Annotated in this window: 56 protein-coding genes and 1 pseudogene (2 of these 57 cut by a window edge); 47 read left to right on the top strand and 10 right to left on the bottom strand. The window is 48.0% G+C overall.

The window, feature by feature from the left end:
• On the bottom strand, positions 1-1,783 hold the 5' portion of the coding sequence (locus tag P22_RS13305) for an amino acid permease (RefSeq protein WP_054260732.1). It extends 341 nt beyond the left edge of the window; only the first 1,783 of its 2,124 coding nucleotides appear in the window; the start codon lies at positions 1,781-1,783; its stop codon lies beyond the left edge, outside the window.
• Between the two features lie 211 nt (positions 1,784-1,994).
• Positions 1,995-3,122: an alanine dehydrogenase gene (gene ald / locus P22_RS13300; RefSeq protein WP_054260731.1), complete on the bottom strand. Its 1,128-nt coding sequence runs from the start codon at positions 3,120-3,122 to the stop codon at positions 1,995-1,997.
• 420 nt (positions 3,123-3,542) lie between these two features.
• On the opposite strand from ald, the gene P22_RS13295 reads away from it, so the two are divergent.
• Positions 3,543-5,117 (top strand): sigma-54 interaction domain-containing protein, encoded by a 1,575-nt coding sequence (locus tag P22_RS13295; RefSeq protein ID WP_054260730.1) that lies wholly within the window; start codon positions 3,543-3,545, stop codon positions 5,115-5,117.
• 70 nt (positions 5,118-5,187) lie between these two features.
• Here the strand turns inward: P22_RS13295 and P22_RS13290 are convergent, their stop codons facing one another.
• On the bottom strand, positions 5,188-6,774 hold the full coding sequence (locus P22_RS13290) for an FMN-binding glutamate synthase family protein (RefSeq protein ID WP_069972823.1): 1,587 nt from the start codon (positions 6,772-6,774) through the stop codon (positions 5,188-5,190).
• 217 nt (positions 6,775-6,991) lie between these two features.
• Between P22_RS13290 and dapA the strand changes: the two genes are divergently transcribed.
• The gene (dapA, locus tag P22_RS13285; protein WP_054260729.1) at positions 6,992-7,870 is read left to right on the top strand and encodes a 4-hydroxy-tetrahydrodipicolinate synthase; all 879 of its coding nucleotides are present in this window, start codon (positions 6,992-6,994) and stop codon (positions 7,868-7,870) included.
• 73 nt (positions 7,871-7,943) lie between these two features.
• On the opposite strand, the gene P22_RS13280 is transcribed toward dapA, so the two are convergent.
• The gene (locus tag P22_RS13280; protein ID WP_054260728.1) at positions 7,944-8,525 is read right to left on the bottom strand and encodes a cyclase family protein; all 582 of its coding nucleotides are present in this window, start codon (positions 8,523-8,525) and stop codon (positions 7,944-7,946) included.
• Positions 8,526-8,685: 160 nt separating this feature from the next.
• Here P22_RS13280 and P22_RS13275 point away from each other — a divergent pair, with 160 nt between their 5' ends.
• The 27 genes from P22_RS13275 (at position 8,686) to P22_RS13145 (ending at position 34,066) form a co-directional block, all read left to right on the top strand.
• Complete coding sequence (locus P22_RS13275) at positions 8,686-9,198, top strand: MarR family transcriptional regulator (protein ID WP_054260727.1); 513 nt, start codon at positions 8,686-8,688, stop codon at positions 9,196-9,198.
• A gap of 133 nt (positions 9,199-9,331) precedes the next feature.
• Entirely contained in the window at positions 9,332-10,099 is a 768-nt protein-coding gene (locus tag P22_RS13270) for a DeoR/GlpR family DNA-binding transcription regulator (RefSeq protein WP_054260726.1), read from the top strand.
• A 158-nt stretch (positions 10,100-10,257) separates the two neighbouring features.
• The gene (gene deoC / locus P22_RS13265) at positions 10,258-10,938 is read left to right on the top strand and encodes a deoxyribose-phosphate aldolase (protein WP_054260725.1); all 681 of its coding nucleotides are present in this window, start codon (positions 10,258-10,260) and stop codon (positions 10,936-10,938) included.
• Positions 10,939-10,951: 13 nt separating this feature from the next.
• Positions 10,952-11,965, top strand: coding sequence for a Gfo/Idh/MocA family oxidoreductase (locus P22_RS13260; RefSeq protein ID WP_054260724.1), 1,014 nt, complete (start codon positions 10,952-10,954; stop codon positions 11,963-11,965).
• Between the two features lie 133 nt (positions 11,966-12,098).
• A complete protein-coding gene (locus P22_RS13255; RefSeq protein WP_054260723.1) occupies positions 12,099-13,205 on the top strand; it encodes an alanine racemase in 1,107 nt (368 codons plus the stop codon).
• 200 nt (positions 13,206-13,405) lie between these two features.
• Positions 13,406-13,882, top strand: a complete 477-nt coding sequence (locus tag P22_RS13250) for a YbaK/EbsC family protein (protein ID WP_054260722.1) — start codon at positions 13,406-13,408, stop codon at positions 13,880-13,882.
• Positions 13,883-14,058: 176 nt separating this feature from the next.
• Complete coding sequence (locus P22_RS13245; RefSeq protein WP_054260721.1) at positions 14,059-15,306, top strand: DUF445 domain-containing protein; 1,248 nt, start codon at positions 14,059-14,061, stop codon at positions 15,304-15,306.
• A 4-nt stretch (positions 15,307-15,310) separates the two neighbouring features.
• Positions 15,311-16,615 (top strand): DUF445 domain-containing protein, encoded by a 1,305-nt coding sequence (locus P22_RS13240; protein ID WP_054260720.1) that lies wholly within the window; start codon positions 15,311-15,313, stop codon positions 16,613-16,615.
• A gap of 324 nt (positions 16,616-16,939) precedes the next feature.
• A complete protein-coding gene (locus P22_RS13235; RefSeq protein ID WP_054260719.1) occupies positions 16,940-17,902 on the top strand; it encodes a phosphoglycerate dehydrogenase in 963 nt (320 codons plus the stop codon).
• A gap of 57 nt (positions 17,903-17,959) precedes the next feature.
• Positions 17,960-18,616: a bifunctional 2-keto-4-hydroxyglutarate aldolase/2-keto-3-deoxy-6-phosphogluconate aldolase gene (locus P22_RS13230; protein ID WP_054260718.1), complete on the top strand. Its 657-nt coding sequence runs from the start codon at positions 17,960-17,962 to the stop codon at positions 18,614-18,616.
• Positions 18,617-18,648: 32 nt separating this feature from the next.
• On the top strand, positions 18,649-19,074 hold the full coding sequence (locus P22_RS13225; protein WP_054260717.1) for a PTS sugar transporter subunit IIA: 426 nt from the start codon (positions 18,649-18,651) through the stop codon (positions 19,072-19,074).
• A 38-nt stretch (positions 19,075-19,112) separates the two neighbouring features.
• Positions 19,113-19,604 (top strand): PTS sugar transporter subunit IIB, encoded by a 492-nt coding sequence (locus P22_RS13220; RefSeq protein ID WP_054260716.1) that lies wholly within the window; start codon positions 19,113-19,115, stop codon positions 19,602-19,604.
• 24 nt (positions 19,605-19,628) lie between these two features.
• Entirely contained in the window at positions 19,629-20,387 is a 759-nt protein-coding gene (locus tag P22_RS13215) for a PTS mannose/fructose/sorbose/N-acetylgalactosamine transporter subunit IIC (RefSeq protein WP_054260715.1), read from the top strand.
• Positions 20,387-21,220, top strand: coding sequence for a PTS system mannose/fructose/sorbose family transporter subunit IID (locus tag P22_RS13210; RefSeq protein WP_054260714.1), 834 nt, complete (start codon positions 20,387-20,389; stop codon positions 21,218-21,220). Before P22_RS13215 ends, P22_RS13210 begins: the two co-directional genes overlap by 1 nt.
• A gap of 37 nt (positions 21,221-21,257) precedes the next feature.
• Positions 21,258-22,310, top strand: coding sequence for an Ldh family oxidoreductase (locus tag P22_RS13205; RefSeq protein ID WP_235814645.1), 1,053 nt, complete (start codon positions 21,258-21,260; stop codon positions 22,308-22,310).
• Between the two features lie 88 nt (positions 22,311-22,398).
• Positions 22,399-25,212, top strand: coding sequence for a sigma 54-interacting transcriptional regulator (locus tag P22_RS13200; RefSeq protein ID WP_054260713.1), 2,814 nt, complete (start codon positions 22,399-22,401; stop codon positions 25,210-25,212).
• A 30-nt stretch (positions 25,213-25,242) separates the two neighbouring features.
• The gene (locus P22_RS13195) at positions 25,243-26,058 is read left to right on the top strand and encodes a Cof-type HAD-IIB family hydrolase (RefSeq protein WP_054260712.1); all 816 of its coding nucleotides are present in this window, start codon (positions 25,243-25,245) and stop codon (positions 26,056-26,058) included.
• 346 nt (positions 26,059-26,404) lie between these two features.
• A complete protein-coding gene (locus P22_RS13190) occupies positions 26,405-27,169 on the top strand; it encodes an amino acid ABC transporter substrate-binding protein (protein WP_054260711.1) in 765 nt (254 codons plus the stop codon).
• Between the two features lie 90 nt (positions 27,170-27,259).
• On the top strand, positions 27,260-27,913 hold the full coding sequence (locus P22_RS13185) for an amino acid ABC transporter permease (RefSeq protein WP_054260710.1): 654 nt from the start codon (positions 27,260-27,262) through the stop codon (positions 27,911-27,913).
• 13 nt (positions 27,914-27,926) lie between these two features.
• Positions 27,927-28,685, top strand: coding sequence for an amino acid ABC transporter ATP-binding protein (locus tag P22_RS13180; RefSeq protein WP_054260709.1), 759 nt, complete (start codon positions 27,927-27,929; stop codon positions 28,683-28,685).
• A gap of 141 nt (positions 28,686-28,826) precedes the next feature.
• On the top strand, positions 28,827-29,957 hold the full coding sequence (locus P22_RS13175) for a CCA tRNA nucleotidyltransferase (RefSeq protein ID WP_054260708.1): 1,131 nt from the start codon (positions 28,827-28,829) through the stop codon (positions 29,955-29,957).
• Positions 29,958-30,085: 128 nt separating this feature from the next.
• Positions 30,086-30,394, top strand: a complete 309-nt coding sequence (locus tag P22_RS13170; RefSeq protein WP_054260707.1) for an ArsR/SmtB family transcription factor — start codon at positions 30,086-30,088, stop codon at positions 30,392-30,394.
• A 41-nt stretch (positions 30,395-30,435) separates the two neighbouring features.
• Positions 30,436-30,834 (top strand): arsenate reductase ArsC, encoded by a 399-nt coding sequence (locus P22_RS13165; RefSeq protein WP_054260706.1) that lies wholly within the window; start codon positions 30,436-30,438, stop codon positions 30,832-30,834.
• 23 nt (positions 30,835-30,857) lie between these two features.
• The gene (gene arsD / locus P22_RS13160) at positions 30,858-31,214 is read left to right on the top strand and encodes an arsenite efflux transporter metallochaperone ArsD (RefSeq protein WP_054260705.1); all 357 of its coding nucleotides are present in this window, start codon (positions 30,858-30,860) and stop codon (positions 31,212-31,214) included.
• A complete protein-coding gene (arsA, locus tag P22_RS13155) occupies positions 31,214-32,965 on the top strand; it encodes an arsenical pump-driving ATPase (RefSeq protein ID WP_054260704.1) in 1,752 nt (583 codons plus the stop codon). Before arsD ends, arsA begins: the two co-directional genes overlap by 1 nt.
• 222 nt (positions 32,966-33,187) lie before the next feature.
• Entirely contained in the window at positions 33,188-33,730 is a 543-nt protein-coding gene (locus P22_RS13150; protein ID WP_054260703.1) for an NADH peroxidase, read from the top strand.
• Positions 33,731-33,742: 12 nt separating this feature from the next.
• A complete protein-coding gene (locus P22_RS13145) occupies positions 33,743-34,066 on the top strand; it encodes a DUF1540 domain-containing protein (protein WP_054260702.1) in 324 nt (107 codons plus the stop codon).
• 88 nt (positions 34,067-34,154) lie between these two features.
• Here the strand turns inward: P22_RS13145 and P22_RS13140 are convergent, their stop codons facing one another.
• Complete coding sequence (locus P22_RS13140) at positions 34,155-36,215, bottom strand: sodium-translocating pyrophosphatase (protein ID WP_156318950.1); 2,061 nt, start codon at positions 36,213-36,215, stop codon at positions 34,155-34,157.
• A gap of 411 nt (positions 36,216-36,626) precedes the next feature.
• Here P22_RS13140 and P22_RS13130 point away from each other — a divergent pair, with 411 nt between their 5' ends.
• The 3 genes from P22_RS13130 (at position 36,627) to P22_RS13120 (ending at position 38,746) form a co-directional block, all read left to right on the top strand.
• Entirely contained in the window at positions 36,627-37,223 is a 597-nt protein-coding gene (locus P22_RS13130) for an HD domain-containing protein (protein ID WP_054260700.1), read from the top strand.
• A 282-nt stretch (positions 37,224-37,505) separates the two neighbouring features.
• The gene (locus P22_RS13125; protein WP_054260699.1) at positions 37,506-37,961 is read left to right on the top strand and encodes a chemotaxis protein CheX; all 456 of its coding nucleotides are present in this window, start codon (positions 37,506-37,508) and stop codon (positions 37,959-37,961) included.
• A 110-nt stretch (positions 37,962-38,071) separates the two neighbouring features.
• Complete coding sequence (locus P22_RS13120) at positions 38,072-38,746, top strand: superoxide dismutase (RefSeq protein WP_054260698.1); 675 nt, start codon at positions 38,072-38,074, stop codon at positions 38,744-38,746.
• A gap of 52 nt (positions 38,747-38,798) precedes the next feature.
• Here P22_RS13120 and P22_RS13115 read toward each other — a convergent pair whose 3' ends face one another.
• Entirely contained in the window at positions 38,799-38,990 is a 192-nt protein-coding gene (locus P22_RS13115; RefSeq protein WP_054260697.1) for an H-type small acid-soluble spore protein, read from the bottom strand.
• A 20-nt stretch (positions 38,991-39,010) separates the two neighbouring features.
• On the bottom strand, positions 39,011-39,508 hold the full coding sequence (locus tag P22_RS13110) for a spore coat protein (protein WP_054260696.1): 498 nt from the start codon (positions 39,506-39,508) through the stop codon (positions 39,011-39,013).
• A 134-nt stretch (positions 39,509-39,642) separates the two neighbouring features.
• Here P22_RS13110 and P22_RS13105 point away from each other — a divergent pair, with 134 nt between their 5' ends.
• Together P22_RS13105 and P22_RS13100 are read left to right on the top strand one after the other, a co-directional pair.
• Positions 39,643-40,431 (top strand): AraC family transcriptional regulator, encoded by a 789-nt coding sequence (locus P22_RS13105; protein WP_054260695.1) that lies wholly within the window; start codon positions 39,643-39,645, stop codon positions 40,429-40,431.
• A 106-nt stretch (positions 40,432-40,537) separates the two neighbouring features.
• Positions 40,538-41,479, top strand: coding sequence for a DMT family transporter (locus P22_RS13100; protein ID WP_054260694.1), 942 nt, complete (start codon positions 40,538-40,540; stop codon positions 41,477-41,479).
• A 40-nt stretch (positions 41,480-41,519) separates the two neighbouring features.
• Here the strand turns inward: P22_RS13100 and P22_RS13095 are convergent, their stop codons facing one another.
• The gene (locus P22_RS13095; protein WP_054260693.1) at positions 41,520-42,119 is read right to left on the bottom strand and encodes a nitroreductase family protein; all 600 of its coding nucleotides are present in this window, start codon (positions 42,117-42,119) and stop codon (positions 41,520-41,522) included.
• Between the two features lie 275 nt (positions 42,120-42,394).
• On the opposite strand from P22_RS13095, the pseudogene msrB reads away from it, so the two are divergent.
• Together msrB and P22_RS13085 are read left to right on the top strand one after the other, a co-directional pair.
• A pseudogene (gene msrB, locus P22_RS13090) lies at positions 42,395-42,829 on the top strand (peptide-methionine (R)-S-oxide reductase MsrB); the annotation flags it as partial.
• A 154-nt stretch (positions 42,830-42,983) separates the two neighbouring features.
• Positions 42,984-43,592 (top strand): DUF421 domain-containing protein, encoded by a 609-nt coding sequence (locus tag P22_RS13085; RefSeq protein ID WP_054260691.1) that lies wholly within the window; start codon positions 42,984-42,986, stop codon positions 43,590-43,592.
• A gap of 168 nt (positions 43,593-43,760) precedes the next feature.
• On the opposite strand, the gene P22_RS13080 is transcribed toward P22_RS13085, so the two are convergent.
• Both P22_RS13080 and P22_RS13070 read right to left on the bottom strand, forming a co-directional pair.
• Positions 43,761-44,051 (bottom strand): helix-turn-helix domain-containing protein, encoded by a 291-nt coding sequence (locus P22_RS13080; RefSeq protein ID WP_054260690.1) that lies wholly within the window; start codon positions 44,049-44,051, stop codon positions 43,761-43,763.
• 806 nt (positions 44,052-44,857) lie between these two features.
• Complete coding sequence (locus P22_RS13070; protein WP_054260688.1) at positions 44,858-45,442, bottom strand: YqaA family protein; 585 nt, start codon at positions 45,440-45,442, stop codon at positions 44,858-44,860.
• A gap of 195 nt (positions 45,443-45,637) precedes the next feature.
• Here P22_RS13070 and P22_RS13065 point away from each other — a divergent pair, with 195 nt between their 5' ends.
• The 11 genes from P22_RS13065 to P22_RS13015 form a co-directional block, all read left to right on the top strand.
• Positions 45,638-46,885, top strand: coding sequence for a GGDEF domain-containing protein (locus P22_RS13065; protein ID WP_054260687.1), 1,248 nt, complete (start codon positions 45,638-45,640; stop codon positions 46,883-46,885).
• Between the two features lie 109 nt (positions 46,886-46,994).
• Positions 46,995-47,588, top strand: a complete 594-nt coding sequence (gene rbr / locus P22_RS13060; RefSeq protein WP_054260686.1) for a rubrerythrin — start codon at positions 46,995-46,997, stop codon at positions 47,586-47,588.
• 161 nt (positions 47,589-47,749) lie between these two features.
• Positions 47,750-49,390 carry a hydroxylamine reductase gene (gene hcp / locus P22_RS13055; protein WP_054260685.1) on the top strand — a complete coding sequence of 547 codons (1,641 nt, stop codon included), beginning with the start codon at positions 47,750-47,752 and terminating at the stop codon, positions 49,388-49,390.
• A 35-nt stretch (positions 49,391-49,425) separates the two neighbouring features.
• Positions 49,426-49,626, top strand: a complete 201-nt coding sequence (locus P22_RS13050) for a hypothetical protein (protein ID WP_054260684.1) — start codon at positions 49,426-49,428, stop codon at positions 49,624-49,626.
• A gap of 63 nt (positions 49,627-49,689) precedes the next feature.
• The gene (locus tag P22_RS13045; RefSeq protein ID WP_054260750.1) at positions 49,690-51,276 is read left to right on the top strand and encodes a DUF4127 family protein; all 1,587 of its coding nucleotides are present in this window, start codon (positions 49,690-49,692) and stop codon (positions 51,274-51,276) included.
• A gap of 160 nt (positions 51,277-51,436) precedes the next feature.
• Positions 51,437-52,423: a 3'-5' exoribonuclease YhaM family protein gene (locus P22_RS13040; protein ID WP_054260683.1), complete on the top strand. Its 987-nt coding sequence runs from the start codon at positions 51,437-51,439 to the stop codon at positions 52,421-52,423.
• A 143-nt stretch (positions 52,424-52,566) separates the two neighbouring features.
• Entirely contained in the window at positions 52,567-53,763 is a 1,197-nt protein-coding gene (locus P22_RS13035) for an MFS transporter (RefSeq protein WP_054260682.1), read from the top strand.
• A 123-nt stretch (positions 53,764-53,886) separates the two neighbouring features.
• Positions 53,887-55,548 (top strand): ribonuclease J, encoded by a 1,662-nt coding sequence (locus tag P22_RS13030; protein ID WP_373432678.1) that lies wholly within the window; start codon positions 53,887-53,889, stop codon positions 55,546-55,548.
• 433 nt (positions 55,549-55,981) lie between these two features.
• On the top strand, positions 55,982-56,542 hold the full coding sequence (locus P22_RS13025) for a gamma-glutamylcyclotransferase family protein (protein ID WP_156318956.1): 561 nt from the start codon (positions 55,982-55,984) through the stop codon (positions 56,540-56,542).
• A 314-nt stretch (positions 56,543-56,856) separates the two neighbouring features.
• Entirely contained in the window at positions 56,857-57,417 is a 561-nt protein-coding gene (locus P22_RS13020) for a UbiX family flavin prenyltransferase (RefSeq protein ID WP_054260680.1), read from the top strand.
• 169 nt (positions 57,418-57,586) lie between these two features.
• Positions 57,587-57,671: the beginning of a methyl-accepting chemotaxis protein gene (locus tag P22_RS13015; RefSeq protein WP_054260679.1), read on the top strand. Its footprint extends 1,226 nt past the window's final position; 85 of the gene's 1,311 nt are visible here — the first part of the coding sequence; its start codon is at positions 57,587-57,589; the stop codon falls past the right edge of the window.

The raw sequence follows: 57,671 nt of genomic DNA, 5'->3' as shown, positions 1-57,671 counted from the left end.
GAACACCCACTTTTATACCGCTTAAGTCTTTCATCTCCCGGACGGCTGCCCCCTGTCTGGTCAGCAGGGCCAAACCTCCCTTTTCAATATACGGTTGTGTAAAATGAACACGTTTTTGCCGTTCCGGAGTATCGGACAATGAACAGATGGCAATATCTACGTATTCATGATTTAAGGCATCAAAAATATACTCGAGTGAAACCATTTGATAGCTGATCTTTAGCCCGGCTTTTTGGGCAATGGTATTCATCAGCTCGATGTCAAAGCCGGTGAGCCGGCCTGTGCCGTCTTCATAGGCAAAAGGCGCGAACTGAGGTACAATTCCTACTTTAATTTCTTCGCGATGGTCAACTACCTGGGCAAACAGCGTCAATAATCCCATGACCAGCAGGGCGCCTAAACCGACAATGTATTTTGTTTTCCATCTTGCAAACAGGTTTGATTTATTTTCTGTCCTGTTTAAATAATAATACAGCGGTAGACCGGCCAGAGTAAGGGCGATGGAGGCTATACCGTTAAAAAATTGATAGCTGAGCATACCGTAGATGACATAGAGGGCTCCGCCAATGGCGATCAGCGGCACCACAGGATAAAACGATACCCGGTAAGGACGCGGCAGGTCCGGATGAGTCATCCGGGCGACGATAACGGCGATGAACGTCAGCAAATAGAACAGCCAGACAGAGAACATCGCAATATCGGAAAGTCTGTCCGCATCCAGCAGCCGGGAATAAACAAAGGCGCTTACCACCAGCACCAATAGCGCATTGACCGGCGAGCCGCTGTCATTGTCAACCTTGCGCAAGAACGAAGCACCCAAAATCTGCCTTCTTTGCCCCATGATATAGATCGTGCGGGATAAGGTCATAACATAGCCGTTAAGGCCTCCTAGAATGGAAATCATGATACCGACCGCAATCAGATTCCCTCCCATTAGGCCAAACATCCGCTGGGCTGCAATTGAGGAGGCATCATGCCCGAGGGCGACCATTTCACCGGCGGCAAACATTTTGAATATTGCGACATTAATGGCAAGATAAGTTAGCACAAGAAACAGTATTCCGCCAATGATGGCTTTCGGCAATACTTTACCCGGATTTTTTATTTCACCGGCTACTGAGGCAACCTGTGCCCAGCCGTCATAGGCAAACAGCGTTGCAAGAATAGCGACGGCAAAGGGCGCAGTCGTCTCCAGTGCCCCGTCGCTGGCCGTGAATAGGGGAACCTGACCGTTTCCTTTCCAGATGCCGAACACGGCTATTAATGCAATCGGGACCAGTTTACAGAAGGTTGCCACCGTCTGCAGGTAGCCTGCCTGTTTTACGCCGACGGAATTAATAAAGGCAATAAAGCCCAGGACTCCGGCACCAACCACAGAGGTGTAATAATCCGGGATAGTAAATAACAGGCAGAAGACGGAACTGAAATAGCCGGTTAACGTCCCCACCATGGCCGGGCCGAAAATAACGCTGGTCATCCAGCCATATAAAAAGGCAACCTTTGGGCCGTATATTTCTTCCAGATAGACATAGATGCCACCCGTACGGGGAAACATAACGCCCAGTTCACAGAGAGTCAAACCACCGCTTATGGAAAAAAGACCGCCGATACCCCAGGCGGCTAAGGCCCAGTTGAAATCGCCTGCCGCGGCCAGTACGGCCGGCGGCTTCATGAACGCCCCGGCACCCAGAACCATACCGACGACCAAAGATAATGCGGAAATCAGACCGAGGTCAGTACGCAGCTTAGTTTCGGATGGATCATGATTGTTTACCCGACTCATAAATTCCCTCCTTGCGTGAATTTTTTAATATGCATTGCGTTTTTTACAGGCCACGTGAATTGCGTAATTCCCGATAAGCCATAAAAGGACCATAAATTGAGCTGCATTTATGGTCCTTTTAGCTAGCGGCCGGATGTTTTTCAGCAGGCATTCATTCCCGTCTGATTTTTGGTACGTTTAAAGCTGGCGGCGTATGTTGGGGGACAATGGCTTATGCTGATTTTCCAATTAATTGCTCCAGCGCTACATAGGGTAAATCTAAAGATTCGGCTACGGCCCTATAGGTCACATTGCCTTCCAGCACGTTGACTCCTTTAGCCAGCCCGGCATTGTCAAGGACGGCTTTCTTCCAGCCTTTATTAGCAATCTGCAGTGCATAATCCAAAGTTGCGTTGGTCAAGGCCAGGGTGGAGGTACGGGCTGCCGCGCCAGGTATATTCGCTACGGAGTAATGAATTACGCCATGCTTGACAAAGGTAGGATCACTGTGCGTGGTAACCCGGTCAATAGTAGCTATTGACCCGCCCTGGTCAATGGCCACATCCACAATGACCGAACCTGCTTCCATTGTCTTAACCATTTCCTCGCTTACCAGCTTAGGCGTTTTTGCACCCGGAATCAGTACTGCGCCGATTAAGAGGTCGGCCTTTTGAACCCAGTTGGCAATATTGTAGCTGTTGGACATAACGGTCATTACTCTGCCGCCGAAAATATCATCCAAATAAGCCAGCCGTTCTGAGGATTTATCGAGAACGGTGACACGCGCGCCCATTCCCAGGGCTATCTTGGCGGCATTCGTGCCAACAACGCCGCCGCCGATAATAACGACTTGCGCCGCCTCTACGCCGGGTACACCGCCTAAAAGGATACCCTTTCCGCCCCAGGGCTTCTCCATAAATTGCGCGCCGATTTGTATAGACATCCGGCCGGCAATCATGCTCATTGGCGATAACAAAGGCAACGTGTTGTTGCGTCCGACGATGGTTTCATAGGCTATACCGACTACCTTCTTTTTCAGCAGGGCCTGTGCTAATTTAGGCTCCGGCGCAAGATGCAGATAGGTGTAGAGAATTTGTCCTTCATGAAAGAGTCCGTACTCGGTTTCCAAAGGTTCTTTTACTTTGATAATCATATCAGCCTGGTCAAACAGTTCTTTTTTATCGGCAATCACTTTTCCGCCGGTTCTTTGATAACTTTCATCGGTGAAGCCGCAGGCAGCACCTGCTCCTTTTTCGATAAGGACGGTATGACCCGCTTTACGCAAAACTTCCGTGCCCGCCGGTGTAAGCCCCACACGGCTTTCGTTATTTTTGATCTCTTTTGCCACGCCAATAATCATTAGGCATAACCTCCGTTTGAAAAATTAGTAACTAAGTACCTTTCATGGTACCTGCCATTTTCTATGTGCAAGAATTATGCCAGGCAGAAAGTACGAATGGATCCGGAATTGTTTGTATATCTTGTAGTAATTTCATTCCAATATTCGGAACAAAATCGTTCCAGATGGAACGATTTTGTTCCGAATATTCAGTTTATATGCTATAAAGCTCAAGATAAACTTGCTTATAGGTGTAATTACGACATAATCATACAATCATTGTCGGTAATGGAAAGTAAGATTCTCAAATAATTTGAAAATTAAAAAATTTATAAATTATATTCTTTATTTTCGATATTGGCGATGTTATACTGTTAATCGGAAAAAAATTCCTTTTTGGCAAAATAGGGTTGTTTTACAAAACAGGGAGGTGAGAAAAACTTGGCAAATCTATGTCTGAAAATAAGCAACGAAGACCGGGTTGGGCTGGTTTTTGATATTTCGCGTATACTTGCAAAACAAAACATGAATATAGTATCCATGGAAGTTGTGCCCGGTATCACCTATCTGGAAATTGAGTTGTCACACCCTCGGGAAGAAGCCATGCTGGAGGCGAAGCTGAGTGCAATCCCGCAAGTCAATCATGTGGTCCGGATATTTCAGATGCCTTACCAGGAACGGGAACAGGAATTAAAGACAGTAATGGATACCATTGGAGACGGGATTATGGCGATTAACCGGCAGGAAGTTGTCATTCATTTTAATGCGGCCGCTGAAAAAATGCTGAGCCTCAAAAGCGAGAAAGTCATCGGTCGGAAACTCAGCGATATTTTTACGGCAGGGCCGCCTCTGCTGGAAATACTGCATAGCGGTCGTCCTTACAGCAACCGTGAAGTGATGCTTGCTACCGCCAAAGGAAGAAATCACTATCTTATCAGCGGCTGTCCGATAGCAGACAACCACGGTGGGGTTGCCGGTGCGGTAGCTGTGTTAAAATCCATGAAAGATGTTGAAGAGTTGGTGTATACGGTAACCAATCCGGAAATTAATAGTTTTAATCAAATTTTACATGTAAGTAAAGTGATGGAGCATACCATTGCTGTGGCAAAACGGGTTGCTCAAAATGATTCGACCGTACTTATCCGGGGAGAAAGCGGTACCGGCAAAGAACTTTTTGCCAGGTCGATTCATACAGCCAGTCCGCGGCAGGATAGAATTTTTGCGCCGATCAACTGTGCAGCTATGCCGGATGCGCTTCTGGAAAGCGAGCTGTTCGGCTATGAAGAGGGAGCCTTTACAGGAGCAAAAAAGTATGGAAAAACCGGACTTTTCGAATATGCCAATGGCGGAACGGTATTTTTAGATGAAATTGGTGATCTTTCCTTCAACCTGCAGGCAAAATTACTGCGGGTGCTGCAGGAAGGAACGATTAAGCGTCTGGGCGGCAACCGGGAAATCAGTGTTGATGTCCGGATTATTGCGGCAACTCATAGTAATTTAGAGCAAATGCTTCAGAAAAATCAATTCCGCGAAGATCTATACTACAGGTTGAATGTTATCCCCCTGTTCATTCCTCCCCTGCGGGACCGTAAAGAAGATTTGCCGCTGCTCATTGAAAGTCTTTTGTTTAAAAAAAATCATAAATTTAAAAAACATGTTAAGCATATATTAAAGCCGGCTATGGAAAAGCTGATAGAATACGATTGGCCGGGCAATGTCCGGGAATTGGAAAACGTACTGGAACGGGCCGTTAACTTTTCTTCACAGGGAGAAATCACGCCGGATGACATTATTCTGGACCATGCCGCCCGGGCCACCGCCAAGTCGGATTTCAAAACCGGCAAATCCCGCAAACTGAAGGAAATATTGGAGGAGACGGAATGCTCCATACTTTATGAAGCGGTCAATAAATACCGGTCATCGCGCCAAGTAGGTAAAATATTGGGTCTGTCTCACACAGGAGTACTAAACCGGATGAAAAAATATAATATTCCCATCAGGGAGCCAAATCCTTGAAGCCATTTCCTAAATGAAAAAACGGGTTCCGGCTCCTATTGTGACCTGGGAAAAGGCCGGTTCTGCTCCGTTAATTTCCGGTAGAGGTACCGGCCTTTAGCTTCTTTTTCCGGGCTGCCGGAGATACCGGTGCTTTTTTTGATAATGGATCGGAGAAGTGATTGGTGCTCAGGCCGGCTAATAGCACCTCCATCACATTTACCAGGCGATATGCCTGCTGTAAAGCGCTGCATAATTGATCCAGTGTTTTATCAGCGGGAGGAGAGGTGGCATCTGACACTAATTTGACCCCAGTCATACTGGCGGTAAGGGTGTCGAGGGCGATCAGATCTTCCGGTCCCAGCTCCTGCAGGGAAGACTTGCCCAAGGCACGCATGGCTTCCTCCATTTCCAGAACCATAGAGGTCAAAACGTTGGTTACACTGATGGCTGCCTGGTCGATATCAAGCTGTGTTTTCGCCGGAGAATTATAGTATACTAAAGTTGTTGGCGGTTCCCAGGGGGTTGCCTTGTCGACCTGGTTATGCGTTAGGGCCAGCAGGGGAATGGTGCCCAGGTAAATGGCGTCCGCGCCCAAAGCCAGAGCTTTAAGACATTGACCGGGTGTAAAAAAACCGCCGGATACAATCAAACTGATCGGTTTATCCTGTAAATAACGTTTGGCCCGTTTCAAGGCATAGAGGATGGGGATGCCAAAGTCATCCTGTTTAACCGGTGCGGTTGCATGGGAACCGCCGCCGGCGCCGTCAATCATAATGACATCAAAGCCCAGGCTTACCGCAACGGACAACTCTTCCTCCAGCCGGTCGGTTGCCATGATTTTCAAGGCAATGGGGATGCCGTTGGCCCGTTGGCGGAGATCACGCATGAAGTCCGGCCAGTCGGCCTCACTCTGTACTCCGGGCGGAGCCGGCAGGGCGACGGCAGGCTCATTCGGCGCCAACCCGCTTAATTGCTGAGCCCGTCCCTCGAAATTTACAGCCTCGACACTGGTTGGTCCTACATCGGCCCCTTGCCCCATTTGTACTTCCAGCATATCTGCGGTGGCAATTTCCTGATCCGTCCTTGCTCCCCAGGTTGGCCAGCGGCAAATTTGCAAAATGAATTTACCTGCCTCTTCCGGTTCTTCCGGTAAGAAAGGACCTTCGCCGGAACAGGTGGCGGTCTGCAGGAGTTTTGAGGCTCTGGCCAGAGCCAGCTTGGCTTCTTCGCTGAGGGCCAGCCCGTAAGCCATACCTCCGATAAGCAAGGGGATTTTTACGGTCAGCGGTTTGTCTGCCTGAATGCCCAATATGACGTCCATATCAATGGAGGCGTTTTCCGGCAGGGATAATTTCGTCATTTGCCGTGGCGAGAACATGAGCTGATCAAAACCGGGAAAGCGTTTGGGTGAGCCTAACGGACGCGTGACGATTTTACCTGTTTCAGCCCGTAAACTCATTTCGACTAAGTTCAAAACAGACAAGCGCTTTAAAGAAGGATACAACTCGAATAGATTCTGGTCATAGTCTTCCGTAAGTAATTTTGACATGATATCATCGATAATTCGATTCACTACATAACGTAAAAGCGGTTTGGCCAGCGAAAAGAGCGCTAGCAGGCCTAAGAGCAATAGCAGGACTAAGAATACTATCAATTGGTAATTAGTTAGTTGCATACTATTTCACCCATGAAGATTTTTCGTACTACTAGTATGTCATTTTTTTTTCTTTTGAACCGGAATAAAGCCCTGAAAGAGTAGAGAATCTATGTTTATATTGCTGTATTATCAAATTAAAGCGTTGTTACACATTCCTTTTTCGGCAATTATAGGCTAAAATGAGAGTGTTAACAAATTTTGAGATACTAAAAATAGGAATAGAAGGTGTTAACTAATGAAAAAGACATTATTTACCGGTTCTGCAGTAGCTTTGGTAACGCCCTTTACCGACAATGGCGTTAATTATCAGGAATTAGCCAGACTGATTGAGTTTCAAATCAAAGAAGGATCTGATGCCATTGTTATTTGCGGCACTACCGGCGAGGCGTCGACGATGCCGGATGAAGAGCATATTGCTGTCATTAAGTTCGCGGTGGAAACGGTAGCTAAGCGCGTTCCTGTTATTGCCGGTACGGGCAGCAACGACACCCGGCATGCCATTGACCTGTCACAAGCGGCGGAGGCGGTTGGCGCCGACGGACTGCTATCTGTAACTCCTTATTATAATAAAACAACGCAAAAAGGGTTGTACGGACATTTTAAGCTGATTGCCGAACATGTCGGCATACCAATCATTTTATACAACGTACCCGGCAGGACGAATTTAAATATCAGCCCGGAAGTGATCAGAGACTTGGCTGAACTGGATAATATTGTCGCAATTAAAGAATGTAATCTGGGGCAGGTTGGTGATGTAGTCAATCTCTGCGGGGAGGATTTTGCCGTCTATTCCGGTGATGACAATACCATCCTGCCATTGTTGTCACTGGGAGGCAAGGGGGTTATTTCCACGATGGCCAATATTATTCCACAGGATACTCATGATATGGTCGCGCGGTTTTTCCAGGGAGATATTCAGGGGGCCGTCAAACTGCAGCTTAAGACCTTAAATCTGATTAAGGCCCTGTTTAGTGAAGTTAATCCCATTCCGATTAAAGCAGCAGTCAATTTGCTGGGCTTTAAGGCCGGGCAGTGTCGAATGCCGCTGACGGAGCTCAGTGACAGCCACCTGGAGCTTCTTCGCCGTGAAATGAAAGCCTACGGCTTGCTGTGATCATCCCGCAATAATGAACCCCTTGTTTCCAGGAAACCTGGGAATAAGGGGTTCATTATTGCGGGATGGGGTTTTACAGCTCGGCAACTACCCTGCAGGGGAGTCCGGACAGATTTTGGTAATTAACCGGATACGTGTGTACCAGAAATGGTTTTTCAAGGGCTTCTTGCAGCAGTACATCCAGATTGGCCAGGTTCTCAATAACGAATACGTTATGGTCGGCGCAGTATTGATCAGCCTGGGGATGCTCTGCGGGTTTGCGGATGCCGGCAAAATCAATGCCGATCATGCTGACTTTTTTATTTACCAGCAGAGTGATCAAATCGTTGGTTAATTCCGGATGATCTTTGACGTAGGCAGCAGTTCCATATTGTTTTTCTTTTAGCCAGCCCGTATAAAACAGTACGAAGTCTCCGATGCTAATGGTGGAAGCATCAATATCCGTTACGCCTATTTCCCGGCCCCGGACATGGCTGACATCGAATAATTTACCGTTCCTTTGGGTGTTTTCTAAGGAGAATTGTTTATCCATAACATCAAAATGTGTTCCGATGTGTCCGAATTTTGCTACAGACGGTATTTCTCTGCTGGTATTCAGTTTTAAAAAGGTATTCAGTATTTCATCTGTAATAGCTACCGATAAATCGATTTTCATAATAACACTCCCTCTATCTTTATGATTTCCTTGGAAACAATTTTAGTATAATGCAAAATGGTTTCCTTGTAAACAATTTTTTGTAACCAATTTAATTTTTTTTTTACTTAAGGTATAATGGTCTTGTTTATAATCAGGTAAAATCGGGTAGGGTTAGGGTATGAGCATGCAAAATAAACAGTTAGCGCTTAGGCAATTAGTAGAAAAGTGTACTTCTTTGGCCAATTATTTTGATACCATGGAAGATTCCGAGAAAAAATTGCTGCATTCTATTATAAAAGAAAAAGGTTATAAAGAATTTCTGGATGCAAATTTATCTTTAGCAGAGTGTCATGTTATTGAGTGCATCGGCAGTTCGGAGAGGATGAATACCACTGCCATCGCCAGGAAAATGAATATGACCAAGGGCGGAATCTCGAAAATAACGGCTAAACTGATTAAGAAGCAGATGATCGAAGTCTGCCGGTTGAACAATAATCAAAAAGAAACCTATTTTATGTTGACGCCATTAGGTGAGAAAGCCTTTCAAATGCACGCTGCGCTGCATGAACAGGCAGGGAAAAGAATTGCGGACTATTTTAGTTCTTACAGTTATGAGCAGGTCCTTGATGCCAATCAGTTTCTGGACGACCTAATGATGGCGCTTCAGTTTCAAAAAGGGTCCAAATCATAGTCCGGCTGGGAGTGGTTTGCCGGAAAGGGATGCCGACAATTTTTGCCGGAGCGCAGTGGGTGTGAAACGGCTGTTTGTATCTGCGTATGTGTTCTGTCGATGTTCGGGATGATTTTGGATATGAGGTGATTGGGTGTTTGCCGAGGAACGAAAAAAGCAGATTATGGACTTGTTACGCAGGAAAATGCGGGTCACTGTGGAGGAATTAGTAACGGCTTTTGGGGTAACGGGGACAACGATAAGGACTGACCTTAGGGAACTGGAGACATTGGGGTACATTAATCGCACGCATGGCGGTGCTATTATCTGTGATTATGATATTAATCCGGAGGACTCTATCCAGGAGCGCAGGGACAAAAATTTAGCGCAGAAAATGCAAATCGCCCGAAAAGCAAGAAGCTTTATTGAAGACGGTGATATTATCATCATTGATTCAGGGACGACAACCTATGAACTGGCGCGGGAACTAAGCAGTGCCAGGGATATTACGGTGGTTACCAATGATTTAAAGATTGGCCTGGAGTTGCAGAAAAACAGGGAAATTTCATTGATTTTGATTGGCGGCAAGGTGAGAAACAGTTTCGAATGCACGGTCGGTATGACCGGCATCAGGTTGTTGGATATGCTGGCGGTAGATAAATTGTTTATGTCGGCCAACGCGCTTTCACTTAGCAACGGTGCAACAACTCCCAATATCGATCAGGCTGAAATTAAAAGCAAAATGATAGATATTTCACAAAAGGCGTATTTGTTGTGCGATAGCTCGAAGATAGGCAAGAGAACGTTATGTTCTTTTGCCGCTGTTAATGTTTTTGATTCCATTATTACCGACAGGGGAATTTTACCGGAAGAAAAAGAACGGCTGGAACAAGAGGGAGCGAACATACTGCTGTGTGATTAAGGACAATCCGGCTCAGGTGCAGCTGCTGCAAATTTTTTGCAGCAGCTTTTTTTAAAGAAATAAAAAAATATTTTTATTTTCTTTTAAATACTTGCGAATTGAAAGAAAATTATTATAATAAAAGAATATAAAAATAAATAAAAGGATGGGGAGCGAAAATGAATATTTCGGCACAGCAACTAGCTAATATGATTGATCACACAAACCTGAAAGCGTTTGCCGATGAGTCCATGTTTCAAAAACTTTGTCAGGAGGCAAAACAGTACAATTTTAAAATGGTGGCCATTAATCCGGCTCAGACTGAGCGCTGCAAAAAAATGCTGGCCGGTTCGACTGTGCATGTGGGCGCAGCCGTTGGTTTTCCTCTGGGGCAGACAACTTTGGAATGCAAGGTATTTGAGACGCGGGATGCAATCCAAAAAGGGGCGGATGAGATTGACTATGTCATTAATATCGCCGAACTGAAAAATAAAAATTTTGGGTACATCAAGCAGGAAATGGAAGAAATCGTAGCAGTTTGCCGTGAAAATAACGTTATTTCCAAAGTGATTTTTGAAAATTGTTACTTAACGGAAGATGAAAAGCGGTTTGTGGCGCAAACCGCTTTAGCGGTTAAACCGGATTTTGTTAAAACCTCGACAGGCTTTGGCACAGGAGGAGCCACTATTAATGATGTAAGGCTTATGAAGTCCATAGTCGGTGAGGCGGTCAAGGTGAAAGCGGCAGGCGGTATCAGGGAGCTGGAAACAGCACTGGCGATGGTTGAGGCTGGGGCGGAACGGCTGGGAACCAGTGCCGGAGTGGCAATCATGGAAGCCTATAAAGAAAAAAACAGATAAAGAGGCGGTTAGGGTGGAAAAGGTCAATGTATGCTTGATTGGTTCGGGCAGAGCGGGGATGATCCATGCCTGCAATTTTACAGGAAGCGTGCCGCGAGGTGCTATTGTCGCCGTATGTGATCCAGTTGAGCAGACTGCAAAAGCTGCAGCGCAGGAACTGGGAATTGAAAAATGGTATCAGGACTATCATGAGGTCTTACGGGATACCGAAATACATGCGGTCATTATTGCCTGTCCGACAAAATACCATAAGGAAATTGCCGTGGCGGCCGCTGAAGCCCAAAAACATATTTTTTGTGAAAAGCCGATGGCTATGAATGTAGCCGAATGTGATGAAATGATTCGGGCGGCTGAAAAACACGGAGTTAAACTGCAGATTGGTTTTATGCGAAGATTTGACGACAGTTTCCGGACAGCAAAAAAAATGGTGGAGAATGGTGAAATTGGTGATGTCGTTCTGGTAAAATCACAAACCAGAGGCCCAAGCAAGCCCCGGGAATGGATGTTTGATATCCAAAAGAGCAATGGTCCGCTGGCAGAGGTGAACAGCCATGATATCGACACGGTAAGATGGTTTACCGGCAGCGACGTAAAGAGGGTGTTTGCTATTGGCGGAAATTTTAGAAATAAGGAGGTAAAAGAACGGTACCCCGATTTTTATGATAACGTCATCATGAATATGGAATTCAACAATGGTATGCAGGGCTGCATCGACGGAGCCATGTATGTACAGTACGGTTATGATGCCAGGGTTGAGATCCTGGGGACGGAGGGTGTGATCTGTATTGGCGATATGCACGAGAAAAAATTGCTCACCTGTACTAAGAATCATGATCTGAAACGTCCCACCATGCACAGTTGGACCTATTTGTTTAAGGATGCCTATATCGCCGAAGATAGCAGTTTCGTAAATGCCATTTTGGATAATACCGAAGTGCAAGTCGGCGGGCTGGATGGAAAAATGGCCGTAGCCATCGTAAAAGCGGGAAATGAATCAATTGTGGAAAGGAAATTTGTTGACTTATAAAATCTTTCAGTTGCCTGGATAGGCAACCTTCTGCCGGTTATTTTTTGATAACCTGGCAGGATTTTTTTATCTGACAGCGATTATAATGAAGATAACAGTGTTTTATAGTCAGGGACAGAAGGGCGGTTTTTGGATGAGAATTGAGCAATTGGCGACGCCGGGGTTTTTAGTGGATATGGCTAAGCTGGAACGGAATATGCAGGAAATAGCTGCGCTTTGCCGGCAGCATGGCAAAAAACTGGTCCCCATGCTTAAAACTCATAAAAGCACGGCTATTGCGCAGCTGCAGGGAAAATACGGTGCCGAGGGATTCTTAACCGGCACGATTGATGAAGCGGAAAGGCTGGTACAAGCCGGCTACGATCATATTATGCTGGCGTATCCGGTGGCAGCCCATGCCAATATTTCGCGGGTCATGGCTATGGCCCGGAGTGCGCATGTTACCCTGAGTTTTGATGGAACTGCAGCCGCTGAGCAATGGAGTGCCGCGCTGGAAGATACCGGCATGACAATTGATTATCTGATTATTGTTGACTGCGGCTTGCATCGCTTTGGCGTCAGGCCGGAGGAGGTGCCCGGCCTGGCAGGGGGGTTAGAACGGTTTACGCGGTTAAAATTTAAGGGGATTGCAACTCATCCGGGACAGGTGTATGGGGTACGCTCACCGGAGGACGTAAAAATAGTAGCGCAAGAAGAAGCGGCTGCATTGGAGCAGGCGCGGCAGTTGCTGCTGGAACAGGGCTACCCGGTGGAAATCGTGGCTACCGGCAGCACTCCGACCATACCTTTTGCGGTACAGAATCCGATTATCACCATGCTGCGGCCGGGAAACTATATCTTCTATGATGCCATACAGGTGGCACTAGGAATGGTACCTGCGGAACGGTGCGCCCTGACCGTGCTTGCCACCATTATTTCTCAGCCGGCAGCGGATACCTTCATCATGGATGCCGGCAGCAAATGCCTGGGGCTGGACAAGGGGGCACACAGCCTGTCCCTGGTGAGCGGCTATGGCTGCGTTAGGAACCATCCGGAATTGACCGTTGACAGTTTGTCCGAGGAAGTGGGCAAACTGAGAGTTAAAGGAAGCACCCGGCTGCAGGTGGGCGATAAAATCGAAGTCATCCCTAATCATGCGTGCGCTGCTGCCAACATGACCAGCTTTTTGATCGGGCACCGGGAGGGCATGGTGGAGGGATATCTTGCCGTTGATGCCCGGGGCGGGCTGAATAAGCGCTGAAGGAAAGGCATTTACGGCCTCCGCGCGAGGCTGACAGAGCAGGTTTTTGCTGACGAAGGAGAGAAATGACAGTACACTATTACTCTTCAGACTTTACAAGTTCCGGCAGGAGTTTGCTTTTTTCATGGGAAATATGTAAAAGATTATTGTGTAAAATAACTTGAAAAGAGCCTTCTTTTTAAGCCCAAGGAGAATGTTAAATGGCAATTGAAGCAGTAAAAGCGTATTTTAAACAGTACGGAAGAGACAACGATGTACTGGAATTTGAGGTGTCCAGCGCAACGGTGGAGCTGGCGGCACAGGCCTTGCAGGTAATACCGGCCCGCATAGCAAAGACGCTTTCTTTCAGGCAGGAAAGCGGCTGCATTTTGGTAGTCGCCGCCGGTGACGCCCGGATTGATAATAGCAAATTTAAAGCGGAGTTCGGCATTAAGCCTAAAATGCTGACACCGGCAGAAGTTCTGGAATGGACGGGGCACGCAGTAGGCGGTGTCTGTCCGTTTGCTATTGAGAATCAGAACGTCACCATTTATACCGATATTTCGCTTAACCGGTTTGAGACGGTATTTCCCGCCTGCGGGAGCAGCAATTCAGCCATTGAATTACATTGCGATGAATTGTATCAATATGCGCAGGCCCTGAAATGGGTGGACGTTTGCAAAAACTGGCAGGAATAGTTTTCCGCCAAAGAATAGGAGGGCATGCAGGATGAACCGGGAGGATATAATCACACTAAAACCGGGAAGGGATTTGGATATACAGGCAGCCTTGCTGGCTAAGTAGAGCACGGTGAATATAATGTACCAGTAGAGTGGATTCTTTCCGGTAAGGGTGAAACGCGAGGTGGATTTTTATGAGTAATATCCGGTTCGGGGCAACTGCCGCGCTAGGGCTTGCTACCCTGGGCTATTTTGTCAGCTATCCTTACAGCACTTATTTTTATGGCGGTCTGATCAACAGCGGCTGCTGGGCGGCTATGGTCGGCGGGTTGGCGGACTGGTTCGCCGTGACGGCCCTGTTTCGCAAACCATTGGGTTTTTCTTACCGGACAGCGATCATCCCCCAAAACCGTGAACGGATTTTTAGGGAATTGGTGGCTTTTGTTGAGGATGATTTATTGACAACGGATAATATTCGGCATACCCTGTCCCGCTATGGCGGAGCTTCCGGATTGTTAATCCGTTATTTGGAGGAAAGTCCGGGAAAGCAGCACAGCAGGCAGATGCTGCATACCGTGCTGCAACTCGGTTTGCAGCAATTGGATGCCCATATCGTAGGGCGTCTGCTGGCAGATTTGCTGCGGCAGCATGCCGGACAAATCTCTCTTTCGCCTATTACCGCCCATGTCCTGGCCTGGACAATACAGCGAGGTTATGATGAGCAGATCATCAATTTTCTTCTGGATGAGCTTGACTGTATTGTCGGACAGCGGGAGAACCGCAAAATCTTGCAGGGGTTGTTTGCGGAAGTGGGAAAAGGATATGAGCGGGGAACGAAACGGCATAAGTTTGTAAGCTGGCTGCTCGATTTACTGTCCGACCGCCTGGTAGATTCGGCGGAAGCTAGAATCCACAAAATCTTACGCGAACTAAAAAGTACCGATCACCCCTTGCGGCACAAACTCAAGACCTGGCTGGCAGAGCTTATTGTACAGATGGAAGGTGACGGGGACCTAAAAAAGCGGCTGGATAATTGGAAAAATTACTGTATTCGCGATAATCCGGAGCTGGAGCCGCAACTCAGCCGGTATGGCTGCCGTCTGCTGGAGTCAGCCGCCGCTGGCGGTGAAGAATGCCGGAAGTATGCCGATCAAATTATGGATACCTTGGTCAGAGAGTTTAAAGGCAATGCGGTGCAGCAGGCCGTTTTGGATACATGGGTAACGAAACAGCTGGAAGTGTATAACGAACAATATCGCAGTCAAGTAACCGGGATGGTGAGAGAACAGTTACAGCAGTTTACTGATGAACGCTTAAGCGAGTTTGTCGAAAGCAAAGTAGGCGATGATTTGCAGATGATCCGCATTAACGGTTCGTTGATGGGAGGGATTGCAGGTATGCTGCTGTTCGTTTTGACTTACTGGTTGGAAAGGTTATGGTGAACAGATGAAACGCTATAACCGGGCAGACCGGGTATTATTAATTGTTTTTATCTTGTTTTTGATCTCTTGGGGGTTGAGACTCAGCTATCGCGATTGGTTTTTTAGTCAGGCTTTTTTTGTGGCGATGGAAGCAGCCTTGGTCGGAGGCATTGCCGACTGGTTTGCCGTAACCGCGTTATTTAAAAGACCTTTAGGCTTTCCCTGGCATACGGCGATTATACCCCGCAATCGCCTGAAAATTATTGAGGCGGCCGCCGGGATGGTAACGTATGAATTTTTAACGAAAGAGAAATTAGTGGAACGCATACAAAGTGTCCGCTTGGTGGATATGCTGCTCCGGTGGCTGGAAAAACCTGACGTGAGACAAGAATTTTGCAGTATGGCTATCCGGCATGGCAGAAATTTATTTTTTAGGCTGAATCTTGTTCAGATGGCGTCGGTACTGGAAAATGAACTGCAAGAAAAGCTCCGGCAGTTACGTTTGACAGAGACGGTACATTCTCTGGCCAAATGGGTTTTAACCCATCGCAAGGATGAACAGTTTATAACCATTCTGTTTATGGAACTTGCTGCATTGGCGGAAAAGGATGTTGCCCGGCAAACGATATATGACTATTTGCAACACTACAAACAACGGAAAACCGGCAATTTACTGGGAATGATTTTAGAATGGCTGAATGAAAGGACCAATGCTTTTGACTTGGCGGGAACCGCGGATTCGTTTCAGCATGAACTGGTCAATCTGCTCAGGGAATTGTCCCGTCAGCCTGAGCATCCCCTGCGGGTTTGGATTCATCACCGGCTGGGTGAAGTTGCCGAACAGCTGGCTACAGACCCGGGCTGGAACCATGCTATTGAAGAATGGAAGGACGGGGTTATGGAACAAATTCCCTGGCGGCAGATTATCCTTGATGCACTGGAGGCCTTGCGGTTAGAGGTGCGGCAGGATGACCAGGAGCAGGACGCTGCCGGTGAGGGGCCAGTGACCGCATGGCTGCTGGCAGTTATGGAACAGTACTGGCAGGCTTTTTGCAGCAATCGGGAGTTTCAGGACGGATTAGAACATTATTTACAGGAGGCGGCCCGTCATATCATTGAAAACGATCATCAGGTTATCGGCATGGTTGTCCGGGATGCACTGCAGGCTTTATCAGATAAAGAACTGAACCGCCTGATACAGGAGAAAACCGGGGAAGATCTGCAATGGATCCGGATTAATGGTTCGGTGGTAGGGGGATTAGCCGGTCTGGCGATTTATCTTCTGTTACAATTCCTTCATTCTCCGGCGGTTGGAGGACTTTGGCGTTAAGCCGAAGCTATTTTTTACCTTCTTCATGTTTCCGGCAAAGAAGATATTGACAATTATTGCAAGGTAAATTTGCAAAGCAGGCATCTATAATCTTTGCAATTTTTCATATATGTATAATTCCAACAATAAAACCCGATAGTGTAGTTTTTTACTACACTATCGGGTTTTATTGTTGGTAAAATGCAGTGATATTGCGCCTGGGATGTGTAGTGGCACGATTATTGCATATTGTGTAGTCGTACTTCATAAAGGGGGAGGTTATTGACTGGTTTGAGTGGCCCTTTACGGTCATGAGATTCTTCTAAAAATAGGGGTTGGTGGCAAATGGGAAAAAAGGTCCTGGTCGGATCCAGGGAACGGTCACGTTCACCTGAAGCTATAGGTATTCTAAAGGCACAGGGATATGAAATCATAGTAAATCCTTATGACCGTGCATTGAATGAACGAGAACTTTTGGAAATGATGAAAGGAGTAAGCGGCGTTATTGCCGGAAGCGAAAAAATTACTGCGGCAGTTATTGCTGCCGGGGCGCCGACACTTAAGGTAATCGCCAAACAGGGAGTAGGCTACAATTCCATTGATACAACTGCAGCAGAACAGTACGGCGTAGCCGTCACGATAACTCCGGGTGCGAACAGTAAATCGGTAGCCGATCTGGCAGTGGGATTGCTGTTGTCGATAGCCAGGCAAATCCCGCAAATGGATGTTTCCATCCGGCGGGGCGAGTGGTATCGGCATACCGGTATGGAACTTTCCGGGAAAAAACTGGGAATCGTTGGCATGGGACATATTGGCGGTGAGGTCGCCAAACGGGCTTCGGCCTTTGGTATGAAGATCCTTGCCTATGATGTATATCCGAGACAGGAGTTTATTGAGCAATATAACGTGCGCTATGTTGCCCTGGATGAATTATTCAGGCAAGCTGATTTTGTGTCCTTGCATGCGCCGGCCATGGCAGAGACCGCGGGCATGGTTAACCTCGACAGACTGCGCCTGATGAAACGGACGGCCTGCATTATCAACACAGCCCGGGGCGAACTGATTGTTGAGGAGGATTTATATACCGCTTTGACGCAAGGGCTGATTGCCGGAGCGGCCTTGGATGTTTATGTACAGGAACCCCCGGTCGCATCACCACTAAGAGAACTGAAAAATGTTGTTCTTACTGCCCATGCCGGGGCATATACCCAGGAAGCTATTATTGGTGCCGGGGTTATGGCGGCGGAAGAAGTTGTCAGGGTACTGTCCGGACTTGAGCCTAAGTATCGTGTGTCCTGTAAACCATGAGATTAGATCCGTATGCCGTTTCCAAATCATCTTAAGAAAATAAGGGAGGAATGGATAATGAGTAAAAAATTCGAGAATTTATGTAAGATTATGCACGGGGGCATTGTGGTTATTATTCGCAGCGACAATACGGAAGAAGCCCATAAAGTGGCGGAAGCCTGCATCAAAGGGGGTGTCGGTGCGGTGGAAGTGACGATGAGCGTGCCCGGTGCGCTCAGCATTATTGAGTCTTTGGCCCGGACGTATCAAAACGGAGAGGTGGTTATTGGCGCAGGAACGGTGCTGGACGCCGAGACAGCAAGGGCGGCTATTCTCGCCGGAGCCGAACTTTTAGTAAGTCCGCATCTGAACGCTGAAATGATAAAAATGAGTAATCGCTATCAGGCTATATCCGTAGTGGGGGCCATGACGCCCAAGGATGTGCTGGAAACACTGGAAGCCGGTGCCGATATGGTCAAACTATTCCCTGCCGACTCACTGGGACCCCAGTACGTCAAAACGATTAAAGCGCCAATACCTCAGGCATCAATTATCCCTACCGGAGGAGCTACACCGCAGAATGTCCATGAGTGGATTGAAGCCGGTTGTGATGCTGTAGGTGTAGGAAGTTATATTACCAAGGCCCATAAAAAAGACGGAGATTATAATAAGGTTACTTTAGCTGCCAGAGAATTTGTTGAAGCCATTGCTAAGGCTCGTCAATTCAGGAGGTAAATCAGGCCTTATAGACAAAGGAGGCGATCATATTGTCAGATGTTAACGATGTAATACCGGGAATTATTGTGGTAACCCATGGCCGTTTTGGTGAAGAATTAGTGAAAAGTGCGGAAATGATTATCGGCCATATGGAAAGTGTTACGGCATGTTCGTTAATGCCGGGCATGGATCCGGCCGATTTTATGCAGGAAATTCAAAATGTTTTGGCAGCCATGCCGGAAGGAACGTTGCTGATCAGCGATTTATTTGGGGGGACCCCGGCCAACATTTCGGCCGCTATCTCGACTACCAAAAATATTACTGCCGTTGCCGGTTTAAGCCTGGGCATGCTGATCGAAGCCGCCTCTTCCCGCCTGACTCTGCGGGGACAGGCTCTGGTGGAAGCCGTTGTCAGGGCCGGGAAAAACGGCTGCCAAAATATTCTGGTGGAAATGCAGGAACTGGACAGTTTGTAACCGGCCAGGCAGATTGATCAATACAGGGAGGGCGTACAATGGCCAAAATTTCTCTTATACGCATTGATTTTCGTTTGATACATGGACAAGTAGTGGCTAAATGGTTAAAACAGACGGAGGCTACCAAAATTATAGTTGTAAACAATACCCTGGCCCAGGACTCGGTAATGAGTAATATTTACAAAATGGCAACACCGCCGGGTGTCAAATGCAGTGTTGTCAGTATTGACACCTTTATTAAAGCCTGGAACAAGAATAACCTGGGTGATGGTACCGCACTGATTCTGTTTAAAGACGTTAGTACCGCCAAGCAGACCTGGGAGAAGGGATTCCCGATTGACCAATTGCAGATTGGCGGGTTAGGCGCAGGGCCGGGCAGAAAAGCTGTTTACCAGAATATGACTTTAAATCAGGAAGATGCAGATATGTTAAATGAGATGAGCGCGAAGGGTGTAAACATATTTTTTCAGGCAACACCGGAAGATGCCAAGATGGAATATAGCAAAGTGGCAACTGACATAAGCTTTTAAAGGAATAGATTAGGGGGGAAAGTCATGTTTCAAGCTGTTTTAGTAGGATTACTGGCCTGGATGCAATGCTCATCCAATCCTTTGGGGTGGTGGCTGATTCGCGAGCCGATTATGGCTGGATTCTGGGTGGGCCTGATTTATGGACAACCGGTTGAGGGAATGATTATCGGTGCCGCCATCAATGTAGCCTTTCTAGGCTGGAACAGCACCGGCGGTGCCAATCCTTCGGATCTTTATTCGGCAGGACTGTTGGGGACGGCAGTAGCTATTCAAAGTAATATCAGTATTGAGCAAGCGGTTGTCATGGCCGTATCCATCGGCGTTATCGGCAACTATGCCTGGATTCTGTTTATGTCGGTAAACTCCATGCTGCCGTCCATACAGGATAAATATGCCGAAAGGGGCGATGTAAGGGGCATTATGCTGCTGCAGGCCATCCCTTCGCAGTTTGTCGTTATGGTTGTACGTGGAATACCTGCTTTTTTGGCTGCTTATTATGGGCCGGATGTCATTGAAGGACTGCTGGCTGCCGTTCCGGCCTGGGGCATAGCAGGGTTTAACACGGTGGGCAAGGTACTGCCGGCTGTTGGTGTAGCCATGCTGCTCAAATATATGGCCCGGAAGGAGCTTCTGGTATTTTTCGGGCTGGGTTTTGTCATTAGCGCATTTACAGGGATGAACAATTTACTGTTTGGTGCATTTATCGGTGCTGCCATGGGTTATGTCTACATTTCTTTGCAGCCTAAAGTACAAGCCAGTGCCGCTGAGGAGGATGAAATATAATGAAGGAAAAGATGGAAGGCAAGGAAGTAAGCTTGACAGCAAAAGATCTGGAAATGGCTACGCTGCGCTGGTGGCTGATGAGTCATTTGTCATATAATTATCAGCGGATGCAGGCCGGGGGTTTTGCATCAATGATGGGGCCGATACTTAAAAAACTGTACCCTGATAAGCAGGAAGAAGTGATCGCCGGCTTAAAGCGTCATATGATGTTTTTTAATACCGAACCCCGCTGGGGTGCCGTTATTCACGGTATTACCATTGCCTTGGAAGAGCAAAAGGCCAAAGGGGAGGATATCTCGGAACAAACCATTATCGATTTGAAAAGTTCGCTCATGGGGCCTTTAGCCGGGATTGGCGATACCATTTCCGGGGCCTTGTATAAACCGGTCATATTGGGAATTTGCCTGGGCTGGGCAGCGTCAGGGAGTCTGATGGGTCCGTTGGTTTTTGCCCTGGCCTTATTAGGATATGATTTCTTTGTTACCCGCTTCAGTATCAGAAAAGGCTACCAATTGGGGACATCGGCGGTTACCACCTTGCTGGAGGGCGGTTTGTTTAAAACGATTACCACCTTTTTTTCCATAATGGGTTTGTTTGTCCTGGGAATTATGGTCTGCAAGTTTATAACGGTGGATGTGGGCTTTGTTGCTGTTCTGGGAGGGAAGGAAATTGTCTTTAAAGATTTGCTTGACAAGATTGTCCCCAAAGCATTGCCGTTAGTGATTACTCTTGTGAGCTGGCGGGCAGTCATGAAAGGGTACCGGATCATCAATATTTTATTGTCTTTATTTGCATTTGCCCTGATTGGCGGCGCATTAGGCATTATTAAATAATTTGCCGGCAATCGGCAAGACACGGGAGGGAATTCATTTGAGTGATCAAGTGCGTTTGCCGGTTGAAGGTCTGCAAACATTTATGGTACAGGTACTTCACAAAGCCGGAGTACCTGTGGCAGACGGGGAATGTGTTGCTGCCAACTTAATTAAAGCGGACTTGTGGGGAGTCGGCACCCATGGCATCAGCCGTTTTCCCCGGTATTTGATGCGGCTGGGCAACGGGACAATAAACTGCCGTCCCCAAATCAGCATTCAAAATACCTGGCCGGCTGTGATTGCGGTGGATGGTGACAACGGGCTAGGAGCCGTGGTGGGCAGCAGAGCGCTTCAGGCTGCCATGGACTCAGCAGGGCGGTCGGGCATCTGCGTTGCCGGCGTTAGAAACAGCAATCATTTCGGCGCAGCCGGTTATTATTGTGAGCTTGCCGCCAGGGGGAACTATGTTGCGCTCGTTTTAACCAACGCTTTGGCGGCTATGCCGCCGTGGGGCGGTAAATCTGCTGTCTTAGGTACGAATCCGGTTGCCATCGGCCTGCCAAGAAAAAATAAGGAGCCGGTGGTGATTGATCTGGCTACTAGCGTTGTGGCCAGAGGAAAAATTATTGCGGCTGCGAAACAGGGGATTGCTATCCCGGTTGGGTGGGCTTTGGACGAGGACGGACGGCCGACAACCGACCCGGAGGCAGCTCTTAAGGGAATGATTTTACCGATGGCCGGACCGAAAGGGTATGCGTTGGCTCTGGCAGTAGATCATTTAAGCGGTGTTTTCACCGGGGCTGCTTTCGGAAAGAATGTTGCTTCCTATTCCTCTGGACAAAAGCAAGCAAATATGGGACACTTGATTATTGTAATGAAGGCTGATGCATTTCTCGGACTGGACAGTTACTATGAACGGGCCGAGGCCTTTTTACAGCAGGTCAAGACTGGGGAAAGGGCTGCCGGTATTACCGAAATCTATCTGCCGGGAGAACGGGAACAAAACACGGAAAAACAAACCCTGACAACGGGGGTTTCGGTACCTGCCGGATTGCTGTCCGAGCTTAAGGCCATTTCCGCCGACTTCGGTGTTCCATTATATTCCGGTTAAGAAGTATTGTATCCATAGCGATTATTCTTGTAGCAGGTTACAGGGCTTGACGGTATTAAGTATTCTCCAAGAGACAGGGGAGACTGGCATGGCTAGAATTGATAAAGTAAGAGAATATATAGAACGCAGCACTGCGGAAGCGATCATTAAGAGAATTGAGCCGGGGGTAAGCGCGGCAACGGTTGCGGCAGCGTTAGCTATTCACCGTAGTGATGCTTCGGCGGACCTTAATAAATTATGTAAATTAGGCTGCGTAAGAAAGCAGGGAATACGTCCTGTACTGTATGTTTCGACTGCCAAAGCAGAGTCAAAACTTCCCTCCCGGCAATTCCTATCCGGGCAAGAGGACGCTGGCAGCGGGCCAAAGCAGCCGGAGAACGATAATAAGTGCAGCGCCTTTTCCGGTATTGTAGGCAGCGAGGGTAGTATCAAGGCGCAAATTGAACTGGCCAAGGCTGCGGTAGTATATCCGCCCAACGGTTTGCATACGTTAATTTGCGGTGAGACGGGTGTCGGTAAGAGTCTGATGGCGGAAGCCATGTGGCGGTATGCGGATCAAATCTGGCAATCTGAACAAAATCATCAGAAAGTACCCTTTATCACATTTTGCTGTGCCGATTATGCAGACAATTCGCAACTCTTGCTGTCGCAACTTTTTGGCTACGTCAAAGGGGCTTTTACCGGTGCTGTTGAGGAACACGAAGGGCTGGTGGACAGAGCCAGCGGTGGTATCCTGTTTTTGGATGAGATTCATCGATTGCCACCGGCCGGGCAGGAATTACTGTTTATGCTGGTGGACAAGGGGATGTACCGGAGGCTGGGGGAAACCCGGGAAGAACGGAAAGCGCAGTTGATGCTTATTTGCGCCACGTCGGAAGATATTTCAAGTTCTTTGTTAACGACATTCCGGCGACGTATTCCGGTACAGATCACCCTGCCGCGGATCAGCGAACGGCCGGTCAAGGAGAGGATTGCCTTAATCGCCCATTTTGTTAAACAGGAGGCCATACGGTTAGGTTTGCCAATCTGGATTTCCGGGGAGGCTTTGGAGACCTTTGCCTATTATAATTGTCCGGCTAATATTGGGGAATTGCGCAATGACCTGCAGCTTTGCTGCGCTAAAAGTTATTTGGCTTCTTTGGCCTCGTCGGTGGGAAAGCTGACGGTGGACAATACGGTCATTCCGCAAAGAATATTCTCGATGGTCCGCAAGCAGGAAGTGATGGATGCTTCCATACAGAGGATATTTAAAGAAGGTATTCTGGTCGAACCAGGGGGGCAGCCCTTAGTACAAAGCCTCCTGAATGACTACGATCTTCCTATTGATTTATATGGCTATATTGATAAAAAGATTGGCAGCTACCGGCAGATGCAGATGTCGGATGAAGATATAGAGAGCCAGGTAGGGAAGGACTTGGAGAAATATTTTGGTTCCGTTGTACAGGCCTTCTTTAAGCCGGAAAATTCCGACATGCCCGTCAGTATTATTCAACAGGAGATCTGGGAAGCGGCAAGCCTGCTGCTAAATGACGCTGCCGTAAAACTGGGCCGCAAATACGGGCGCAAAACCTTGGTAGCACTGGCCCTGCATTTGCAGCAGTTTAAAGAACGGGTTGCTTCCGGGCGAATTATTTATAATCCCAATCTTAAAGCCATTAAAACAGAGCATAGCCACGCCTATGGCGTAGTCATTGACAATGCTGCGATGCTGAATGACAAACTCGGCGTTAAGATGTCCCCGGATGAACTTGGTTTTGTTGCCATGTTTTTGATTCATGGTTCTGAAGATATCATGAGATCGCATATCGGTCTGATTATTGTGGCGCACGGCCGGGGAACTGCGCAGAATATGGCCGAAGTAGCCAATAATCTGCTGGGAACCGATCATGTAAAAGCTTATGATATTCCTTTAAATAAAAGCAATGCGAAAACGGTAGAGGAATTGCAGGAGGTTATCTTAAAGGCCAACGAAGGCCAGGGCGTTATTATTCTTGTTGATATGGGGTTTCTGGTGACGATGGAAAATATGCTGACCAACGCCACGCATGTTCCGCTGCGCATCATTCCTAATGTGACTACGGCGTTGGTTCTGGAAGCGGGACGAAGGGTTCTGACAACGGATGATAATCTGGAGCAGGCGGTCAGTAATATTTATGAGGCTTACGATGAGTATACGCTGACTCTGAGGCAGCGCAGGAAGCCTAAACGCGATGAGGGGAAAGAAGTTATTTTGGTTACCTGCTCCAGCGGTGAGGGGGTTGCGGAAAAAATCAAGGAAATTCTGCTGGAAAGCATTCCGGCGGCGCGCGATATGAATTTCATCACGGCAGGGGCAATGAACGACATTAAATCAATGGTTGCGGAATTAGGTGAGCAGTTGCGCATCGCCGTAGGCAGCTTTGATCCTCAGATCAGCGGGCTGCCGTTTATCCATGTCAGTGAACTGTTTTCCCCGGACGGTATCAGCCGGATTTGTGCATTATTGAAAATGGAACCGGAGGATTCAAGCCTGTCCGGTATTGACGGAGCTTTGGCCACTGAAGTTTATACGCTGCTTGCCGGTCAACTGAATAAATTTGTTAAGACTCTGCCGGTCGATCAGGTTCGGGGATGTTGTGAAACTTTGGTGGAAAGAGTCAGCGATTATTTCTTCAAGGGACAGATCTCTCAGGATGCCGTTGTGCGTATCTATTTGCATGCTGCCTGTATGTTTGACCGGATTCATGCCGGAGAAGCTTTGCAAAGTCCTGCCTGGAGTAGTCAAATACAGTCGGAACGGCAGGACGAATTCCAATATCTAAAAGGTATTGTGCGGGCGGCAGCGGTTCGGATCAGGCTGGAGGTGCCCGACTCGGAGATTTGCTATTTCTTAAATACTTTACCAGCCCGGAGTTGCATGTAAAAGGGTAGTGTAGCGGGAAAAGGGGATTTTATGAAATTTGAGTGTTGTGTATGCGATTTGGATGGCACATTGCTGAACTCGAACATGGAGATAAGTGAAGAAAGCGTTAAGGCAATACAGCAGTTGCAGGAATGCGGGATCACGGTAATACTGGCCACCGGGCGCAATGATCTTTATGTAAAGGCTCTGGCAAAGCAAATAGGGGTCTCGGCACCGATTATTTCCTGTAACGGCAGCTTGATACGTGAGCAGAGCACGGGTGAGGTTATTTATAGCCGGCATCTCCCTTGTGACCATGACCGGACTATGGTTGAGTATTGTATTAGACGTGGGTATGACTTTACTGTCAGCACCTATGATTGTATTTATTGCCGGCCCGATAGCAAAAGGGTACAGCTGTTTCATCAGTATAACAATAAGGTAGACCCGGAGTTCCGGGTTCCTCTTAAAGAATTGACCCAAGCTGAAGAGTTGCCGCTGGGAAGTTTACTGAAATTATTCATTTGGAGACTTAGTGCAGAGCAGGTCAGGAAATTTGAAGGGCAGCATAATCGTGCTGGATTGCTTTCCATCGTTTCGTCGGAAAAGGATGGGCTTGATATCATGCCGCAGGGCGTTTCCAAAGGAGCGGCACTACAGTATTTTGCCAACAGGCAGGGAATTGATCTGGCTCATACTATGGTATTTGGCGATAATTACAATGATATCAGCATGATGGAACTGGCAGGCTTGCCGATTGCGGTTGCCAATGCGGAACAAGCCGTAAAACAGGCAGCAAAGTATGTAACTTTGTCGAATGATGAAGATGGCGTTGCCCATGCGATACGAAAATATATTCTTACGTAAAGTTGGCAATTTACTGTTGCCAGTCCAGCGGCACAGGCTACTGCCGATTGCGATTGATTAGTGAGTTATCGGCAGTAGCGAAGTACGGAACGGCAGCTTAATATGAAATCAGGGACGAAGGCTGTGAAAGAATGGTGAGTAAGTCATCGTTCTTTTTTTGTTAGAGACATTTCCCGGAAATGTCTTTCCTATATGAATATTGAAAAGTGTGATATTTCGAGAAAAGCGGAGTAAGCGGTTAAGTAAAGAGGTATAATGTTAAAATTCATCACTTTTTAGTGATTCTCTAATTTACTGTACTAAAGTAAAATAGAGATGATCAATTTTTTATCGTGGGGGAATGCATGTGAAAAAAGTGTTGTGTGCGGTATTGGGGTTGTTGCTGTTTGGGTTGCTGGCGGCCGGCTGCGGAAATACAGGACCAAAAAAAATCGTAGTTGGACTGGACGATAATTTCCCGCCGATGGGTTTTAGAGATGAAAATAACGAAATCGTGGGTTTTGATATTGATATGGCCAAAGAAGCTGCCAAAAGAGCGGGGCTGGAAGTGGAATTTAAGCCCATTGACTGGAGCAGCAAGGAGGCGGAACTAAACGGTAAACGGGTCGATGTTTTATGGAACGGATTGACCATTACGGAAAAACGCCGGGAGAATATCGCCTTTACTAAACCGTATATGGAAAATCATCAGATTATTATTGTAAATGCCAATTCACCGATTAAGAACAAAGCGGATTTAGCCGGACAGGTTGTCGGTACTCAGGACGGCAGCAGCAGCGTGGAAGCGATCGAAAAAGAAGCGGCTGTATTACAGTCTTTTAAAGAATTAAAAAAATATGGTGATAATGTGGCGGCTTTGATGGATTTAAAAGCCGGCCGTCTGTCGGCGGTTGTTGTTGATGAAGTGGTAGGACGTTACTATATTGCGAAGAAACCCGGTGAATATGCCGTGCTTACCGACCATTTCGGTGTAGAGGAGTACGGTGTGGGCCTGCGTAAGGACGATAAACAACTGCTGGAAAAAATACAGAAAGCGTTGGATGATATGAAACAGGATGGCACTTCTGCAGCCCTTTCCCAGAAGTGGTTTGGAGCCGAAATTGTTAAATAGTAAGTAGCCAGCCGCAAAGTGCCAATGGCAACCGCCATTGGCACTTTGCACGGGGGCAGCTTGGATGATTACGATACAGGAGAGTTGTTTATGGAATATGTAGGGACGATAATCGGACCAATGCTCGACGGTACGGTGGTAACGCTCCGGATGTTTTTTGTAACGATTGCGCTGTCATTGCCATTGGGATTATTGTTGGCATTGGGGCGTATTTCCCGCTACCGGGTCATAAGCGGTGGAATCGGTGTTTATATCTGGCTGTTTAGGGGAACACCACTCATGCTGCAATTATTATTTGTCTATTTTGCGCTGCCGCTATTGCCGTATATCGGGATCAGGCTGGATGATTTTCCGGCGGCAGTATTAGCCTTTGTTTTGAATTATGCTGCCTATTTTGCGGAGATTTTTCGTGCCGGCATTCAGTCTATTGACCGGGGGCAGTATGAGGGGGCCAAAGTGCTGGGGATGAACTATGTACAAACCATGCGGCGCATTATCCTGCCACAGGTGGTCCGCCGGGTTTTGCCACCCATCAGCAATGAGACCATCACTCTGGTGAAAGACACTTCACTGATTTATGTGCTGGCCATGAATGATCTTTTACGTACCGCCAGGACGATCGTGCAGCGCGACTTTTCCACTACGCCGTTTTTGGTGGCGGCCGGTTTTTACCTGGTTATGACACTGGTGCTGACCTGGCTGTTCCAGAAACTGGAGCGGCGCTATGCCGCCTATGATGAGTAAGGAGCAGAGTAAAATGAAAATAATTGAAGCGTATGACATTTATAAACGCTTTCAAAATTTAGAAGTTTTGAAAGGTGTTTCCCTGACAGTGGGAAAGGGGGAAGTGGTAGCGGTTATCGGTCCGTCGGGATCAGGAAAAAGTACCTTTTTGCGCTGCTTAAATCATCTGGAAACCATTGAACGGGGCAGTATAAAAATTGGCGGTGAATTGCTGGTTTCGCCGGGAGCAGACGGGCGGAGCCGTTACGTGTCCGATGCCGAAGTCCGGCGGATTTGCGGTAAAATGGGCATGGTCTTTCAACAGTTTAATTTGTTTCCCCATTTGACGGTACTGGAAAATCTAATTGAGGCACCAATCCTGGTGCAAGGTGTTAAACCGGAGCACATTATACCCGAGGCTGAAGCGCTGCTGCGTAAGGTTGGCTTGGCGGAAAAACGCAATAATTATCCCTCCCGTTTGTCCGGCGGACAAAAACAACGGGTGGCCATTGCGCGGGCTTTGGCCATGAAACCGGACATCATGCTGTTCGATGAACCGACTTCAGCACTGGACCCGGAACTGACCGGTGAAGTGCTGAAAGCCATGCGTCAGCTGGCTGAAGAGCATATGACCATGCTGGTGGTTACCCATGAGATGGCGTTTGCCCGGGAAGTGGCCAACCGGGTTATTTTTATGGATAACGGCGAGATCGTGGAAGAGGGTGCCCCGGAAGCCATATTTACCGCTCCCGCTCATCCGCGGACACGGGCTTTTCTGGAACGTATGCTGTAGGGGAGGCAGCGGCTTAGCAAGAATACGGTTTGTATTTAGGCAGGGTATGCGCTATGATAATAATAAGTTTATGCACGGATTACCCGGCGTCACAGTTTACGAAAAACAGACAACCGTCTTGTGGGAGGTGAGGGGCTAATCATGGAGAAGCCTTGGCTGACCGAGCAGGAGTTTGCTCGAATGATTGCCGCCAACGGAGGCCGCCTGTACCGGGTGGGTGGCTGTGTCCGCGATGCGTTACGGGGTATGAAGCCCAAGGATAGGGACTACTGTGTTACCGGTATGGTAAAAAAACAATTTAAGATGCTTTTTCCTGCTGCTGAGGAATACGGTAAAGCATTTCCCGTATTTTGTCTTTGGCTTGAAAACGAGAAGTGTGAGGTGGCTTTTGCCCGGACGGAGCGTAAGGTTGGCAGCGGGTATAAAGGCTTTAAAATACAGTCCAATCCAAACGTTACGATCGAAGAAGATCTCCTGCGCCGCGATACGACGGTCAATTCCATCGCCGTGGATTGTTTAACCGGCGAGGTGATTGATCCTTTCGGGGGGATACAAGACCTTCAGTCCGGCATTTTGCGCGCTACCAGCCGGCATTTTTCCGATGATCCGATACGTTCACTGCGCCTGGCCGGTCAATCCGCCCGTCTGGGTTTTTCCGTCGATCCCTGTACACTTCGCTTAGCCCGGGCAACTGCCGGAGAATTAGCCAATGAACCGGTGGCCAGGATGATGGCCGAATTAAGGAAAGTTCTGATGGAAGCGCAGGAACCTTCGGCGTTTTTTAAAGTCCTGGCTGCAGCAGGACTGTTGCAGGCCACTTTTGTTGAGGTAGCCGAACTGCCGGTAGTTGAGTTTCAAAGCAGTATGGAAGACCTGGACAAGGTAGCGGCAACCATGCCGGAAGCGAAGAGCCGGTTTGCCGTGCTGGGGCTGCATTTGATTAGAGAAAGCCTGGAGCGTTGGAATCAGCGCATGACCTTGCCGGGAGATTGGCTTGCTGCTGCGGTGGCTGTTGGGAAGATGAGGGCGTTATTAAAGCAGGCTGCCCCGGAAAATATAGTGGATGCTGTTCACGCTTTAAGCAGGGGGGCGTTGCGGCTGGATGAATTTAACCGGATTGCCAGGGCGGTATCGCTGCCTATTCCGGATTTGCATTTGATAAAAGCAAGGATGGATGCAGCAACAGGAGTTATGCCCGCAGGGCTAAAGGGAAGTGAACGCGGAGCATGGCTGCGCCGGCAGCAAATTGAGGCTGTCGCCGGTTTGGTCTGAACAATCGGCGGCAGTTCTTTTTACCTGCATCAGGGTAGTATTGTATTTTTCGTCATTTTATTTTATAATTATATATCATATATTCCAATATGGGAATATAATAATATATAAGCCTGTGGAGTGGTCTTATGAAATATGTTGATATATTGAAAGCACTTGCCGATGTTAACCGTTTGGCCATTATGTGCTACCTGCGCGGCGGAAGACGCTGTGTATGTGAAATTGAACCCCTGCTGAATATCTCGCAGTCGGCTACGTCAAAACACCTGACGCGTCTGCGCCTGGCCGGTCTTATTGAAGCTGAAAAGACAGCCCAATGGGTGTATTACTGGATTCCCGAAAGCGTTTATCAGCAATATCCGTTTTTAGCGACACTGTTAAACGAAGCCGGCGCTGCGTATCAGTTTGCTTCCGACCAGAAGAAGCATGATTGTTGAAATTACAGTAAGATAATTTGAATGACAGGAGAGAAACGTAAATGAAACGAGTAGCCTTTATTTGTGTGCACAATTCCTGCCGCTCGCAGATGGCAGAGGCTTTTGGACGGGTACTGGGGCTGGGCGTGTTTGAATCCTTTTCCGCCGGCACGGACAAACGTGACAGCATCAATCAGGTTGCAGTACGTATTATGAAAGAAATCGGCATTGACATGGAACTGCGGCAAAAGCCCAAACTGCTGCAGGATATTCCGCCGGCGGATATCGTTATTACCATGGGCTGCAATGTTGCTTGCCCGTTCTTGCCCTGCAGTCATCGCGAAGACTGGGGCTTGGAAGATCCCAGCGGCAAAAGCGACGAAGAATTCCGCCGCACCCGGGATATCATCAAAACTAAGGTCGAAGATTTACTGCAACGCATTAAAACGAAGGCGATTTAAAATAAAACAGGAGAGTGACAAAGATGAAAAAAATCTTGATTTATGATCCGGCCATGTGTTGTTCCACCGGGGTGTGTGGAGCCAGCGTGGACAAAGAATTACTGCGGGTTGCCACCGTAATTGAAAATTTAAAACAGCAGGGAGCCGATATCTCCCGCTTTAACCTTGCCAGCCAGCCGGAGGATTTTATCAAGAACCAGGCGGTGCAGAGCCGGCTGCAGCAAGATGGGCCGGAAGTACTGCCGATTACCATTGTGGATGGCGAGATCGTAAAGACGAAAGAATATCCTGCAAATGAAGAATTTACCCTGTGGACAGGACTGGTGATAAAGAGCCAGAAAGAACATGGCAACTGCTGTTGTAAAGGCGGTTGTTGTTAATGGCTGAAATCTATATACCGGAGCGGGCCGGCCTGACTAAGTATATATTTTTTACCGGCAAGGGAGGGGTAGGAAAAACTTCAACCGCCTGTGCTACGGCGGTCAGTTTAGCGGATAGCGGGAAGAGGGTTCTGCTGATCAGCACCGATCCTGCTTCCAATTTACAGGATGTATTTGGCATCGCCCTTGATAATAAAGGCACGGCAATACCGGAGGTCCCTGATCTTACCGTGATCAATTTGGATCCGGTGGAAGCGGCACGCGAATACAAAGAAGCAATGATTGCACCGTATCAAGGGTTGTTGCCTCCGGCCGTTCTGGCCAACATGGAAGAACAATTGTCGGGATCATGCACAGTGGAAATTGCAGCCTTTAATGAATTTTCGCACTTCCTGACTGATGAAACCCTAAAAGACCGCTATGATTTCATTATCTTTGATACGGCACCTACCGGCCATACCCTGCGTATGCTGCAGCTTCCTTCGGCCTGGAGTACCTTTATCAATGAAAATACGCATGGGGCTTCCTGTCTGGGGCAATTATCCGGACTGGAAAAGAATAAACAAATGTATAAAAATGCAGTGGCAACCCTGGTGGATAAGAGTATGACCATCATGATACTGGTTGCCAGACCGGAAAAAACGCCATTGCTGGAAGCTGAACGGGCATTTAGGGAGCTGTTAGATATTGGTGTCGGCAATCAAATGTTGATCATCAACGGGCGCTTGATATTGGATGCTCCGGAGGATGAAGTTGCGCGTAATCTTTATGAAAAGCAAGAGCAGGCCCTTGACGCTATGCCAGAACAGCTGAAAACGCTTACCACCTACTTTATTCCCCTGCGTGCCTATAACATCTATGGGATAGACAGCATCCGCAAACTGTTAAACGATGATTCTTTCGGGGGAAAAAGCGCAAAAAGCACCATTGCTGCAGTTCACGGATTAAGCGATCTTATTGAAGATGTGTACACGTCACACAAAAAAGTTATTTTTACTATGGGCAAGGGCGGTGTCGGAAAAAGTACGGTGGCAGCGGCGATTGCATTGGGACTGGTTGATAAGGGAGCCAGGGTCCATCTTACGACAACGGATCCGGCCCACCATCTGAAATTTATGCTAAATGGAAGCGAAAGCTTAACAGTAAGTCATATCGATGAAAAGCTGGAGCTGGAAAAATATAAGACAGAAGTGCTGGCTAAGGCCAGAGAATCCGTAGGTGACGCCGATCTGGCCTATATTGAAGAAGATTTACGCTCACCCTGTACCCAGGAGATTGCCGTATTCCGGGCTTTTGCCGAGCTGGTTGATCAAGCCGATGAGGATCAGGTGGTTGTTGTGGATACGGCGCCTACAGGGCATACACTCCTTTTGCTGGATGCTACCCAAAGTTACCATAAAGAAATTCAAAAGAGTCAGGGAGATATTCCGGCCAGTGTACAGGCACTTCTTCCCAGGCTCCGCAATGCAGATGAGACACAGGTGGTGATTATAACGCTGCCGGAAGCCACTCCTGTTTATGAAGCTATGCGGCTGGCAGAAGATCTCAGACGGGCCGGCATTCATTCTAAGTGGTGGGTTGTCAACTCCAGCCTATACCTGACCAATACACACAGTCCGCTGCTAATATCCAAGGCCCAAAGTGAAGTGGAGTGGATCAATAAGGTCACCGAAGTGTCCCAAAAGAATACGGTATTGATAAAGTGGTACAACAACGAAGTGCAGGGACAGGAATTATTCAAGTTAATTTAGAAATTAACGAGATAAAATCTTAGAAAGACCGGAGTCGGGGCAATTTGCCTGCTTCTCGGTCTTTTGTTATTTTTCCTGTGCACCTGTATGTGATGAAAAAGCGCAATAATAAAAGCATAAGATATTATTTGTCGCCGGTATATAGTATAAAACTTCGGGAGAATCCAACACTATAGGGGTATGTTTAATTTCCTTATTCTAGCAGGTTAGGAGGAACATGTATTGAAAAAGTTTGTATGCACCGTATGTGGTTATGTTCATGAAGGACCGGAACCGCCGGAAAAATGTCCTGTCTGTAAAGCCCTGAAGGATAAGTTCAAGGAGATGGCCGGAGAGCTGGCCTGGGCGGATGAGCACCGGATCGGTATTGTCAAGGACATCCCTATGGAAATTCTGGATGGCTTACGGGCTAATTTCACCGGGGAATGTACCGAAGTAGGCATGTATTTGGCCATGTCGCGCCAGGCTGACCGGCAGGGGTATCCGGAAGTTGCCGAAGCGTATAAACGCATCGCCTTTGAGGAGGCTGAACATGCTGCCAAATTTGCCGAAATTTTAGGCGAGGTGGTGGCGGCCGATACGAAAGCCAACTTGAGTGCTCGGGTCGAAGCCGAGTATGGGGCGGCCGAGGGGAAAAAGAAGCTGGCCACGCTTGCCAAGCAGCATAATCTGGATGCCATTCATGATACCGTGCATGAAATGTGTAAGGATGAAGCGCGGCACGGCTGTGCTTTTAAAGGACTGCTGGACCGGTATTTTAAATAAGGAGGAAAATCAATGGATAAAATTAACTGCAATGTGGTTAGCTGTTCCCATAATAAAAAGCAGGTATGTTACGCCAACTGTGTGGATATTGTGGGACCTTCCGCTCAAAAGCATAGTGACACCAGCTGCAGTTCCTTTCTGGATAAAAGTCATTATTCCCGGTTAACCAACAATGTGTTAAGTGAAGGCTCCTGCGACTGTCTGCAGTGTTCGGTGGAAAGCTGCACCTACAACAGCAACCACCTGTGTACCCTGGAGAGCATCCAGGTGAGCGGCGGTGAGAACGTGGATTATTATACCCATACCGCCTGTTCCAGCTTCAAGCTGGAAGGGTAGGGCCTGCCGGCAGGTTACAGTAAAGAAACAGGTGCTGTTATGCGCAAAGCGAACAGCACCTGTTTTTTATCAGGATGATTTTTTTGTTTTAGACAAAAAAGGCGGCCAGTACCAGAGTAATGGTACTAAGCAGTTTAATCAGTACGTGCAGCGAAGGGCCTGCGGTGTCCTTAAACGGATCACCGACCGTATCGCCGACAATGCTGGCCTTATGGGCCTCCGAATTTTTCCCGGCATATAACCCGCTAAGCTCAATGCATTTTTTAGCGTTGTCCCAGGCGCCGCCGCCGTTATTCAGCAACAGTGCCATGAGAATCCCGGTTATCGTGGCAATCATCAGCAAGGAAGCCGCAGCCTCCGCCTTCAGGAGTATACCGACCAGGATGGGGACAACCACGACAATAATGCCCGGCAGAACCATCTGCTTTAACGCCCCCCGCGTAACAATATCGACACAGGTGGCATAATCGGGTTTGGCCGTTCCCTCCATAATGCCCGGTATATCGGCAAACTGACGGCGCACCTCCTTAATGACATACTGCGCCGCATTGCTGACCGCCCTGATGGCCGTCGAAGTAAAGAGGAAGACCAGCATGGCCCCCAAAAAGCCGCCGACAAACACTTCCGGTTTGCCGATATCCACAATACGGTTAAAGGATTTGTCCAGCAGTTGGACTTCATCCAGATAGGCGGCAAACAACAGAAAAGTGGCTAACGCCGCACTGCCGATGGCGTACCCTTTCGTAATAGCCTTGGTGGTGTTGCCGCAGCCGTCCAGAAGATCGGTAATAAAGCGCACCTTGGCCGGCTGCCGGGACATTTCCACAATACCGCCGGCATTATCGGTAATAGGGCCAAAAGTATCCATCGCCAGAATAAACGCGCAGGTCGACAGCATCCCCATGGTGGCTACCGCCGTGCCATATACACCGCCGCCGGCAAGGCCGCTGGCGGCACCGAGGTAATGAGAGGAAAGCAGGGCGGCGGAGATGATGATGACCGGAGCGACCACGCTCTCCAGGCCGACGGAAAATCCGGTAATAATGGTCGTGGCCGGTCCGGTCTGGCAGGAACGGGCGATTTCCCTGACCGGGCGGTATTTCAGATCGGTATAATACTGGGTTACCAACACGAACAAATAACTGGTAATGATGCCGATGACGGCGCAGGCAAAGAAATACAGGCCACTGCCCTTTATATTAATCATTTGGTCGGTTACAAAGTACATGGCAATAATAGATAAAATACTGGTGACTGCATAACCGAGATTTAAAGCCGCCATAGGGTTGGAGTCCTTTGTCCCGGCATCGGTTGTCCGCACGCAGAAAATACCGACAATGGAGGCCAGCAGGCCAAAGGCACGGGCCACCAGCGGAAACAAAATGCCGTTGACGCCAAAGGCCGGGAAAAGAGCAATCCCCAGAATCATCGCCCCGATATTTTCCGCCGCCGTGGATTCAAACAAGTCGGCCCCACGTCCGGCGCAGTCACCGACATTATCGCCCACCAGGTCGGCAATCACCGCCGGATTGCGCGGATCATCCTCAGGAATCCCGGCTTCCACCTTGCCGACCAGATCGGCACCCACATCGGCAGCCTTGGTATAAATGCCGCCGCCCAGTTGGGCGAACAAAGCGACAAAGCTGGCCCCGAAACCGAAGCCTACGATCAAAAGCGGTGCCTCCTGCGGGTTATTGAAACCGTTGAACCCGTAAAACAAACCGGCCACCCCCAAAAGGCTCAGGGCGGTTACCGCCAGGCCGGTCACCGAACCGCCGCGGAAAGAGATTTTGAGCGCCTCGTTCAGGCTGCTTCTGGCAGCCGAAGCGGTCCGCAAGTTGGCGTTAACCGACACATACATGCCGATGAACCCGGCTATGGCCGAGCAGGCCGCTCCAATTACGAAAGCCAGGGGGGTATGTACCCCGTCCTTACTCAACAAACTCAGCAGGATGGCAACAATAACCGTCATGATAGCGATGGTGCTGTATTGCCGTTTAAGAAACGCCATGGCGCCTTGACGGATTGCCAGGGCGATTTCCTGCATGGTCTCATCACCCCGGTCCGCTTTAAAAACATAGCGGATAAGGTACAGAATGACCAGGACGGTCACTCCTCCCGACAACGGAATCATAAATGACAAATCCACTGATTACCACTCCTTTTTGCGATGTATTTATCATACAGGGAGCATTGTCCGGTGTATGCGATGTAAAGATACAGCAGTCTGAGTAGAGTTAGTTTACTTTGCCAAAATGAACAAATGTGCATACTTTTATTATAAACCAAAAGATGGAAGAATCAATATAATTCAAAAATTGGGGGCTTATAAATACTATGTGGATTTTTTCCTGATTATGATAGAAAATCCAAATAAAATTAAAATGGCCTCAGGCTTCAACGAGATTTTGTTCGACGGCATCGTTAAGCAGTCCGCACAGTATGGCTAATGTCCTGCGGTAAAAATAATACTTGTTTTCACATAGCAGGATTTTGCGCCCGAAGGCGGTATTTTAATTTAAGAAACAGGTTAAAAAGGATACAAGGATGGCGATTTTAATTGATAAGCGAGCGCTTGAACAAACAAATGGAATTTATTGTGGAGATCGATAAATTGAAACAGGTGCTCCGGCAAAGCGTAATCACCGGGGCCAAGCGGAATGAAAATGACGCGGAACATTCCTGGCATTTAGCTGTTATGGCGGTCTTGTTGTCCGAATATGCGGTAACGGCGGCTGCATTGGATGTTCTCAAAGTGATAAAGATGGTCCTTATCCACGATCTGGTGGAAATCGACGCCGGGGATACTTTCTGCTATGACGAAAAGGCCAACCTGGATAAACGGGAGAGGGAATTAAAGGCAGCCGAACGGTTGTTTCAGCTTTTGCCTGCCGATCAAAGCCGGGAGATACGGGAATTATGGGATGAATTTGAGGAAATGGCAACGTCCGAAGCCCGTTTTGCCGCGTGTCTTGACCGGCTGGAACCGCTGTTGCTGAATATGCATACTGCCGGCCATACCTGGCAAAAGCCGGGTGTGACCAGCGCTAAGGTCTATGAGCGTTATGCCGTTCTGGAGAAAACTGCACCGGCTTTGTGGGAATATGTTCGGCATATTGTTGAGGATGCGGTGACCAGGGGAATTTTGCGCCGCTGATATCTATCCGGATCAATTCAACTGATTCCAGGATAGTGCGATAATTTTATTTCCTGAAACCTGCTGTTCCAGCTGTCGTCCGTTATTCCGGAGACCATACCATGCAGAGGCCCGTAATTTTTACGTATAAAAAGATTACGGGCCTTAATTCTGCTTGTCAGGGCTGATCTTTAGGACCTGGGTACTATATAAATATACTTCCAGTCTCATTAATAGTTACTAAATTATTTACGAAAATATTAATATGGCACTATGTAACACGCCGGGGAAGGAGAACGATGTATGGACGCAAGTTTTGTGAATCCGTTTATTGCCGCTATATCAAGCGTATTACCGCAACTGGGGTTTAAAACCGTGGAACGGACCAAGGTTTTTCCCAAGGATCAATATATTGAGGCGTTAGGCGTTACCATTAATGTAGGTTTGGCCAATCAGGTCACCGGCAATGTTGTTTTCAATATGACCGTGGAAGCGGCCAGGGGATTATCTTCTACGATTATGATGGGGGCTGCTGTGAATCAATTGGATTCCATGGCGCAAAGTGCCCTTTGTGAAATGGCGAATATGGTTGCCGCCAATGCCGCCAACGCTTTAAATAATGAAGGAATGGCGATTCAACTGGCTCCGCCGGCGTTGTCACAGTCTACTTCACAGTTTAAGGTTTGCAACGGCAGTTGTATCGTATTTGAAATGCTGGCCGATAATCAACCTTTTCAAATTGGCATAGGGGTAAACTAAGCGCGAAAGCAGCCGCAGGCGGCTTTCTTTTTTTTGTAACCAATACCCGGGTCCGGTAATAACCTAATAGTAAAGTGCTGCTACACTGACGATGAGGAGGTTGTTACAACGTGCCCCTAGATCAAACAACCGGCAAACGTGTTCCGATTGGCAGGCATCGCCTGCCGCCGCTGCCTTATCCCTATGATGCCCTGGTCCCGGTCATTAGTGAAGAAACGCTCAGAATTCATCACGACCGGCATCATTTGGCTTATGTGGAAGGGTTAAATCAGGCGGAAATTAAATTGGCGGAAGCCAGACAGCAAAATGATTATTCTTATATTAAATATTGGGAAAATGAATTGGCTTTTCAGGGTTCCGGGCATATATTGCACAGCATATACTGGACGATACTGGCTCCCTGCGGTCTGGAGAGCGAACCCGGACCGCTGACTCTTAAAAAGATTACCAGCCGGTTTAAACACTTTGATGCTTTTATGGAACAACTGATCCAGGCAACCATCAAAGTGGAAGCATCAGGCTGGGGAATCCTCGTCTGGAATCCAGCCTGGAATGCTTTGGAGATTTTAAATGCCGAAAAGCACCAAAACCTGACCCAGTGGGGCTCCATTCCCATCCTGGTCCTGGATGCCTGGGAACATGCCTATTATCTGGATTATCAGAACAACCGGGAAAGGTATGTCCGTTCTTTGGTGGATATTATTAACTGGGATGAGGTTGAATGCCGCTTGAGGCTGGCGATGGAGGGAAAACTGCCTTTACTGGCTTCTGTCGTACGGACCTGAAAAAACAACCAGGTGGGTTGTCTCCTACCTGGTTGTAGTGCGATATGCCTTTTTACTGTTTTACCGGCCCGGTTTCGATGAGCTGGTCGATACTGACGTGCAGGGTATTGCGTTTTTCCAAATAGGTTACATGAGCCGTATTGGTCTCCTTATCGACATCTTCAATCCAGACATCATTATTCCGGTATTGAACGCCGATAATAGCGGGAGAGTTCATAATTTGTTCAGCGCGGTTAGCATCCAAAGCACATGACCTCCTGTTTATTACTGGACGTTGTACATACCGTTGCTCTGCAGGTAGCTGGAAATCCCCTCGCCGTGTTCCTGCTCCTCTTTTTGAATGTGGTTTAATGCCTGACGGACATTGGTATCGGTGAATTCAAAAATAGCGGTATCATAGGCGCCGGAAACGTATTTTTCGGTCATCAGCATATCCTGGCATAATGCGGCATCGGCCTGACTGGCTGCCGGCGAAGAACCGGAAGCTTGTGCGGATGCCTTGTTTTGTGTTGCGCTTTGCTGCGATTGTGCCTGCTGCCCCTGTTGCCCGCTTTGGTTCATTAGCGGCACCCGACCGCTGAGTATGGAGTTAATGGTTGTCAAATGCTGCTGTTCCTGCTGGGCGTAGGATTGAAATAATTGTTTCAGTTTCGGATCGCTGGCTTGCTGGGCACCCTGCTGGTATTTTTTTATACAGACTTCTTCATGGGTTATTTGGTCCTGCAGTAATTGTTTTTCTTTTTGGGTCAATTGCAGTGCCATGTAGTTTCCTCCCTAGTGATTTTACTATAGCTTACCCTAAACCGTAATAAATATGCGAGGCAGCTAACGCGGAAGCCGGACGAAAATAGTGTGATTTTAAAAGCCGGCGTGGTATAGTATAAAGGGTGATGCCTGTGGGCAGTGTACATTTTTACCGGGATGAAGGGCTACCGTTATTTGAATTTAAACGATGTCATTCCGTTAATGAACTTTCTTATAAAAAACATATACATGAAGAATATTCCCTCGGGATTATCGATCAGGGTAAAACGTTGCTGTGGGTTGAAGAGCGCACTGTGCCGGTGGAGAAAAACAATCTGGTGCTGATTCCGCCGAATGTGGTTCATGCCTGCAATCCGGAAAGCGGGCGTCCATGGCGATATCGTATGCTGTTTGTACAGGCCGGCTGGTTTGAACGCAATCTGCAGGACAGGCCGGTACAGCCGCTGGTAAGAGTTGTTTCAGAGGCAAAAAGCCTCACCAGAATCAACCGTTTATTGGCAAATTTTCAATGCCCGGCCGATACGCTGGCGAGAGAAACGAGTATGTTGTCATTGTTTGCCGAAGTGCTGCAAAACAGCGGCCAGGAAAGGCGGCTGTTGCCAAATGAGCAGAAAAAAATGAAAGTAATCCAAGCCTATATTCAAGAGCATTTTTTGGAAAAGATTACGCTGGCGGAGTTGGAAAGCGTAGCGGGGTTAAATAAGTTCTACCTGCTCCGGATGTTTAAACGGCAGTTTTATATTCCGCCGCATGCTTACCAACTGCTGCTGCGGATTAACTATGCCAAACAGGAACTGCGCAAACAGCGGGCGGCGGCCGCTGTTGCCTATGAGGCCGGCTTCTATGACCAAAGTCATTTTAACAAGGCTTTTAAAAGTTATACCGGCACTACACCGGACAAGTACCAGCAACTGTCCTAGGACGTTTTTATTGATGATATCCTTGCGTAACAGCAATTTTTTACAATACAGACAGGGACCGGCAGACTATAATGGTGAGATATGGACATCGATAGGAGTTGTGACAATGAAACAGGCCGTAAAACCGGGGCAGTGGCTAAACTGCCGGAAAAATGAAATATTGATCGCCAATGTGGTCATGAGTATCGTAGCGTTATTCTGGGGAGTTTCCTTTATCAGCATTAAAATAGCCGTAAGTGAGATACCGCCCGTTACTATGGCTTTGCTGCGGTTTACTATGGCATCGCTGCTGCTGTGGGTAGCCATGAGGCGTCTCGAGCCGGACGCCTCATTAGCCAGGAGCGATATACCGCGTATGGTGTTAGGCGGTATTTTTGGCATTACTCTATACTTCTACTTTGAAAACATGGGAGTCAGACTGTCGACGGCGGCCAATGCCTCGCTAATCGTTGCGCTTGTACCGATCATTACGATTGGTCTGGATGTACTGGTTTTTCGCAGTAGAATATCCGCGGTTAAATTATGCGGTGTGTTTATTGGAATTGCCGGCAGTTACTTGTCGGTTACGGCCAATGGCGAACTGGATTTTAATTCCACCAATTTTCAGGGGAATTTACTGATTGTAGGAGCTATGTTATCCTGGGCGGTATATACCCTGTTGAATAAATCGCTACAGGGCAGGTATTCCGGCGTAGTGTTGACGACCTATCAGACTTTTTTCGGCACTCTGTGTCTTATTCCCTTATCGTTGACCGAATACAAAGACTGGCAGCCATTTTCCCTGCTGGCCTTATGCCATGTGGTATTTTTGGCTGTTTTTTGTTCGGTGATCTGCTATGTTTTATACATTTATGTCTTGAAGAGACTGGATGTCGCCATTACCACCCTTTATCTGAATGTAATTCCTGTTGTCGGCGTCGTAAGCGGGTACCTGGTATTAGGCGAGCGGGTTTTTCCCAGCCAGCTTGTAGGCGGACTGCTAACGCTGCTGGCTATTTTGCTGGCTAATCTGGAGCAGCGAAAAACACTGGCGCGGGCAGCAAGATAAACATAAAGGACCTGATCTCACAGGGAGATCAGGTCCTTTCTTACTTATAAATTTTTATGCGGTCTTCCAACGGGCTAAACTCCTTGGCGTCGGGTTTTGCTGTGGGTTTACCGAACGGCATTTGAGCAATTAGCTTCCAGTTGTCGGGGATGTTCCAGGTTTGCTTAACTTCGTTATCGATCAAGGGGTTGTAATGCTGCAGAGAAACTCCCAAACCGTCAATTTCCAACGCTGTCCAGATGATGTACTGCAGCATGCCGGATGACTGCTGCGACCATATGGGGAAGTTATCTTTGTACAGCGGAAATTGTTTTTGCAGGCTTTCCACTACTGCGGTATCCTCAAAGAAGAGCACCGAACCATAGCCGCGGCGGAAAGAATTGATCTTTTCTTCCGTCGGTCCAAATTTATCGGCCGGTACCACCTTTCTTAACGTTTCTTTGGTAATATCCCATAATTGGTCATGCTGGCCGCCTAAGAGAAGAATAACGCGGGCACTTTGGGAATTAAAAGCGGAAGGGGCATGCTTTACCGCTTCATGAATGATTTCCTGGATGCGTATATCGGTAATGGCTACGTCTTTGCCTATACTGTAAAATGTTCTTCTGTCTTTCACAGCGGTCGAAAAATTTTTATCCATACTTTGTCTTCCTCCTGTCATTTGGATATACATTAGTATACTCGGTTTTGTATGTATATACTGAAGCCTGACGCAGGCTTATAATTATCTTGTTGTTTAATATTTTACCAGTTATTTCATAAAATATCAAGTGCATTTATTAATTAATAATAATTATCTTATAGTGAATTAGTAACGAATGGTTTTATAAAAGGCTGTGGTATAATAAGAGTAGTATTTTCTGCGGGGGTGTTGCTATGGAAAAAGAAGACGGGGACAGGGAAAAGAAGGAAAAACTGCGTCAAAAGCTTACCAAGATACAGTATGAAGTGACTCAGAACAGTGCTACCGAACCGCCTTTTCAAAATGAATACTGGAATCATCGGGAAGCGGGTATTTATGTTGATGTTGTATCCGGCGAGCCCTTGTTTAGTTCGCTGGATAAATTTGATTCCGGCTGCGGCTGGCCGAGTTTCTCCAAACCACTGGCGGCGCAGCGACTGGTAAAACGGGAAGACCGCAGTCATTTTATGCTCCGCACCGAAGTGCGCAGCAAAAAAGCTAATTCCCATCTGGGGCATGTGTTTCCGGACGGACCGGAACCGACAGGTCTGCGCTATTGCATCAATTCAGCGGCGCTGCGGTTTATCCCGCTGGCCAAACTGGAGGCAGAGGGATATGGGGAGTATAGGGCTTTATTTACTGAAAAGGAAGAACGGCCTGGTGTTTAATCGGACTAAGCGGCAATAGACAGTTTATGTACGGAACCCAAGACAGCAGAAGAGGCAGCCGGCTGTTGGCTGCCTCTTCGGTATGATTGCGGCAGGATAGATTCTGGCGGCAGCGCGGCATACTATTGTAAGCAAAGTGAAGGAGGACGTTGGAATGGATTTGTCATGGAAAACCATTTTGACCATTCTTTACGGCACATTGATTTTGCGCGTTGCCGGACGTAAATCACTGTCGCAGATGACTGTTGCCCAAACGGTGGTTATGCTGGCGGTGGGAACTGTGCTGATTGAGCCTCTTGTCGGCAGGGAATTGAGCGGCACTTTTGCGGTAGTTACCATAGCCGTATTGACACTGGTCCTTATCGAATATTTGGAAATCCGGATTCCTCTCTTGAAGAAAATCTTTACAGGTGAACCGGTGCTGTTAATTGAAGACGGAAACATACGGTGGGACAATTTAAAACGGGTACGGGTGACTGTACAACAGCTGGAGATGGAACTGCGCCAGGCAGGCATAGCCAGTGCCGAGGAGGTAGAGTGGGGTACTATTGAACCTAACGGGCAGTTTGGTTTTTTAGTGAAAGAAGAATTTCAAACAGTAAACAAAAGAGACTATGAATATCTGCTAAGTGTGGTGCAATCCTTGGCGGAAAACCTGGTAGAGCCGGAGCAGCAGCGGAATAAGCAGAAGCCACGGGAACCTGATTTTGGCGATAACGTTTTCCATAAGGTTGCGACAGTTGAAAGAAAGCGGCGGGATTGATTTGGGGAGAGGAAAAAGGGCGGTGCATAAAAGCTCCGTTTAGGTGCCTCTCTCAGACTGTCGATTAACCGTCGATCTTGCTTCAACCTATGTCGATGATTAATCGACAGTCATAAAATAAAACTGGCCGAGAAACGGCCAGTTTTATTTTATGAAACCTAGACAATTTTAAGCTTTTCCCTGCTTGAACTCCAGCAGTAATATATTTATAATTTCCATTTGCCTTTCTGTAAGACCGTCAACACAAATAATACGCCTATTTTCATGGCCAAGCAGATAATCGGTCGTTACGCCGTAGAACAAGGCCAATTGGCTAAGTACCTCTAAAGAGGGTGTTCTGATATTGTTTTCATAGCCATATATACTGGATTTATGCAGGTTTAAGCGCTTGGCCACCTGTATCTGTGTTAATTTCTTATCTTCCCGTAATTTTCTTAATCTCATTCCGAAATCGTACATATAATCCCCCCCTATAAGGGTAACTTGTTGACGCATGCTATAAGTAAGTATTATAATTGGATTTGCATTACTGAAAATCTACTTTGTTCAGGTAAGGAGGGATTATTCCTGATTATTTTTAAACTTAAAGAAAAGATCTATGAGTGTGTCGAGCTAAAATCGTTAACATGCAAAGTGCTTTACAGTGGAGAGGACAAGAGTTATTTTTTACTGGTCGATGATAAATCGCTTTATTCGGCAAATAATGACGGGGGAATATTTGACTTTGAATATATCAAAGATGTCGAGGTTGCATTTGAAAATGAAAAAATACCCCGTAATTATCTTCTCAAATAGAGAGAAGCAAAAGAGGTATTTTCTTACGGCGTTTTACCCTGGAATCGATTCCGGGTTTTCAACCTTCCGGTCACAGCAAAACCTTTGCCGCTATTAGCCGGTTCATTGGCTTTGGCGGCGGGTGTTTCCGCATATAATGCGGTAGTTTCATTCAAACGGCAGGCCGTACCGGTTATTAGGGCTATCTTTAAGTGCAGAGAAAGACTGTTCGGCCTTCTGCTTCGTTTCAGGAACTATCCGGATACTCAATCCATCCCGCTATTATTGTGACTATTATAGCATCGGTGTGTATGAAGTAGAGATAACGTATATATAAGGCAACTGCCTTATATATACGTTATCTCTACTTATGTTATTGGACGGCCGATAGACGGTTGTGACGATTGCGACGCTGCTTTACTGCCATGATACGTACTCGATAGGCGAAGGGAAGGTAGTTGAAACTTTCGTTTTGCGTACCTTCCTTTCTGTTAATCGGGTTGCTTTTCAGGGATATTTTTTTGTTTTTTATAATAATAATACAGTGCCACGACAGCGGCACACAGGGCAATGCCTGCCAGAATCCAGTGAGTGGGTATTTGTTGGAATAGCTGCAAAGCCTCCGGACCCAGATAATGGACAATGATGCCGATGAGCAGAAATCGTTTCCCCCTGCCTAAAATGGAAGCAAGAAAGAAAACCAGGAGATTGGTGCGAAAAGTGCCCGCTGAGATGGAGACAAACTTATAGGGAATGGGGGCGAGTGATGCTAAAAAGATGGCCCAGCCGCCATATTTAGTAAACCAGTTTTCGATTTTTTTGCTATGGCGCGGCGGTACGAACTTGTGCAGAGCCAGCGTGCCAAACCGGCTGCCGATACCGTAGCCGATAAAGCCGCCGCCGACTGATGCGGCGGTGGCGACAGTCGAATAGTAAAGGGCCTGAGAGGGTTCGGCCAGTACCATGGGGATGAGCATAACATCGGGTAAAATGGGGGAGATAAAAGATTCAAGGAACGATAGGAGAAAAAGTCCCCAAATACCATAACCTTCTAAAAACTGTAAAATTTGATCCATAACAGTTCCTTTCTTGGATTGTTCACAAAACGGGTGTTGCGATTGCTTTTTGATTATAACACAAATTGGTTATTTTTTGCATAGCCAGAGGATTTTGTGCTGAAACCGGAGAATTTGCAGGTAAAGGTCGGATATTGGCGAATATGACTATAATAATTCTTGACGGTAGTCTTTCTGATCTTGGGGAGGTATGAGATGAAAAAGATCCGCAGGACCAAAAAAGACAAAACCGCATTCTGGCAGCCGGTTGTAAAAAAAATAGCTGTAACCGTGCTGAATTATCTTCTGGCTGCTTTGCGGAACACACCGGCCGGTATCCTGCTGGTTGCCGGCGGCCTGTTTACACAATGGGGTGCCTTGCCTTCGAATGTATTGTCTTCTTTATCGGCTGTATCCTATATGATGCTGGCTTTTGGAAGCGTGATTACCTTTGCTTTTAACAGGAGCCGTGCTTTTTTTCTTTTGCTTACGCTGCTACTGAGCCAACTGGTGCTGGCCTATCTTCCTTTTGGTTCTTTGGCAGGCAAAAATACCTATGCGGCAGTGAGCGTGTTTCTGCCTCTTAATATTTTCTTTTTTTCCTATATTTCCGAGTACGGGATAACATCCCGCCGGGGAAAACAATGTTTTACTCTGCTGGCGCTGGAAGGTGCGGTGCTGTTGATGCCTCTGCTAACCGGTGATGCTGCGCTGCTTGGGGCGTTGGCTGCCGGTTGGATTGATTTTTCTTTTCGGCTGCCCACCCCGCTCCCGGATACGGCTGTTTTGGGCTTTTTCCTGACCTTTATTTTTCTTGCCGTGCGGCGCCGGAAAATGAATACTCATTTTAAAATCACTACCCTGAGCTTTCTGCTGGCCGTGGCCTGGGCACAGCATGCCTATCCCGTTCCGGGTGCTGTTGCGTTTTTTTATACTGCAGCCGGTCTGATTATTATCATATCCGTTATTCAGGATTACTATTTTAAGGCTTATTTGGATGAACTGACCGGCCTGCCGTCACGCCGGTCGCTTAATGAAGCCATGTTGTGTCTGGATGGGCATTATATTATTGCCATGCTGGATGTTGATTTTTTTAAGAAATTCAATGACACCTACGGCCATGATGCCGGGGATGACGTGCTGCGGTTCATTGCCGGGATTATGAGACAGTTTAAGACCGGCAGGGCGTTTCGCTATGGCGGTGAGGAATTTACCATACTATTTTCGGGAAAAAGCATGGAGGAAGCCATGGCGTCTTTGGAAGAATTGCGTAAAACCATTGAGACCAGCAAGCTTACCGTGCGTTCTTCCGGTAAAACCAGAGGCAAACAACTTAGTGTCACCGTCAGTATTGGTGTGGCTGAAGCCGGGCGTAAAGCCAAAAATCCCGGGGAAGTAATTAAACTGGCTGATTCGGCTCTGTACCAGGCGAAAGAGAAGGGGCGTAACTGTATTAGTGCGTAAAAGGGGTTGACAGGTAATTGACATTAAATAACAAATAACATCAACGGATAATTGTTATCTGTTGTTTTGCGGTGTTATGCTAACATATCAATATAAAGGAGAGGATCTTGTGAAAAGTTTAAAAGGAACGAAGACTGCAGAAAATTTATTAAAATCTTTTGCGGGAGAATCCCAGGCCCGCACCCGGTATACTTATTATGCCTCGGTTGCCGATAAAGAAGGTTATAAGCAGATCAAAAATATTTTTATTGAAACCGCGGAAAACGAAAAAGAGCATGGTAAGCGGTTTTACAAATTCCTGCTGGAAGGACTGAAGGAGGAACTGCCTGCCATGCTGGAAATCACGGCTTCCTATCCGGTAGCCCAGGGAACTACACTGGACAATCTGAAAGCGGCTGCCAGCGGTGAAAATGAAGAATGGTCCGAATTATACCCGGAATTTGCCAGAGTGGCTGCAAAAGAGGGATTTCCGGAAATTGCCGCCGCCTATAGAATGATTGCCTCGGCTGAAGTGCGGCATGAAACCAGGTTCAATAAACTGGCAGAAAACATTGCCACAGGCAAAGTCTTCAAGAAGGATGGCAAGGTTTTCTGGAAATGTGGTAACTGTGGATACATACATGAAGGGGATGCGGCTCCGGAAGTCTGCCCGGCATGTGTTCATCCGAAAGCTTATTTTGAGGTGTTTGTAGAAACATATTAATGAAAAAGAATAAGTCGGCGGCCATATTGTTAGCGTAACATCTTTTTGCATAAAAAGCCGGCATTGTGACTTATGTCACAGCGCATCCTTACGGTTTCCTATATGATAATCCTATACAACCCGGATTTAGGGAAAACGATAAATAGAGGAGGATTATTTTCATGGGAATGTTTTGCTATCAATGTCAGGAAACCGCCAAGGGGACAGGCTGCACACTGCGCGGTGTTTGCGGAAAAACGGCGGATGTTGCCAATTTGCAGGATTTGTTGATCTATACATTAAAAGGTATTTCCATATATCATATTCGTGCCAGACAGGCCGGCTTGGCCAAACCGAAAGTTGACCGGTTTGTCATGGAGTCTTTATTTGCCACCATTACCAATGCGAATTTTGACCGGCAATATTTTGTCGACAGGATTCAGCAGGCGCTGGCTGTCCGCGATGCGGTTAAAGCAGATCTGGCCAAGGCAGGGCTTGCTTTTGAAGCGGCCCATGACAGCGCCGTATGGTCGGCTGCGCCGGAAGATTTTGATGTTAAGGCCACCACGGTCGGCATTTTGACAACCGAAAATGAAGATGTACGTTCGCTGCGGGAACTGCTGATTTATGGCGTAAAAGGAATGGCGGCGTATGCGGAACATGCGTTTACGCTGGGGTATCAGGATGAAAATTTGTTTGCCTTTATGCAGCAGGCGCTGGAGGCCACGACCGACGATCAATTGGGTGTTGATGAACTGGTGGCCCTGGTGCTGGAATGCGGTAAATTCGGTGTAGAGGTTATGGCTCTCTTGGACCGGGCCAATACCACCACTTACGGCAACCCTGAAATTACCAAAGTTAATATTGGAGTGCGGAATAATCCGGCCATTTTAATCAGCGGTCATGATCTGAAGGATTTGGCGGAACTGCTGGAACAGACAAAGGGTACCGGAGTAGATGTGTATACCCATGGGGAAATGCTTCCTGCCCATTATTATCCGGCGTTTAAGAAATATGACCATTTCGTAGGTAATTACGGCAATGCCTGGTGGCTGCAGGATAAAGAGTTTGAGACTTTTAACGGACCGATTTTAATGACAACGAATTGTCTGATCACTCCGAAAGCAAGCTATCGGGACCGGGTGTATGTTACCGGAGTGGTCGGATTTGACGGCGTAAAGCGGATTCCCGACCGGGTGGACGGAAGGGCAAAGGATTTTTCGCCAATCATTAACCACGCCAAACAATGCAAACCTCCGGTTGCTCTGGAACAGGGTGAAATCGTCGGCGGTTTTGCGCACCATCAGGTATTAAGTCTGGCAGACAAAGTGATTGAGGCTGTAAAAGCAGGTGCCATTAAGAAGTTTTTTGTTATGGCCGGTTGTGACGGGCGCATGAAAAGCAGGGGTTACTACAGTGAGTTTGCCAAGGCGCTGCCGCAGGATACGGTGATTCTGACGGCCGGCTGTGCCAAATACCGTTACAACAAATTGGAACTTGGCGACATCGGCGGTATTCCCCGCGTATTGGATGCCGGACAATGCAACGACTCCTATTCGCTGGCAGTGATTGCACTGAAATTAAAAGAGGTTTTTGGGCTTGAAGATGTGAATCAACTGCCCATTGCCTACAATATTGCCTGGTATGAACAAAAGGCGGTTATCGTTTTGCTGGCATTGCTCCATTTAGGGGTTAAAAATATTCACTTAGGGCCGACGTTACCGGGCTTTTTATCACCGAATGTAGCAAAAGTGCTGGTGGACAATTTCGGAATCGGCGGTGTTGGCAGCGTGGCGGACGACCTGGAACGATTTATGGCGTAGCTTTTGGATGGGGGCTGCCGTGCCAGGGGAACCCTATGATACAACAACAGACGGCAACCGGCGTAAGCCGGGAGCCGTCTGTTGTCATTATAGAACTACCTGGAATTTCTTATCGAATTTCCATCGAAGACGCGGGGACGGTGGAAGTGTCTTCGGTCTTTAGTTTGGGGACGAGTGGCTGCTCGTCCCTTATCGTCGTGCACCGCGCCCAGTTTTACCCTGGACTGCCTGTATGATTGGCCTATATTTTGGACATTATAAAAAAACTTGATATAGGCCGGGGTGGTGGTTGCTTGAAAATGAAGCAGGTAATAAAGCCGCCTGCTTGGTCGAAACGAGCCGGTTATAAAATCGTCATGCTGAGTTTGTTATTGATTCTGGTACCTGCCGTGGCCTCTGCAAAAACCATTTTGTATGTTCCGGCAGATGACCGGCCGGTCTCGCTGCAGTATGTGGTGGAGACGGTCAAGGCGGCAAATTACGAGATTATTCTACCGCCGGTGGAGTTTTTGGCAGGGCGCGGTCATGAGGGGCGGCCGGAGGTGCTGTGGCAATGGGTCCGGCAATGTGCCCCGCAGGCTGATGCCCTGGTGTTATCGGCAGATACGCTGCTTTATGGCGGGTTAGTGAATTCCCGTACCCATAATATACCCATTTACGGTTTGGAAGAACGTTTGCAGTCTTTCCGGCAGCTGAAGAAAGAAAATCCTCACATTCCTATTTTTGTTTTTGCCACTGTTATGCGATCACCCCAGCGAAGCAGCGGCGGGATGGAACCGTCTTATTATGAACAGGAAGGCAATCATATTTTTTGGCTGACTGCGCTGCAGGATGAAGCGCAATGCCGCCAGCTGACACCGGACAAGCAAAACAGGCTGACACAACTGCAAACCGTGATTTCCGAAGCCCATTTGAACGATTGGTTGAGCCGCCGCACTAAGAATTACCGGATTAACGCCGAATTAATCGGGTTAGTCGGGCAGGAGGCCGTAGACTACCTTATCTTAGGGCGGGATGATGCCGCCCCATTTTCCCAGTCACACAGGGAATGGCGCCAGCTGGCGCAGCTTGCGGCTGCGCTGCCGTCCGAAAAGTATGCTTCCTTTCCGGGGGCCGATCAATTGGGGATGATCCTATTGACCCGGGCCTGCAACCAACTGTCAGGAAAGAGGCCGGCAGTTAAAATCCTGTACGCCGCGGGGGCAGGGCCCGGGACTGTTGCCAGTTATGAGGACCAGCCTGTTGGCCGGACGGTGGCGGAGCATATTATTGCCGCCGGCGGCGTTATTATTCAGGAGCCACAGGAGGCTGATCTGGTACTGGCGGTAAATACGCCGTTATCAGGAAGAACGGAAGAGGCCGATGATTTTTCTAATTATATCATAAACAGGGAGAGCACCGGGCAACTGCTTACACTGGTCGAACAGACGGTTAGTGCGGGCATTCCGGTAGCTGTAGCGGATATCGCTTTTGCCAATGGCGCCGATAATTCCCTGCTGCAGGGCATGTTTACACGCCGCCTGCTCGATAAAGTTGCTGCTTATTCCGGCTGGAATACGGCAAGCAATACTTTGGGGTATGCGATCGGGCAGGGAATGCTGGCACCTGCGATGACCGACAAAGACCGTAAACGGCTGCTGGCGGTGCGTTATTTGGATGACTGGGCGTATCAGGCCAATGTCAGAAAGGAAATCTGCCTGGAAGTGCTGTATCCCAATCAAGGGAAGGCGGATTATTTAAATTGGCTGGCCCCGCAGATCGCGAACCGGGTGGAACATAGGCTGCAGCTCTTCTGCCGCAGCTACCTATGGCTTGATCCTGACGATATTCAGGTAGCCTTTCCCTGGAACCGCATGTTTGAGCTGGATGTAAAAGTGGGCAAATAATATAGCCGGCAAAAAAGACCGCCTGCTTTTCCTGCTGGAGCCTTGCTTTGCCTGAAGATTAAGAAGGATTTTAGGCTTTTCTCTAGAAAATAATTCTTAAAACGGCTGGCCGCATCTGGGGCAGGCGTTAGCATGTAATGGACAATAGTGGGAGAGAGTTATGGAGAATAAGAAAATCAGCGAGATGAAACCCGGAGACAGTGTACAAAATTTTTTTCTGATTAAATCGGTAGATTGTAAAACATCAAATAATAATAAACGTTATTTAGATTTGACTTTGGCTGACCAAAGCGGGGAGATCAATGCCAAACTGTGGGACTGCAAACCGGAAGACGAAAGCCGGTTCCGTCAGCAAATCCTTGTTAAAGTCAGGGGGACCATTTTTGAATGGCAGAGCAGGCTGCAGCTGAAAATTGAGAAGATCAGGCTTTCTGCACCGGAAGACGGCCTGTATATTGCGGAGTTTGTGCCTGTTGCGCCCCGTGAGGCGGAAGGCATGTACCAGGAATTGCTGCAATACATAGCAGCCATTCAACATAGTGATCTGCATAAAATTGTAAGCACGATTATCGAAAATAAGAAGGATAAACTGCTTATTTATCCGGCGGCCAAACAGAATCATCATGCCGTGCGTTCCGGCCTGCTGTTTCATATTCTGACCATGCTGCAGCTTGGCGAAAAAATTACCCAGGTTTACCCCGGAATTAACCGGGATTTGCTATATGCCGGAGTCATTCTCCATGATATCGCCAAACTGGACGAGATGAAGGCGGGAGAACTGGGGATTGTATCCGAATACACGCCGGAAGGCGAATTGTTGGGCCATATTGTGCAGGGCATCAAGCTCATTGACCAGACAGCAAAAAAAATCGGTGCTGACGGCGAAATTTCCCTGTTGCTGCAGCATATGATTTTGTCGCATCATTATGAACCGGAGTTTGGCAGCCCCAAGCGGCCGATGATACCGGAAGCCGAAGTGCTGCATTATCTGGACATCATTGATGCCCGGATGTATGATATGAACAAAGTTCTCGACAATACGAAGGCCGGCAGCTTTTCCGATAAGGTCTGGCTGCTGCAGAACCGGAAGCTGTATAAGGCAACTTTTGCCGAACGTGAGAAACCGGCTCAGGAGCATAATCGGTAAGCAGTGGCTTCAAGAAGGCCTATAATCCCCGACGGCTCAGGGATTAAGGTCTTCTTTTTGCGAACCGGGCATTGCGATTTTTTGATAAGCGGCGGTATAATGAGTAAATACGGGTAGGTTTGGGAAACGTTGGAGGGTTCGTTGTGGATTGGCGTAAAAATCTTGGAGTGCTGGCTTTTGGTGCGATGTTGTCTAGTTCAAGCTATACTATGGTAATACCGTTTTTACCGCTTTATCTTTTGGATTTGGGAGTAAGTCCGGCGGCGGTGAATATGTGGTCGGGTGTTGTCTTTGCCGCAACTTTTTTTGTGGCTGCCATTCTGGCGCCCTACTGGGGGCGGCGTGCCGATAAGTCCGGCAAGCGGCGGATGGTTATGCGGGCCGGATTCAGTCTGGCCGTGGTGTATCTGTTGGGGGCCGTAGTCAGGACGCCTTTTGAATTGCTAATTATGAGAGTGCTGCAGGGCTTTGCCAACGGTTTTGTTCCGGCTTCCATGGCGATTGTGGCTTCTTCCGCTCCTCAGGAAAAAATGGGGTTTAGCCTGGGGTTGATGCAGACGGCGCTATTAATCGGCGGTATTTTAGGACCGCTGGCCGGAGGCGTGTTGTCCCATTTGTTTGGAATGCGGCTGTCTTTTGTTATTTCCGGCATTGCCATATTTTTGGGAACCATGGCCGTAAGGGCCCTGGTTAAAGAACCGGCACCGGTGGCGGCTGCCGCCGAGGGAAGTATTCTGGAAGATGTAAAGCTGGCGTTTCAAAACCGCAGATTAGTGGAAATGCTGCTGTTGCTATTTATCGTTCAGGCCGCTATTATGATTTTGCAGCCGCTGATTACGCTGTATGTTGCCGAATTGCAAGGGCAGAGAACCGGAGCGGTACTGGCTGCGGGGGTCATCTACAGCCTGGCGGGTATTGCCGGGGCTATTGCCGCCCCTTTGTGGGGTAAAATCGGGCAAAACCGGGGGTTTTTTAAAATCCTGATCATTGCGTTTTCCGGAGCGGGAGTTTTCACCGTGGGACAGTTTTTGGTGAGTGATATTTACCGCTTCAGCCTGCTGCAGTTTTTGTTTGGTTTGTTTATTGTCGGTGTGTATCCGGCGATTAATACCATTGCCGTATCTTCTAATGATGCCCGTTTTCAGGGGCGGGTTTTTGGCTTGACGACAACGGCCAACCAATTGGGATCCATGGCGGGACCATTGATTGGCGGTATGATCAGTTCGTGGATCGGTATCCGCCCGGTATTTCTGATCACCGGCAGTTTGCTGCTGCTGGTGGGCTTGTTTGTCAGCGTCAATTATTTTCAAGGCAAGCTGATAAGCCGTCATGCGGACTGAGGCGGCTTTTTTCTTGCTAAAGGGACGGTATTAAATAGTTAACGGGTGGATTGTGAACGGATAACGCCAGAGTCATATAGGCGGCCGGACGGGCTTCTTTTATATAATCACGGGAGGTACATTTTGAATAGCGATGAAAAATTATTAGTCATCCCCCTGGGCGGACTGGGGGAGATTGGCAAGAATATGACGGTTTTCCGCTATGGCGATGATATTGTCGTACTTGATTCCGGCATGGCTTTTCCCGAAGAGGATATGCTGGGGATTGATTTAGTCATTCCGGACATGACCTATTTGGTTGAGAATAAAGATAAAATCCGTGCCGTTGTTTTGACGCACGGACATGAGGATCATATTGGTTCTCTTTTCTATCTTTTGCAGCAGGCTGATGTGCCTGTCTATGGCTCCAGGCTTACTCTCGGTCTGGTGGAAGGGCGCCTCCGGGAACATCGTGTATCGGCCGGCCGTTTAATCCCGGTTTCGCCCGGCGGCTGCATTACGGCGGGGGCGTTTGAGATCGGCTTTATTCAGGTGAATCATTCGATTGCCGATGCCATGGGCATTTATATTAAGACACCGCTGGGGACGGTTGTCCATACCGGAGATTTTAAAATTGATCAGACTCCGGTAGATGGCAACATGATTGACATTCATAAATTTGCCGAGTTGGGTGATCAGGGGGTGCTGCTGCTCCTGTCCGACAGTACCAATGCCGAACGTCCGGGGTATACCAAGTCCGAGCGCACGGTGACGGAGGCATTAAACGCATACTTCCGTTCAGCAAAAGGCAGGATTATTTTAACTACGTTTGCTTCCAATGTGCTGCGCCTGCAGCAGGCAGTTAGTTCGGCTTGCCAGTATGGCCGCAAAGTGGCGCTGCTGGGCCGGAGCATGGTCAATGTCATTACCAAAGCAGTCGAACTGGGTTATATGACGATACCGGAGGGCGTGATTATTGGCATTGAAGAAATTGGCCGCTATCCGGATAATCAGATTCTGATTTTAACGACGGGCAGTCAGGGGGAACCAATGGCTGCACTTAGCCGTCTGGCTTTTCAAAATCATCGCAGTATGGAACTGCACCATGGGGATACCGTGCTGATTGCCGCAACTCCCATACCCGGCAACGAACGTTCTGTCGGCAGAACGGTTGATGCGTTGCTGCGGCTGGGGGTGGACGTGGTTTATGACCGTTCTGCCGGAATTCATGTTTCCGGGCATGCCAGTCAGGAGGAATTAAAACTGATCTTAAATTTAGTCCGGCCTGCTTTCTTTATTCCGGTTCACGGTGAGTATCGTATGCTGACTCAGCACGGCAAACTGGCCGTTGAAGTGGGCATACCCGGAGAAAATATCTTTATCGGGGAAAACGGCCAGGTGTTTGAATTTACGGCCGGCACCGGAAGGCTGGCCGGCAGGGTAACAGCCGGCAGGATTTTCGTGGACGGTTTGGGTATTGGCGATGTGGGGAATATCGTAATGCGCGACCGGCGGCAATTGTCACAGGACGGAGTGCTTATTGTTGTGATCACGCTGGACAGGCAGACCGGTCAGGTCCTGGACGGCCCGGATATTGTATCGCGCGGATTTGTCTACGTACGGGATGCGGATGTTCTGATCAGTGAGGCCAGGACCCTGGTAGAAGCTGTATTGGATAATCTGGCGGATGGTCCGGTTAAAGAATGGATGCCGCTCAAGACCAGTATACGGGAGTCGCTGACAAAGTACTTAGTTGCGAAGACCGGACGCAGGCCGATGATCCTGCCGGTCATTATGGAAGTATAGTCTGCTGGAAATAAAGCGGCGCTGAATTTTTTCGTTTAGGCGCCGTTTTATCCTATCGTTTCGTTGATGATTGCCGACCAGTTTTTACCTTTATAGGCATTATACCCGCGTGTATGGGCGTAACCATAAATTTTGGTGTTGCCTTGAAATCTCTTTCCAGGGTATAACCATAGGCTTCCCTCTTCATGGTTTGCTGACTTATTTCCATCATACCTGAGTTAGCGTAACATGAGTCAAAATAAAAATCCAGACATAATATAGGAAAGAGGGATTCCGGACCGGGGCAAGGATAGAACAGCCTGCTTGGCGGTGAAAGCCGGGCGTTTAAGAAAAAAGCAAAGGGCGGTTGCCGGTTCCCGACAGGAAAAATCTATTTTGTGTGGAAAGATAGCAACAGGTTCAGAAAGGGAAGGGAGCGAAGAGGATGGCGGCCATGAATCAGATGCGTTTATATTTTGCTTATGGATCAAATATCAATCCGGAGTATATGCGTTTAAAGTGTTCCGACCCCCGGGTGCTCGGCATTGCCCGGCTCAATGGATACCGTATGGATTTTTTCGGGTATTCCACAACCTGGGACGGTGCGGTGGAAACCGTAGTGGAGGATGCGTCTGCGGACATATGGGGTGTGCTATATCAATTGGATGAATTCGACTGGAATCGTCTAGACAACTGTGAAGATGTCCGGGCCGACGGGACCGGCGAGTATTTCCATTATCCGGTGGAAGTGATTGATGGGCAGGGTAAGCTGACCGCAGCAATCCTTTACAGAAAAGCCCGTCAGGGTACGCCGGAGATTCCCAGCCGGGAGTATTTGGGACTTATCGTTAAGGGGGCGGAAGAACAGAAGCTGCCTGCTGCGTATGTCGCCAGGCTGAAAACATTGGCAGCCAAACCTGCTTCTTATGCTGTGCCACGGCGTCCTTCCTACAACCGGGTAGGAGCCGCGGGCGGGGCCAGCGGCTGCGGCGACTGCAGCGAGTGCTCCGGATAACAAGCGTTGAGAATAGCCGGTCTTTTCAAGGCCGGCTGTTTTTGTATCGCGGCAACAGGGCATGTTTTCCTTGTTCTAAGTCTAACATTGATATTGATCCGATCCGGTTGAATACCGGGGAGCATAGTAAAAAGATTCTGCAGCGGTCAGCCGGTGCAGAATCTTTTTTGTGTGAGCGAATATCATCCTGATTTATAGAGGGCATGACAGAATTCGGTTTGCATACCGGGGGCGGGAAACGGTATAATGATGACGGCAGTTCATTTTGCAATCGGACGCGCGAGCGATGAACCGTACTTTCGGGAGGAATTCTTATGAAACTAGTTGTGGGAATCAGCGGTGCAACAGGCGTAATCTATGGTGTCCGTCTGCTGCAGGCACTGCAGGCTGTTTCTGATATAGAGACACACCTGGTCATTAGCGAACCGGCAGTGAAAACACTGGCAGCGGAAATGCGCTGGAGTCTCAGTCAGGTTCTGGCTCTGGCCGATTATCATTATCAAAATGAAGACATTGGTGCCCGGATTGCCAGCGGTTCGTTCCGTACGGCCGGGATGGTGGTCATTCCCTGCAGCATCAAGACCTTGTCGGCCATTGCGCATTCCTATGATCATAATTTGATGACCAGAGCGGCGGATGTTACGTTGAAAGAGGGACGCAAACTGGTGCTGGTGACCCGGGAGACACCGCTGCATCTGGGGCATCTGCGCCTGATGACGGCTGCGGCCGAAATGGGAGCGGTGCTGTTACCGCCGATGCCGGCCTTTTATCATCAGCCGCAGTCCGTGCAGGATATTGTGGATCAGACGGTTGGCAAGGTGTTGGACCAGTTTGGCATCGATAATCAGCTGTATAGGCGCTGGAACGGCTTGTAAAGCATCCGGCAAAACGAAGATGCAAGTATTTTGTCTAATGTAAAAGTTGCAAAATTTATGACAATTCAGGCATAATATGGTCCGGACTGGAAGGATTATGGTTGAAGCATGTCGAATGATTCCTTATCATAAAAGATTTACCGGATACCAAGGGACAGGGGGACAATTTATGAATGCTACTACCTTAAGAACCAGATTTTTACTTGCTTTTTTACCGGTGTTTATTATTTCGTTCGGGTTATTAACAGGAATCG

The sequence above is a fragment of the Propionispora sp. 2/2-37 genome, from assembly GCF_001298735.1.
Lineage (GTDB): Bacteria > Bacillota > Negativicutes > Propionisporales > Propionisporaceae > Propionispora.
Note: the sequence above shows the minus strand (reverse complement) of the source record. Positions and strands in the feature narration are given on the sequence as shown.

What these genes read in the sequence shown, in the direction of transcription:
- ald (WP_054260731.1), bottom strand. Translation starts at nt 3,122, where the DNA reads ATGATTATTGGCGTGGCAAAAGAGATCAAAAATAACGAAAGCCGTGTG.
- P22_RS13290 (WP_069972823.1), bottom strand. Translation starts at nt 6,774, where the DNA reads ATGCAACTAACTAATTACCAATTGATAGTATTCTTAGTCCTGCTATTG.
- dapA (WP_054260729.1), top strand. Translation starts at nt 6,992, where the DNA reads ATGAAAAAGACATTATTTACCGGTTCTGCAGTAGCTTTGGTAACGCCC.
- P22_RS13280 (WP_054260728.1), bottom strand. Translation starts at nt 8,525, where the DNA reads ATGAAAATCGATTTATCGGTAGCTATTACAGATGAAATACTGAATACC.
- P22_RS13275 (WP_054260727.1), top strand. Translation starts at nt 8,686, where the DNA reads ATGAGCATGCAAAATAAACAGTTAGCGCTTAGGCAATTAGTAGAAAAG.
- deoC (WP_054260725.1), top strand. Translation starts at nt 10,258, where the DNA reads ATGAATATTTCGGCACAGCAACTAGCTAATATGATTGATCACACAAAC.
- P22_RS13255 (WP_054260723.1), top strand. Translation starts at nt 12,099, where the DNA reads ATGAGAATTGAGCAATTGGCGACGCCGGGGTTTTTAGTGGATATGGCT.
- P22_RS13250 (WP_054260722.1), top strand. Translation starts at nt 13,406, where the DNA reads ATGGCAATTGAAGCAGTAAAAGCGTATTTTAAACAGTACGGAAGAGAC.
- P22_RS13245 (WP_054260721.1), top strand. Translation starts at nt 14,059, where the DNA reads ATGAGTAATATCCGGTTCGGGGCAACTGCCGCGCTAGGGCTTGCTACC.
- P22_RS13240 (WP_054260720.1), top strand. Translation starts at nt 15,311, where the DNA reads ATGAAACGCTATAACCGGGCAGACCGGGTATTATTAATTGTTTTTATC.
- P22_RS13235 (WP_054260719.1), top strand. Translation starts at nt 16,940, where the DNA reads ATGGGAAAAAAGGTCCTGGTCGGATCCAGGGAACGGTCACGTTCACCT.
- P22_RS13230 (WP_054260718.1), top strand. Translation starts at nt 17,960, where the DNA reads ATGAGTAAAAAATTCGAGAATTTATGTAAGATTATGCACGGGGGCATT.
- P22_RS13220 (WP_054260716.1), top strand. Translation starts at nt 19,113, where the DNA reads ATGGCCAAAATTTCTCTTATACGCATTGATTTTCGTTTGATACATGGA.
- P22_RS13215 (WP_054260715.1), top strand. Translation starts at nt 19,629, where the DNA reads ATGTTTCAAGCTGTTTTAGTAGGATTACTGGCCTGGATGCAATGCTCA.
- P22_RS13210 (WP_054260714.1), top strand. Translation starts at nt 20,387, where the DNA reads ATGAAGGAAAAGATGGAAGGCAAGGAAGTAAGCTTGACAGCAAAAGAT.
- P22_RS13200 (WP_054260713.1), top strand. Translation starts at nt 22,399, where the DNA reads ATGGCTAGAATTGATAAAGTAAGAGAATATATAGAACGCAGCACTGCG.
- P22_RS13195 (WP_054260712.1), top strand. Translation starts at nt 25,243, where the DNA reads ATGAAATTTGAGTGTTGTGTATGCGATTTGGATGGCACATTGCTGAAC.
- P22_RS13185 (WP_054260710.1), top strand. Translation starts at nt 27,260, where the DNA reads ATGGAATATGTAGGGACGATAATCGGACCAATGCTCGACGGTACGGTG.
- P22_RS13180 (WP_054260709.1), top strand. Translation starts at nt 27,927, where the DNA reads ATGAAAATAATTGAAGCGTATGACATTTATAAACGCTTTCAAAATTTA.
- P22_RS13175 (WP_054260708.1), top strand. Translation starts at nt 28,827, where the DNA reads ATGGAGAAGCCTTGGCTGACCGAGCAGGAGTTTGCTCGAATGATTGCC.
- P22_RS13170 (WP_054260707.1), top strand. Translation starts at nt 30,086, where the DNA reads ATGAAATATGTTGATATATTGAAAGCACTTGCCGATGTTAACCGTTTG.
- P22_RS13165 (WP_054260706.1), top strand. Translation starts at nt 30,436, where the DNA reads ATGAAACGAGTAGCCTTTATTTGTGTGCACAATTCCTGCCGCTCGCAG.
- arsD (WP_054260705.1), top strand. Translation starts at nt 30,858, where the DNA reads ATGAAAAAAATCTTGATTTATGATCCGGCCATGTGTTGTTCCACCGGG.
- arsA (WP_054260704.1), top strand. Translation starts at nt 31,214, where the DNA reads ATGGCTGAAATCTATATACCGGAGCGGGCCGGCCTGACTAAGTATATA.
- P22_RS13145 (WP_054260702.1), top strand. Translation starts at nt 33,743, where the DNA reads ATGGATAAAATTAACTGCAATGTGGTTAGCTGTTCCCATAATAAAAAG.
- P22_RS13125 (WP_054260699.1), top strand. Translation starts at nt 37,506, where the DNA reads ATGGACGCAAGTTTTGTGAATCCGTTTATTGCCGCTATATCAAGCGTA.
- P22_RS13110 (WP_054260696.1), bottom strand. Translation starts at nt 39,508, where the DNA reads ATGGCACTGCAATTGACCCAAAAAGAAAAACAATTACTGCAGGACCAA.
- P22_RS13100 (WP_054260694.1), top strand. Translation starts at nt 40,538, where the DNA reads ATGAAACAGGCCGTAAAACCGGGGCAGTGGCTAAACTGCCGGAAAAAT.
- P22_RS13095 (WP_054260693.1), bottom strand. Translation starts at nt 42,119, where the DNA reads ATGGATAAAAATTTTTCGACCGCTGTGAAAGACAGAAGAACATTTTAC.
- P22_RS13085 (WP_054260691.1), top strand. Translation starts at nt 42,984, where the DNA reads ATGGATTTGTCATGGAAAACCATTTTGACCATTCTTTACGGCACATTG.
- P22_RS13080 (WP_054260690.1), bottom strand. Translation starts at nt 44,051, where the DNA reads ATGTACGATTTCGGAATGAGATTAAGAAAATTACGGGAAGATAAGAAA.
- P22_RS13070 (WP_054260688.1), bottom strand. Translation starts at nt 45,442, where the DNA reads ATGGATCAAATTTTACAGTTTTTAGAAGGTTATGGTATTTGGGGACTT.
- P22_RS13065 (WP_054260687.1), top strand. Translation starts at nt 45,638, where the DNA reads ATGAAAAAGATCCGCAGGACCAAAAAAGACAAAACCGCATTCTGGCAG.
- hcp (WP_054260685.1), top strand. Translation starts at nt 47,750, where the DNA reads ATGGGAATGTTTTGCTATCAATGTCAGGAAACCGCCAAGGGGACAGGC.
- P22_RS13050 (WP_054260684.1), top strand. Translation starts at nt 49,426, where the DNA reads ATGATACAACAACAGACGGCAACCGGCGTAAGCCGGGAGCCGTCTGTT.
- P22_RS13045 (WP_054260750.1), top strand. Translation starts at nt 49,690, where the DNA reads ATGAAGCAGGTAATAAAGCCGCCTGCTTGGTCGAAACGAGCCGGTTAT.
- P22_RS13040 (WP_054260683.1), top strand. Translation starts at nt 51,437, where the DNA reads ATGGAGAATAAGAAAATCAGCGAGATGAAACCCGGAGACAGTGTACAA.
- P22_RS13025 (WP_156318956.1), top strand. Translation starts at nt 55,982, where the DNA reads ATGAATCAGATGCGTTTATATTTTGCTTATGGATCAAATATCAATCCG.
- P22_RS13020 (WP_054260680.1), top strand. Translation starts at nt 56,857, where the DNA reads ATGAAACTAGTTGTGGGAATCAGCGGTGCAACAGGCGTAATCTATGGT.